We start from the raw sequence: 57,671 nt of genomic DNA on the forward strand, positions 1-57,671 counted from the left end.
AGAAATCGATTGGGATCATTTCTATGGAATTTGGAATAAAGTATTCGGGATGACACCTCCTTCAATGACCATTGCTTATGTTAAAGGATTAGGTTTACCTGAATTGAAAATTGAATTAGATGTTTGGGCTGCAGGATAAACTATATTAAGCAGGACTAATTTAAAATACTGTACGCAAAACGAGCCTTAGAAGCAATTCTAAAGGCTCGTTTTTGTAATCTGACAGCAAAAAGAGCTCAGTCTCCTGAGCCCTTCAAATACATTTCTATCTTTTTATATCTGAAGAATTGCCCCAACCTTCAACGTTCTCGAGCCCCGGAATGCTGTCTTTATAGAAAACAGGATCCTTCCCTTCACGTTTCTGCTTTTTATAATCCTTCAAGGCGGCAAAGGCCACTTTAGATAATAGCAGGATGGCAATCAAATTCACGATAACCATGAAGCCCATAAATAAGTCGGCCAAATCCCATACCAATTGAACCTTTGCTACGGAACCAAAAATAATCATTGCCAAAACACTGTATCTATAGAATAGTAATACCTTTTTGTTGGAATTCAAAAATTCTATATTAGTTTCACCGTAATAATAATTTCCAATTAACGTGCTGAAAGCAAACAAAAAAATCATAATCGCTAGTGATCCGGATGCCCACGAACCAATATGCTCGCTTAATGCAGCTTGTGTCAGCTTGATTCCGTCCAGCCCTGGCTGCTTATAGGCATCAGATAACAAGATAATGAACGCCGTACTCGAACAAATAAGTAACGTATCTGTGAGTACGCCTAGCGCTTGCATTAGCCCTTGCTTCACCGGATGACTCGTGGTTGCCGTTGCCGCAGCATTAGGTGCACTACCCATACCCGCTTCGTTAGAGAACAAACCACGCTTCACGCCCTGCAAAATTACTGCACCAAGAGAGCCACCAGCGACTTGTTCAAATCCGAAGGCACTTTTCACAATGAGTGCGAAAACTCCTGGGAGTTCTGTAATATTAATCATCATAATAATAAGAGCAGCCCCAATGTAGATTCCTGCCATTACCACTACAATATATTCGGACATTCTTGCGATACGCTTAACACCGCCAAAGATAACCAGCGCAAAGGCAGCAGCCATTACAAGCCCAAGAATGGCCCGATTGGTGCCAAATGAATTCTCAAAGGCCACTGTGACCGTATTCGATTGGACCGCGTTAAATACAAGCCCGAAGGATAATGTAATCAGAACCGCGAATATCGCACCCATCCAGCGCTTGTTCAGGCCTTTCTCCATATAATAGGCAGGCCCACCGCGAAATCCGGTCTTATCCTTCACTTTATATACCTGTGCCAAAGTGCTTTCTATAAAACCGGACGCTGATCCAATAATGGCAATCACCCACATCCAGAAAATAGCCCCTGGACCACCTATGGCAATAGCAATTGCGATTCCCGTTATATTACCTGTCCCTACCCTCGCCGCCATACTAATGCAGAAGGCCTGGAAGGATGAAATACTATCTTTTGACCTTTCATTGGATCCTTTAAGAACCCGAAACATTTCTTTGAACATACCAAACTGTACAAATTTCGATCTTACGGTGAAATAAAGTCCACAAGCAATAAGAAGGATCACCAATATTTTCGACCACAAAAAATCATTTGTTACGCTAATCATACTATCTAAAAATTGTTGCATGTAATTCCGCCTCTCCATTCTGTCGATACCAAGTTGCTAAGCTTATAACACATAGTATTTTCAAATATAACAGTCATTATTTCAAATGCCAATAAAAATTGTAACTTTCATAACATCTCTTGTCAGTGGATTTCGCATACTTTTCAGAATTATGGTAGAAAATACTATTCATATCTGAAGAGAGGTGGAGCTTTGTCATATGGATAAGGAAAAAGAAGATATGATTTTAACGGATCGACAGGGACATCCCATTACAGATAATCAAAATATACGAACGGTAGGAAATCGCGGGCCCTCGACGCTCGAAAACTACCACTTTATCGAGAAAATATCTCATTTTGATCGAGAGCGTATTCCGGAACGTGTTGTGCATGCTAGGGGTGCAGGAGCCCACGGGTATTTTGAAGCTTATGGAAAAGTAGGCGATGAACCCGTCTCGAAGTATACGCGTGCTAAGCTTTTTCAAGAAGCAGGCAAAAAAACACCTGTATTCGTAAGGTTTTCAACAGTGGTTCATGGCGTGTACTCTCCGGAGACCTTTCGTGATCCACGTGGCTTCGCCACAAAGTTCTATACAGAGGATGGCAACTGGGACTTGGTCGGCAACAATCTGAAGATTTTCTTTATCCGTGATCCGCTGAAATTTCCCGACATGGTGCATGCTTTCAAGCCAGATCCCGTGACCAATCTGCAAAACCCAGAGCGGATGTTTGATTTCGTATCGAACTCTCCTGAAGCTACTCATATGATTACATTCCTGTTCTCTCCTTGGGGGATTCCAGCCAACTATCGGCAGATGCAGGGGTCTGGAGTTAATACCTATAAATGGGTGAATGAAAACGGCGAAGCTGTCTTAATCAAATACCATTGGGAGCCGCTGAAACATGGCATTAAGAATCTAACTCAGCAAGCCGCTGAGGATATACAAGCCAAAAACGTCAGCCATGCTACGCAGGATCTATATGAGGCTATTGCGCGCAAGGATTACCCTGAATGGGAGCTTTGTTTGCAAATCCTGAGTGACGATGAGCATCCTGAGCTCGATTTTGATCCACTCGATCCTACTAAGCTTTGGGATCATGAACGTTTTCCATTTTTACCTGTAGGGAAGATGGTTCTGGATCGAAACCCAGACAATTATTTTGCCGAGGTCGAACAGGTCGCTTTCGGGACTGGAGTTCTGGTAGACGGTCTTGATTTCTCGGATGACAAGTTGCTGCAAGGCCGGACGTTCTCCTATTCGGATACCCAGCGGCACCGGGTGGGCGCCAACTACATTCAATTACCGATCAACGCTCCAAAGACAAGGGTAGCAACGAATCAGCGGGATGGGCAAATGACTTATCATGTGGATAAGGCGCCTGAGCAAAACCCACATGTGAATTACGAACCTTCCTCGCTTGGCGGGTTAAAGGAGGCAGCCCCTTCTGGCAAAGACCATCAACCGATGTATAATGACAGACTAGTTCGCGAGAAAATCAATCGTACAAATGACTTCGGGCAAGCTGGAGATACCTATCGCAAGTTCGAGGATTGGGAACGGGATGAATTGATTCATAACCTGGTCGATGCACTGAAAATATGTGCGCCTGTAATTCAAAATAATATGATCGAACACTTCACAAAAGCTGATCCAGACTACGGTCGTCGAGTGGCTGAAGGTCTTGCTCAAGCCAAAGCCGACCACAAACATCTAGGTACTTCAGATAATCGAGAAGGCGCGGAAATTGCGGAGCAATCCGGTAAACAAACCGATGGCTATTAGAAGTTAAATGAAGGGTTAAGGGACCTGTTATAAGGGTTCTTTAACCTTTTTTTGATTTTAAGAGCTTTCACTTTGCCATATTCACGTAACATATGAACACTATGATTATTGTGTAGCTAAGATCATAGGAGGAACAAACCGTGCAAAATACAACCATATTAATTACCGGTGGAACCGGATCTTGGGGACGACAACTCGTGAAACGGTTATTGGAAAGAGACCCAAAAGAAATCAGAATATTTTCCCGCAATGAGTCACTTCAAGTAGAACTACAACAGGAATATCATCATAATCCCAAACTAACGTTCATCATCGGTGATATACGTGATAAGCAAGAACTGATGCAAGCTTGCCATCAGGTAGATTATATCTATCATTTAGCGGCCTTGAAGCATGTCCCGATCTGCGAACAACAACCAGACAGTGCGATGAAGACTAACGTACTCGGAACTCAGCATGTGATTCAAGCCGCTATTAAACATGGCGTAAAAAAAGTAGTCTATGTTTCAACCGATAAAGCAGCGCAACCATCGAGCACCTACGGAATGACAAAATCACTCGGTGAAAAGCTAATGGTCCATGCCAATCTCAGACAAACCAAAACTCAGTTTGTATGTGTGAGAAGTGGCAATGTACTTGGCTCAACGGGTAGCGTGGTGCCTATTTTCAAACAAAGTATTGTGGATGGAGTAGACATTTCCCTTACAGATGCTAGAATGACTCGTTTTTTCTTAACCATAGATGATGCAATTACCCTACTCCTTAAAGCAACAGAAGAAAGCAGAGGTGGAGAAGTCTTTGTGACCAAAATGCCTGCTTGCAGCATTAAGGATCTTGCCCAAGTCTTAATTGACGACTTATCAACTAGCACGATCCAAATCAAGGAAACGGGGATACGTCCCGGTGAAAGCTTAAGTGAGGCCCTAATTTCGGAATTCGAGAGCGCCTCATCTATACATCTGGATGATCACTATTATGTGATTCTTCCTCCTTTTCCTATAGAAGGTTTACAGGAAGCTTATGCCTCTTGCCCGCCTGTGGACTTCCAGAGCTATGATTCCAATCATGTGTTGATGAGCAAACCTGCGATAAAAGAAATGTTACAACAAGGTGGGTTTCTAGCATGAGTACCTCGATCGTATTTACAGGTGGAGGCTCCGCAGGCCATGTATCAGGGAACCTGGTGTTGATTCCTAACTGTCTAGCTGAGGATTGGGACGTTCATTATATAGGCTCCGAACACGGGATTGAGCGTAAGCTTTTGTCTGACTACAAGGAGGAGGTAACCTACCATCCCATTTCCACAGGGAAATTGAGACGCTACTTCGATTGGAAGAATGTAACTGATGTATTCAAAATCATGAAGGGCATCTTTCAATCTTACCGACTCCTACGAACCATCAAACCTGGTGTGATTTTTTCTAAAGGTGGATTTGTTTCTGTACCCGTCGTGATTGGAGCCAAACTCAACAAAGTGCCCATCATTATTTATGAACCAGACTTAAATCTTGGACTAGCTAATAAAATCTCACTTCCGTTTGCCACTCATCTGTGTACAAATTTTCTGGATACTGTAACCAAATCTGCTTCTCTCAAGGCCGTTCATGTGGGACCGCTCTTGAAGGAGCAATTCAAATTAGCTGATAAACAACGCGGTTTTGCCTTTTGCGGATTTACCTCTGTTAAGCCTGTTCTTCTCATTATGGGAGGAAGCCAAGGGGCACATAGCATTAACCAAATGGTGAACAATGTACTCGCTGAGTTGATAGACAAATTTCAAGTGGTTCATATTTGCGGGGAGGGAAAGGTTAATTATCACCTCTCAATGTCAGGCTACAAATCGTATGAATTCATTACAAGCTGTGAGCTGCCGCATTTATTAGCTATGGCGGATGTTGTCGTATCTCGTGCAGGCTCAAACTCTATGATGGAGCTTCTTACTATGCAAAAGCCAATGTTATTAATTCCTCACACGAATGGTGGGAGCCGCTCTGGTCAACTTGCCCAAGCGGAGTATTTTCAACAAACTGGACTCGCTGAAATGTTACTTGAAGAAGAGATGACCACTCAAAGCTTTGTTCATTCGATAATGAAGGTATACAAGAACCGCTCTACTTACAAAGATAAAATGAAACCTTATGAGAATGGCAGAGGAGCCTTTAAGGTAATGAACTTAATCAAACAAGTAAGCGGCGAGGATTTAACAATGATCAAGGCAGGTACGGTTTAGATGGGAATGAAGCTAGTGAATTGGTTACTCCTCTGCTTTATCGCTGTCGTCTGTATTTTGGTTTACTTTGGACAAAGGATCCTATAATAAACATCTCTAAATTGTACCGAACATTTTTGGAATGGGTATAATTAAAGCATCTATAATCTTAGGGGGAGAAACTCATGGAGAAACATCCGACGTTAGAAATGTATGACTACAATGTATGGGCTAATCAAACGATCATCCATCGCTTAAAGGAGTTGCCTAAAGACATTTATCATAAGGATATCCAGAGCGGTTTTTCTTCGGTAGCGAAGGTTGTGACGCATATTTATGTCGTGGAGAACATTTGGTTTGACTTGATTGTAGGGCGAACTAGGAATGAAGCTAAAGCATCAGCTGCCCAATTAGAGCCCTTGTTAGCAATAAAAGATATTGAAGAAATGGATGCCCTCTATCGTGAGCTAACCAGCAAAAACAAAATGGTGTTGGCTAGTCAAATAGATAAGGACCCCACCGTTGTGTTAGATCATCCAACGATGGGATCACTTGAGACATCCATTTCCGGTGCTATCTTCCACGTAGTAAACCATGGCAGCTATCACCGTGGGAATATCGGGACTATGCTGCGACAAATGGACCATACCTCAGTGCTGCAGGATTATGTTGCCTATCTTTATAACGAGTCCAAATAATCATCGATCCGTTATCTTTGAGAATTAATTAGCCACAGCTTTGAAATATTGATAGACCTGATTTAGCTTTTTGTCATGTTTACCTTTTGGACTCTCCATATTCCCAAACTCGAAAAACTTCACTTTTTTCATACCGCAATATTGAAATAATGCTTTTCTCATCAGTACCTTATGGGAATTGTTTAACCAATATAAAGGATAAAGGGTTGGCCCCTTCATGCTGGAAATACAAACCACGGACTTCCCTTTCAGCAGCCCTTCGGGGATAAGGCCGCCCTTTTCTCTATAAGCAAAATTAGAGGCAAACATTTGATCAATATACCCGAGCAGCATGGCTGGAGGCCGGCCCCACCAGATCGGATACACAAACACAATTTTGTCTGCCTGACGAATCTGCTCACGATACTTCTCAAACTTGGGATCGATATGCATGTCTCTTCTACGTTTATTTTCGTTAAAGACCAGCACCGGATCAAATTGCTCTTCATATAGATCAAGCACCTCGATGTTCGTGATCTTTCGATTTTCATTACTTCCTTGAATGACTTTATTGAGAAAAGCATAACTTAAACTTTTATGATTCGGATGAGTATAGATGACTAAAACATTCATTGGTCCACCTCTTTAATTATCATTTGATAACAAAATCGTATCACAATCTTTATTTAGTTGTCAAATGATAATTGTATTATGATAATTATTTTGTTAAAGTTTACACTAAGAGGTGATCGTTATGGACAAAGAAGCGTTTTTTCATAAATTAGTGACCTTTACGACGGCAGTCCATGAAGTAACATTCGATTTAACCAAAGATGTTAGACCGGAAGGTATTACGCCCGTTCAATATAGTATTCTGGAGTATATTGCGGTCAGCCAGCCTGTTACCCTCAGTCAAATTAGTGATTGTAAGAATATCTCTATGCCGAACACGAGCCGTGAGCTCAAGAAATTAACAGAAAAGAATCTTTGTGAAAAGCTGGATGTCGCAGAAGATCGGCGTAAGCAAATGATTCGGTTGTCTGACGCTGGACAAGCGATGATGAACAAAGCTTTTGAACAGATCGGCGAACGTTTCCTGGACCGGATCAAGGATTCTTCTACTGAAGAACTGGAAGAAATCAACCGAGCACTCGATGTGCTTCAGTCCAAGGTGTTTAATAGCGACAATTGAGCAGATTAAAAAACAGAGCAGCTGCCTCCATTATAGGAGAACCGCTGCTCTGTTTTTTTCGATCGTTTATTTGGCTGATTTATCAGCCCCACATTCAGCTAAATCGCCGAATCCACTATTTCACCAGTCCACCGATAAAGGACTCAAAATTGTCAGCCAAGCGTGTGATCTTGTATTTGTTATCTCGATCTACATGGATAACCTCGGGTTCGCCATCATTTCCAAACTCGCGGTAATCCAGCATGATTACTTCATTCTCAGAAGGACAATCACAAATCACCACACCAACCTCAGGATAACGTCCATTTTCAATCACAGTCCGGCTGCCTGAAGCTCCACACAGCGACTTATTCTTATCTCGTCCAATTCCAAGGATCCCTGAAATCGTAATAAATTCTTCTGTTCCCGGAATTGGGTACCGAGTGTTATGAGGAATTCCCCCATTATGTAGCTTCATCATTTCAACGTAGTATTTTGGCAGCTTAAAAACCAGCTCTTCTTCTACTGAAGCAATCAATGCATCTGTAGGCGATTCAGAGATATATTCTGAGAACGCATACTCGCTGTCATCCCAAAAGTTGGTGGTGTCGATCGCTACTACAGGCTTCTTAGCAGGTTTATTCACAGGCTTTTTCGTAGCTTTCTTAGCCAATTTTCGTTTGATCCATCCCAAAAACTCCAAGGTGTCCTCATCATCAGGCTCTAGCTCGTCTGCAATTGTAAATGCTTTTAAAGCTTCGTCGTACCGCTTCAGATAATAATAGGAAACTCCGATACGGTAATGCCAAAGCGGGTCACCTTCACCCTCTTCTTCAATGCTCAAATACTGCTCTAAAGCTTCTTCATATTGCCCGAGATTATTAAGCGCTCTGCCCAAATGACTAGTTAGAACATAATCTCTTTCCTCTTCAGGAATTTCCGTTATTGCATCCACGATTTCTTGAAATTCATCCTCTTCATGCCAAGTATCCAATTTTCCCAATAGCTCATCACTCATCATTAATACCTCCTAGTAACGATCACTCAAAATACCTATTAGAAATTATACCATTTATAGCCTATGCCCAGCCAATCACGCATCAAAGGCGAAATTTAGTTAAAAAAACAGACCACATAGCTCTTCTGCGGTCTGTTACGTATACACAAATTCATGAGCACCCCTCACTGCTTGTTTTCAATCCTCTGCATAAACTCTTCAACGGCGCTATAGCCAAGCTGCTTCAGATACCAGTTGTTGGCGGCAGCTTCAATTAGGCCGGCTACGTCACGGCCGGGCTGAAGCTGGATTTCAATATGCGGAATTTGGACACCGAGATAGTCTGTGAACTTCGGCTCCAGTTCGAGCTCATTATTCAAGGAATTTTCTCGCCAAGGAGACAACTCGATGTCGAGTACAATTCGCGTCTCATCCTGAAAAGCTCTACGCCCGTACTGGCGTACAACATTGATCAGACCAATACTGCGCAGCGCTAGGAATTCGCGGGTCGTCTCGTTATGTGTGCCGAGAAGCGTCGCCGGTCCCAGCTTCTTCAGCACCACGATATCATCCGCCACAAATCGATGACCTCTTCTAATAAGCGTATGCGCGGTTTCGCTTTTTCCAATCCCTGACTTGCCCCTGAGTAGGACACCTATACCAGACACGTTTACACATACTCCATGAATTGAAAGCTCTGGCGCCAGCGCCTTCACCAGATAGGTATCAATCTTTGCGATGATCTCTGTCGTCGTCTCCTGCGTCCGAAGCAACGGGATGCCCTCTTCTTCGCAGAATAGAGTTAAATAAGGAATCTCCTGCTGACCTGTCGTCACAATAAAGCATGGTGGATGATACTTGACGATATTACCAATATGTAACTTGCGCTCTTCAACGCTTAGGGTTAACAGATAATTGATTTCCTTGCAGCCCAATACTTGTACCCGCTTCGTTGGGAAAAAATCAAAGTAACCCACGAACTCCAGACCAGGTCTATGCGCCTTTGAACGAGTGATTTCACGATCCATGCAGCTAGCACCTGCAAGCACTTCCAGCTTAAACGTCTCTGTAAGGCTTTGAACGGTAGTCGATTTCAATGCTGTTCCCTCCTGTGGCTGCGTATCTCGAATACGCAATACGGTTAACGGGATATATTCAACGACAAATGGGATGATTCCTGCAAAATAAACAAAAGGCGTTCAATCACCGTTAAATGATTGAGCGCCTCTCGATTAGAACGTTCTATTTACTCGTTAATGTAAGTGTTGACTCGATTTTGAATCAGCTTGCTGACGTCTTCAGCGGATTTCTGACCACTCATATATGAATCAAATTCTTCAATTGCAATTGAAACGACCTTATGATCACTAGATAAATTCCTACTTGCTCCATCTAGAAGCTGATGTAATTCTTGGATTTTACTTTCTACAGTCTCAGCATCAAACTTCTGTTCTAGAAGAGGTAGTGTTCCCGCTACTGCCTGCTGCTTAGCATCATTAAGCTGTTTCTCCACAACTCCCTTATGCATCGCAAACCCTTGTACGACTGATGAAGATTGCATTTCCTCGGAAAGCATGAACTTAATAAAGTTCCAAGCTTCCTCTTGAACCTTAGATTTGCTGTTAATACCTAAAGTGAAATATGACTTAAATGAAGTTCCACTATATTTTCCATTTACTGTTGGCTTTTGATATAGTTTAAGCTTTGGATCAAGGACTTGGGACAGGCCTCCTATTGGATCGAAAAGGTTAGCATTGTTGAACAAGGTTTTGGTATAGTCGTACGTAAAATCATTACTAAGTACGCCCTCATCATACATCGATTTGATTTGCTTCATCATATCTCGAAACAGATCGGAATCGAAATTCGCTTGACCTTGATCAATGAGCTTATCATAATTAGCTTCTATATACTCCGCTAACATTTGAATCGGGAATAGATTAACAAATGCGAAATAATCCTCACCAACTTTTCCCTTAAGCTTCTTGGAAATATCTTTAAACTCATCCCATGTCCATGTCTGATCATCGATTTTAATGTTAGCTTGTTCTAACAACTCTGTATTCCCAGTTAGCGCGTCGATGACAAATGAGAATGGCATTGCATACAAACCATTACCATCTTGGGAGCCCTCAAAAATATTCTGATAGTACTGATTTCGATCAAAGTCAGCATCCTTATCCATCAGATCATAGAAATTAGTCAGCATGTTCTTGGCGACATATTTGTCCTGTGGTAGATCGTTCATTACGATCATGTCCGCCCCTTTGCCAGACATCATCTGTGTGCTCACTGTTTGTATATACTTCTCAACATCGCCCTTTGAGAATGCTTCTCCTGATTGACTCATTCCATCTTCATTCGTTTGAGGTCTGGCTAGATACTCTTTGATTTCAATTTGTAAATCTGGGCGAATTTTTTTATATTGCTTAACCGCCTCATCTAAATAAGGAGTTACCGCCATGGTCGCAATCTCAATCTTATTGCCATTCTGGCCTGATTGTTCATTAGTTGATCCTTCTGTACCTGATCCCACGCTGCTGCTAGAGCATCCCGATAATACGACTATCATTGCTAATAAGGACAAAACCCATCTTCTTTTCAAATTCATTCATTCCCTTCAATATACTCGGATTCGATTACCTTCCTGAAGTGGTTCACTTGATTCAATAATGATCTCATCATCAGGACTTAAGCCGCTCACAGCTACAATCTCATCCTCGGTTGAATCACCCGTTACAATATAAGCCTTGCGTGCATTAAACGTATTGCCGAGTGAGCTTTTCTTCTCCTCAATTACAAAGACATAGCTCCCTGTTGTATCTTTATGAACCCATTTCTTTGGTAACACATAACCTTTTTCATTTGACTCCTTCTTTATATCCAGACTGACTTGTTCGCCGCCTTTAATACCATCATCGGAGACAGAAACGACAACCTGATAACTGGATTTATCGGATGAATCTTCTTCACTGCTCTCTTGGGATGCAGCTTTAATCTCTTCAATTACACCGTTAACCAGTGTATTGTCTTTCTGCAATCGAACAGAAACCTTAGATCCAATCTCGAATAATGCCGTATTATCCGACTCGACAGCAAATGAAAATTCGAAGCCCTTACCACTATCCATTAAGGTCAGGATTGTCCCCCCTTGTGAAGCATTCATACTATCCTCTGCTGTAATCTTTGTGACTTTTCCATCAAAGGGGGCAGTCAGTGTCTGTTTATCCGCTTTATCTTTGCGCAGCTTATTCATCTTTCTTTGCGCCAGTTCAAGATCCATACTATCCAGTTCAAGAGCTCGCTCTGCCTTGGCAATCACTTGCTCATCACCACCTATCAATGCATTGAGCATATCCTCCTCGAGAATCTCCCGATTTAGCTTTTGTTTCTTAAGCGCCGTTTCCTCTTGATAGATCTGTTCATCCAGATCAGAGCTATCAAATGTCACGAGCTTTTGCCCCTTCTTAACCTCAGCATTCTCTTTTACATGAACCTTCACAATTTTAGAGCCAGTCTCATTCAACAAATCCACCTGCTTCCGAGGTGTTAAGACTCCACTCCCTTTAACCTGATGAACTAATGATTTCGAGGTAAGTTTCTCCGTAACTACTTTGGGCAGCGTCATCGTTTCGAGTGTGCTGCTAAAGAAAGTCAAACCAGCCAATATCGCAAAAAATAATACAAACAAAGCAGCCGTTAATCGTTGTCGCTTAGATGTGCTTGTCATCTCATTTCCCCTATCCTTTAATTCCAGAAAGCTCTATGCCCTCAATAAAATACCGTTCCGCCAAAAGAAACAAGAGAATCATAGGCATCATATACAAGACCGCAGCCGCAAAGGATACCCCAAGCGCATCTTCCTGCAGGCGAGATAGAAAAATGGACAAGGGCTGTAAATTGGCATCCTGCAGAAAGATCAGGGGCTGCTCCACCATATTCCAGTAATCTGCAAACAGCAGAACAATTAGCGCTGCCATGCCGGGTTTCACCATAGGCAAGACAATCCTGATAAAGGATCGGAAGTAACCTGCCCCATCCATTTGGGCTGCTTCCATATATGCCGTTGGAATTTGGAGCATAAATTGTCTGAGCAGGAACACACCAAACGCCGCAAATATCCCTGGTAAAATAATGGAGCTTGGACTATTAATCAGCCCTAGCCGATCGGACATGATATAGTTCGGCACAAGCGTGACCTGGAACGGCATGAGCATCGTGATCAGATACACAATAAATAAGGGCTCTCTGCCAGGAAATCGCAGCTTAGCAAATGCAAATGCCGCTAATGTTGCCACCACGACCTGGCCTATAATGATTGGAAACACCATAAATACAGAGTTCCAGAACATACGAAGAAATTGCGAGGTTGAAATAAGCACCTTATAAAATTGCTCCAGCGAAACCCAATCTGGAATCAGCTTCAAATTCACAAAATCGTTCATCTGTGTATTACCTAACATGCCGTAATTCAGCATAATTTCCTTCTCCGTCATTAAGGAGCTTACCATTGTGAGCACAACCGGAAATAGCATTACCAGCGCGATTACGGCTAAGATAATAGTAAGTAGCAGTGTTCTTATCTGTTTCTTGTTCATCTACACCCCTCCCTTTACTCCATAAATGAACGGAACTTATGTTCAACTCGGAAGAGCATCAACACAATGACTAAAATACAGAGCACCATTAAGAAAGCTGCAGCCGACAGCTTCTGAATATCGAGCGATAAGAACATATTGTTCATATAGTGCTGGAGCATATAGATACTGTCATGAGGATAGTCACCCGCAACTAAATAAATTTCCCGAAATACCTTGAATGAGTTCAGAATCGACATCAGCATCACTAAAAATCCTGTCGGTATTAAATAAATCAAGGTGATCTGGTGCTTACGAGCCCAGCTTGCACCTTCCAGGTTTGCTATCTCATAATATTGATCTGGGATATTTTGCAGTCCAGCCAAGAATAGAACCACATTATAGCCAATGTTTTTCCATACATAGATAAAAATAATGACCCCTTGCGCCCACTCTGATTTCATCCAATCGATCCGCTCAATTCCAATCCACTCTAATGCATGATTGAAAAAACCATTCCAGTCGAATAGGATCTGCCATACGAGCACAATTGACGCTACTGGAACAACCAGTGGCAGTACATATGAGGTACGCAGCCAATTCCGAAGATAGACTCGTTTGTTAAGCAGCATGGCAAGAGCAAGTGACAACAGAATAAGGATCGGAACACCAATTATTGTGAACCAGAGTGTATTCCCTGCCGCCTTTTGAAAGGACGAGCTAGCTAATAGGCTCTGATAATTGGCAAACGATAACCCTGCCTCACCACTTGGATTCTCAAATGAAAATACAACACTTTGACCAAACGGAATCAAATAAAATAGCGCAAACCCGATCAAACTCGGAGCAAGAAAGCAGAACGCCACAAGAATCTCCTTGCGAGCCAAATATGAAATTCTCACAGCCTCAACCTCCTTTCGAGCTTGTTCCATACAAGCAACATGTTTACCGTACAAATAACTATTCTATAGATCAGCTTCGGTATTAATTTGGAGCAATTGTGGAAAAAGTATGGAAAAGCCCGCTTGAAAGGACAACTTTGTTAGAATAATAGATGTATTGGTCAGGAGGTCTGTTGATGAAGAACTATCAAATCGCAATCGTTGAAGATGATTGTCATATAAGAGATATCGTTGAGAATTATTTACAGAAGGAAGGCTATAGCACCCTATCGTTAGGTTCAGCAGAAGAAGCGCTCATGTTATGGAACACAGAGCGCCCGGATATGTGGATTCTAGACATCATGCTTCCAGGTATGAATGGCTATGAATTCTGCAAACAAATTCGCAAGGAAGCCGAAGTTCCTATTATTATGATCTCTGCTCGTGATGAGGAAGTAGATAAGATACTTGGACTTGAGCTTGGAAGCGATGATTATTTAACTAAGCCTTTCAGCCCACGTGAGCTGGTCGCACGAGTAAATCGTTTATTCCATCGGCTTAACTCCCTTACAGAAAGATCAGAACAGAGTATAGTCTCTTCTAAATCAAACGACCTCATCATCGAGGAGCTTCGTCTAGTATTAGATAGTCGTCTGGTTTACTGGAGGTCTAAAGAAATTGAAATGACGGTGAAGGAATTTTCATTGCTTCATACCTTAGCAGCGCAACCGAATCGTGCTTTTTCGCGCAATGAGTTGTTAACATTAGTGTGGGGGGATGACTATTTCGGCAGCGATCGAGCGATTGATGATTTGGTCAAAAGACTTCGTCGTAAAATGGAAGACCTGCCTCTTGAAACCGTTTGGGGCTATGGTTATCGAATGCGCGTGGATGGAGTGAAGACATAACATGAAACTAATCTATAAGCTTCATTTATCATTTGGAATATTACTGGTGTGTGTACTCGTGCTTACAGCTACATTCGTATATCCTTTTCTATTAGACACGCTAATCAATAATCAAAGAGAAGAGCTAAGATCACAAGGCAGTGCAATGATGGAGTTGGTCAATTCGCTACCTGTTCAAGACCTAACACCTACTCAATCATCAGCAGCAGCTATCGTACAGCCGGCACAAGAAATTAATAGATCCGTCGATGCGTTACTCATAGAGCCGAATCGTAATATATTATTTAGTACAATGACTGAAGCGCAGACACAGACATGGCTACCGCTCATTGAACAGCACTCAAGTCACAATCAACAGGGCTTATGGGAAGATGGACAGGAGAAATATATTGTTGAGACCTTAACTTCTAATCCACAGAATCTTGATCCAACTAGTGCTGTAACCGCAGCCACCCTTGTCTTGTCTACACCGCTAAGCAAAGTAAAATCATATCAATCAGAGCTTTTTACAAGAATGATGTTCATTATGGTGATTGGGGGCACTATTGCCTTTGGCCTAAGTTTATTTATTACCAAACGTCTCGTTACTCCTCTAGAGAAATTAAAGCTTGAGCTCAAAAAAGTTGAAAAACGCCAATTCGATGAGGTGCAGCTCATTCAAACTGGCGGGGAAATTGGTGAGGTAGCCCTAAGTGTCCATCATCTCGCAGGAGAACTTAAACAATACCATCATGCTCAAAGACAATTTTTCCAGAATGCTTCTCATGAACTTAAGACCCCACTAATGACGATTCAAGGTTATGCAGAGGGAATACGAGATGGTATTTTCACCGGGGATCGTGCTGACAATGGTCTTGATGTCATCTCAAGTGAATGTGAACGACTTAAGGGAATTGTTACAGAGATGATCTTGTTAGCCAAGCTTGAAAGTGAAGATGGTATTTTTGATCAAGAAGAAGTGTCAGTAGAACAATTAATCGATAAAACCGCCGATCGAATACGTCCATTAGCTATAAATGAGAGAGTTGACATCAAAGTAAAGTACGAAGTGGATAACCCGAGAAAGCTTCATATTCATGGAGATTCGGAAAAACTATTACAAGCGGTACTAAATATTATGAGCAATGCGATCAGACATGCATCACAAGCCGTGGATATAGAAATTTCGGAGCAGGATGGACAAGTGCAGATCGATGTCATTGATGATGGTCAAGGTATTCCTGATCAATTACTGCCTCAGCTATTTCAGCGTTTTATTAAAGGTAAGAATGGAGAAACGGGACTTGGACTCGCCATTTCACGTGCAATTGTTGAACGGTGCGACGGTACTATATCCGCTCATAACGGAGAGCAGGGTGGAGCTATCTTTCGAATGAGTTTTCCTTCAAAATAAATGTCATTCTGATCCTCAAAGACTGTCATCGAATCGAACACGAACTCTTTCTATGATGCCGCCAGACAGCTCTATACTTTGTATGACTTTTTTGGCGAAGAGCCATACTAACCCTCACAGACTATGACTATCCCGAAGGAGAGTACTGATGAGCGAACAACAATGGCTGATTCCAGCAACTAAGGGATTGGGCTTCAAGTTGGACAAAGGGCAGATCGTCCGGGTAACCGATGTAGAAGGAGAGCAGGTAGCAGACTTCGCTGCTTATAACGCCGTTCGCCCTAATGAACGGATTGACCCTGGTGTGACGATAGATGCTCTAGGCAAGATGAATGTGCTTCCGGGGGACATCCTCTATTCCAACCAATACAGACCACTGCTTACGATTATTAAGGATACTGTGGGCCGCCATGATTTCATTAACTCTGCCTGCCGTCCCGAGATGTATGAGGTGCTGTATAACAAAAAGAATCACGACAGCTGCTACAATAACCTGAATGAGGCGCTGGAGGAGTTTGGCCTGCCCGCTCCCGATCAGCATTATCCGTTTAATCTTTTTATGAATACTGTCATTGATCCTTCTGGAAAAGTCAGCGTGGAGCGACCGCTTTCTAAAGCCGGGGATTATATTGAGTTGCGGGCTGAGATGGATCTGATCATTGCCATATCGGCTTGTCCCTGCTCCGAAAGTGTCTGCAACGGGTATAAATGTACACCGATTGCCGTGGAGATCCTTTAGGGTATGTCGCAAAGAGGTTCGTGCCAAAAGGCTCGTCTTCTAACTTACCAACTTCTTGAATAGAATGACTTGTACAAGTTAACATCTCATTCAAGGAGCGATGACCATGAATAGCTTTTTCACCTATATAGTACTCGGCATTTCATTATCTGCACCTATTGGTCCCATCAATGCAGCCCAGCTCGACCGGGGAGCACGGATGGGATTTTTCCAATCCTGGATGATTGGACTGGGAGCCATGTGTGCGGATTTAGTGTATATGCTACTCATTTACTTTGGACTAGCCCACTTTCTGAATACCCCGTTTATGAAAACCTTCCTGTGGACATTCGGCAGCTTCGTTCTCCTTTATACCGGAATTGACACCTTAAAAAATATCAATGCCGTGCCTGGATCCGCCTCACGAGGTGCACAGACCGGCACTAGCGCCTTCCGTTCAGGCTTTTTGATGGCACTAATGAACCCACTCAGCATTCTGTTCTGGTTAGGTATCTACGGCTCCATTCTGGCCAAAAGCATAGAAAATCAACATTTCGATCAGGTGCTGTGGAACAGCATGGGTATTTTTGTCGGCATCCTACTCTGGGATGTGGTGATGGCGATGCTGTCTAGCTTCTTTCATCGGTTCACCGGCCCTTCTATGCTCCGGTTCATTTCCCTTGCCGCGGGGATTTGCCTTCTTGGTTTTGGCATCTACTTCGGTTCTCAGGCATTTATACAGTTGTTTGGCTAATATGTTTAACAAGCAAGAGCTTTTCTAGGCCTTCACCCATCTCCCTCCCTTCGCATAGGATGTTTTGAACCTAACGAGGAGGGTGTTTTTGGATGGCCCATTTGAACACAAAGGTCTGGCTCGATGAGCATCTAGCTGAGCTGACGTACTGGCAGCAGGATGCTTTTCGTCAATTTACATCTATGATTGCAGATCCCGAAGGCAAATATCCCTGTATTCCGGGACGTCAGGGGTTTCTGTCCAATCATTTGCGTTTTGGCTTCGTAGCTGATCCACGAAGTGAAGAGTCTGCAATAGAGGTCGCTCAATTACTTCGTCAATATGGGGAATGCTCGCGGGATACCGGAAAATATGCTTCCCTTGTTCTATTTTTTGAAACTCCGGAAGATTTGGCGGAAGGTTTCTCCATTGAGGAATATGAGAATTTGTTCTGGTCCATTCTGGGCCGCGTCAGTGCGGTGGACACGGTGCCCTGGCCGGATGAAATTTCTACAGATCCCTCCCATCCTTCGTGGGAGTTCTGCTTTGATGGGCACCCGTATTTCGCGTTCTGCGCAACCCCGGCACATGAGCTGCGGAGAAGCCGCCATACCCCTTATTTTGTCATTGCCTTTCAGCCGCGTTGGGTATTTGAGAATATCAACGATTCTACCGCATTTGGCCGCAATATGAAGAAGCAGATCCGTAAGAAGCTTGCTGACTACGATAGTGTTCCCGCACATCCTTCCCTTCAATGGTATGGGCAGGAGGATAGTCTGGAATGGAAGCAATATTTTCTGCGAGATGACGAAAGTGCGCCGTCTAAATGTCCATATACTTATATGAAGAACAAGTTCAAAGCAATAGGAATTAAATTTCACTCTTAAGCGCTTATGAGGTTTGTCCGCGTTTTTTCAAGAGGTGCTCCCTAAACCAGGTAATCAACGCAATGACACAGATGATCAGAAGGCTGGACCAGAAGCCGGGACGGCCCCCTTTTTCAAAAAGTGTACCTGCCACGGCAGTAATGATCAGCGCCATAGCGACCATGGATCTAATCCAACCGCCCATCTTTGGTCTCAATAACTTAAGGAAAGAGGCAAGGATAAATAGCCATGTGTACAAAATAACTAGACCGGCCGCCGTGGTGATATGCTCAAAAATTTGCTTTGGCAGAAACAAGCTCAGTACAATTGTCACGCACAGGCCCAGCATATTGATACCAAGCGCGTAGAGCGGCATCTTTCTTTTTCCTTTGGTCACCGCCAGCCAAGAAGGAGCATCTTTATCCTCGGCCAAGGTTACCAGCATAGTCGAGACCGCATACAATGAAGCCACTAAAATAGAGAACCCGGCCACGATCATTACCCCGTTCAGTACATATACAAGAATAGGTAGTCCCATCGCTTCAAGTGCAGCAATAATTGAGCTTTGATCAGGTCTCACTTTCTCAGGGCTCACGAATAATAATGCAAGTCCTATCGACAGTACATAGAGCAGGGTCACGCCCAGCAGCATAAACCTGCCTGCTTTCGGAGCTTCTTTTGAGTCGCGTAGGTCCATCGCCATAAAGCCCATTACCTCAATACCCCCAAAAGCATAGAACGCATAAAGTAACCCTTTCCAAGCACCCATCCATCCTTTATTCAACCATGCTGCCGAACTGTGAACCGTATCCCAATTCCCCCTTCCCCTCAAAAGGGCAACCACGGCGACCACGATGAACATCAGTACCGCGGCGATTTTGATCATGGCGAATAGATTTTCCGCTTTGTTAATCCCCTGGCTACCTAGAATAATGACCAGCAGACCCAGTACAGCATAAATTGCGGTAAAAACCCAAAGCGGCCAACTCGGAAACCAGACCCGCGAAAACAGGCCCAAAGCAGTCAAGGTACTGCCGAGTATTAGAATTTCTGAGCACCAATAGATCCAGCCCATGCCAAACCCGGCCCAGCGGCCAAAAGCCTCTTTGGCATAACTACGAAAAGAGCCCTTTTGAGGATTTTGTATAGTCATTTGGGCCAGCGCCTCATAGACGAACAGAGTTGCCACAGCCGCCAACACAAAAATAACCAACACCAATAATCCGCTCTTACGGATAGCGATGCTGGAACCAAGAAAGAATCCCGTGCCAATCGTGCAGCCTACACCAAATAAAGTAAGCTGCCACCAAGGTAGCTTGCCAGTTGGAGTACCCATATGTATATCCCTCCGTCTGGTGTTACTATGCGTTATCGGGTGTTATTTTATTCTGATATAGGCTTAGGCAGGCAAAAGAAGACCCGACTTCCTGTTCAACAACAAGCGAGTCGGGTCTTCTACAGTTAGAATAGTCAGCGCCCTAGTTATTTACGGGCATCTGAGGAGATCCGGCAGCGGGAACATAGGCATCCAGCATCTGCTGTATTACTGAAACCTGAAGCTGCGGAACCTGATAATAGGCATGTTTGTTCTGATATAGGAACAACTCATATCCCATTTCAATAAAATGCTGCACCTGTGAAGCCAGCACCCGACGCAACGCTGGGTTCGTCACTTCCGGTGAAGACATGGCCAGCAGTGAGGCATGGGATTTGATTAGACCCAGCATATACCCGCTGACGCCCGCATCTTTCACATCCGCCAGTGACGAGTTAGGCTTCTTGGGCGGGGCCGGTTGGAGGCCGTAAACCGGCTGTGTCATATTCGGGATAAGATAGGTAGCCGTTTCCTGGCTTGGCTTTTGCCCTGTCTTAAAGCATTGGCAGGTCAAGTTGTACTGATCCAGCATGAAATTGTACTGCCGATCCAAGATAGACAATAGCTCTTGATCCTGTACAAAGGTTCTGAACATCATGAACTGGTCCAGTAAATTGATCTGGCAGGACAATACCTCGTGCACATCGAACATTTCGTGAGCGCCATGACCTAGCTGCTGTCCGCCCATCGTTATACTTCCTAACTGTGGTTGCTGCTGCAAATTATATTCTCCTTTGTTCTTAGATGAGTACCCTCTATAATATGAAGGACAAGATAGCCAATTATGCACGCAGTTATATTTACATCCCTCCATATCTAAGTCAAAGTGCCTCACTTACTGCAACCTTCTTATTTTGAATCCGAAGATTCCTTCTATGTGTCGTGAATAATCCGAAGTACCCTAGCGTTACGAGGATACAGATTATAACATCAACTACAATTAAGTTCTGATAATTCCCAAAATAATCGAAGGATAGGCCTCCGATTAATACACCTACTATACCGCCGCCCTGGTGCATGAGAAGTAGAACACCGGTATGTTTTCCTTTACCCTTTGCAAACTCATTAATGACAAGCATTCCACCTGGTAATGCACTTAAGTAGGTAATTCCGAACGCTATAGCAAAAAGAATAGGTGAACTTCCCAAGTGCATAAAGAGGAAAGCAAAACCTATAATACGTATGCCATACAATAGAGACATCATCATTAATTTATTGTATCGGTCCAGAAAATAGCCGCAAATGAGTGCCCCCGTGATTTCCATAATACCAAGGATGCTCATAGATAAGGCGATCATGCTTGGTGATACATCTGCCAACTGATGTATGGCTACCAAATTCATCTCGACGGATCCCATATTGATACCGCAGGTGAACAGCGCAATCGCGACTACGACAAAGATAGGAAGAGAAAAAAATTTTTTGGACGGTGGAGTTACTCTAGGTGATGTATCTTGACCTTCGACTTCTATTGAACGATCCGAAGGAGCTCTCTCCGTATTTTTCTGTTGTGAACTCTTAATTCCTAACCAAATTACGGGAAGTGTTACACAAACACCTAGGATAAAAGAAGCCATAAAGGCGTTTTTCCAAGTCAGCCAGTCCATGGATACGAAAATGGGTGTAATAATCGCTAATCCTACAGAAGAGGCACTCGCCAGCAAGGCCATTGCTTTAGCCCGATGATGCCGAAACCATTCAAACATCAATATATAATTCGTCGTCGCCCCAATACCTGCCAAACCAGAGATAACACCGTATCCAATAAAAAAGACAATAGGATGGTGGCCTAACACGACAATACCAGTACCCAAAGTACTCATGATTGCACTTAACATTAGAATCTTCTTTGTGCCATAACGATCCACGAGCCAGCCCCCCAAAGGCGCGCATACGGCTACGATGAATAAATTGGTGGACCATGCCATTGAGATGAATCCCCTGCTAATCTGTAAATCCGTCGATATTTGCACCTGAAAAAAAGACAAGCTGAAGCGAGTCAATGCACCAATAAATCCAATAACCCAGAGAGATCCTAATCCAATCCATGCATACCTGGATTCCTTAAACCATGTCGTTTCCATTATGGTTTCCACCCCTGTCTATTATAAAAGATACCGATTGGTATCTTTTATAATAGCATAGATGCTTTTCTTTGCAACAGAATAATTTCATTTGATATACTACGTGTACATATACAATTAAGGGCGGAGGATGACAATGGAAAAGGGTGAGAAGACTCGCAATTACATCATAGCTAAAGCCGCTGAACTGTTTAACCAGAAAGGATATTCGGGCTCATCCTTATCTGATATAACAGAATTGACAGGCATTAAGAAAGGTGGCATTTATCGTCATTTTTCCAGTAAGAATGAGATTGCATATGAAGCCTTTAGCTATGCGGGTAGTATTGTGGGGGCCCAACTAGCTCATGCCATTAGTCAGCAAGAAACGGCCTCTGGCAAGCTATTAGCTTATTTACATGTGTACGAGAAAGTAGTTGAAGCGCCACCCTTTATTGGGGGGTGCCCGCTCCTCAACACGGCTATTGAAAGCGACGACAGTCATCCAGGCTTACGTGAAAAAGCCCAGCAGGCCCTAATAGGCACACTGGAATCCAAAAAGAAAATCATTTCTGAAGGTGTACAAAGTGGTGAATTCAAAGCAGATCTCGACATTGAGGCACTAGCTACCTTCTCCCTTTCCATCATGGAAGGCGGCATCATGATGAGTAAGCTCGAGGGCAATAATCGGCATATACGGATGAATATCAAGAGCTTTGCTGCTTATTTAAAAAAAGAGTGTCTACGCGAACCTAGTTAGTTCATTCAAAACTTTTTTAACATACAAAGATTTTAAAATAAAAAGGAGCTTCGTCACTACTCACGAGGCTCCTTTAGCTTAATCTTAGTTCCTTAACTTTATTTATGTTCCAACCACTGACATTCTGTGATTTCTATTTCTGTAAATGTTGCTTTAAATGACGAATCCTCTGGGCTACAAGCATATAAACCAAAGTTGATATGCTCACTCCCTTCAAACAAATGAAAAATACGCATCTGCTTAAAGGTAATCCCATCTAAAGAGTTTTCAACGCAGAAGTCACTCCCACGTCGACTTAATCTGTAATACATTGTTTTTATTGTTGCGTCGAGATCTGTGGTTGCCCAGTCTGAATATCCATGATTCGTAACCACACTACCCAATCTTTGATATTCTTCATTCTCATATTCAATCGATGCCTTGAACCAATTGTCACTGTCCTGATAGACAATTACTCCACACTGGTCAAATCTATGAGCGCTGTCAAAATCAGTTTTCACTATAAAAGAAAAGTATTTCTCATCCGTCTTCATTAGCAGCGCAGGTGCATTATCGTTCCTGAACCCATAATAGGTGCGTTGCCAAAAATCCGTATTAGGCTCAGTTATAATTTCAATCTTCTCATCTGTAATAGAAAAAGTGTTTACTGGATACTGCCAAAAAAGATTTTCTTTTAAAAAGTTCATCTCACTACTCCTTATCTAGGTCCCTCTTTACCCTTGAATGTCCCTTCTGGCATCTTGCTCGGCGAGAATCTCTTTGTCCTCCGCGTTATCTCTTGTCACTTTCTGAACGCCAACGGCGCTATATGAAATCAACAGAATAACAGCTATATAATACCCCTTTACATTCAATTGAAATGGAGCATTGTACAGACCAATAAAGAACATTACATACCCAATAACCAAGCCTGCAAAAGCCATACTTGTGAAAGCCCCTGTATTTCTCATCCTGTGTTTCGGATTTTCTAGCTTAATTTCTTTATCCTCTGAATTGTCTCTAACGACCTTTTGCACAACGATACAGCTAATCGTAATTAACACCATGCAAAGCAAATAATACCCTTTCACGTTCAATTCCCAATCGTCGTTGTACACCCCCAAACAGAATAGAAAAAGACCTGCAGCCAATGCAAAATACGATACCCCTGTGAAAGCAGCTGTGTTGCGTTTACGATACCTCTGATTCATCAGACGATTCCTCTCCCAATACAGAATTGAATGGTGTTATAGCCTTCTTCACTATACCGTGGAACATCGGTAAAATTCTACCATTAATTAGGTTGTTTTGTGAAACACAAAGAAAACGGTCTCAGTCCCAGGCAATTCAGGACTAAAGCCGCCTCCTATATTTTCTGCAACTTTATGATTTAGAAAAAATGCTACTCCCTTTCCTGATCCACCAATTGCTGCTGTGCGAGACGAACCATCTCGCGGACCATCGATCCACCAATTTTTCCACCAATCTGACCCACTGATTCTGTGCTCAAATGTCCATTCTCACCGTGTTCCAATGGGATACCAAGTTCTTTTGCGACTTCATATTTCACATCATCAGGCCGCTCCGGATCTACATCATAACCCTCGCGACGCATCACCTCGGCCTTAAACGTTTGCATCCCGCGATTGACTCCCGGCACTACATATTTCCTGTTTCTTTTGGACATCCCTTATCCCCTCCTAACATGTTTTAAGTAACATGCCCGGAAAACGAAATCTCCACCCTTGTTGATTTGCTCCGATTATTTCCAAGAGGGCTCTGAAAGGCCATCTGCTGTCAGGGTGCTTGCCCTCTGTTTCTTATACATAAATTTTGCTTGAAGGTGACGTTACGTCACCTGCTATACTAACTGAGAACAACACGCTGGAGCAATCGATTGGATGTGAGGAAAGGATGTACAAAGAGAACTATTTAACGACAGGGCAGCTTGCAAAGCGTACAGGAATAACGGTCAGGACATTGCGATATTACGATCAGATTGGGCTTCTAATTCCAGAAAATCATCACGCGGGATCGATAAGATCTTATAACATGAAAGACCTAGAAAAATTGCAGCAAATTCAAACGTTGAAATACTTAGGGCTATCACTTCAAGAAATAAAAGACATCTTAGATGCAGAGTCGCTATCCATAGGGGAGATCAGACATTCGTTACAAGCACAGCTCGATGTTCTACAGAGAAAAATCACTCATACGGAGCATGTAGTTCATGCAATACGAGATGCTATGCAAATGTCGGTCAATCGGTCTGATTGGAACCACTTAGCAAATTTTATTCAAACCTTGCAGAGTAAGCAAGATTGGGGGGAACAGTATCGGACGGCGAGCCGCTTGCAATCGCGGATACATCTTTATGACAAGTTCAGTACAAATCCACAAGGCTGGCATAATTGGGTCTTTGAACAATTGGAGGTGCACCCTGGAGCCCACATTCTAGAGTTAGGCGGCGGCGATGGGACCTTTTGGATAAGAAACGCCGAACGAATTCCAAGTAGCTGGCGCATCACACTTACTGATATTTCGAGCGGGATGGTAGAAGAAGCACGTTGCCGCTTAGGAAGTAAAAGTTCACAGTTTAAGCTCTTATCTGTTGACGCGCAACAAATCCCCTTCCACGATGAGCATTTCGATGTGGTTATCGCTAACAACATGCTGTATCACGTGCCGGACATCCCTAAAGCGATCCACGAGATACACCGCGTACTAAAGCGAGGGGGTATAATATGCACCTCTACAATGAGCACTCAACACCTACAAGAGATTGAACAATTGGCGGTCTCGTTCGACCCCGACCTTCATGTATTGGATCAAGCTATTAAACGATTTAATCTGGGTAAAGGAGGAGACCTGCTGTCTTCTTGCTTCTCCGATCTTCGGTTACTACGTTACAACGACCGTCTGTTAGTCGACGAAGCTGAACCCCTGATTGAATATATGATATCGACCCCGATGAACGCAAAAGAGCGACTTGTCGGTGCGGCTATAGACGAATTTCGAAAACACGTCAATCGGCTTCTACAGGAGAATGGAGCCCTCGAAATGACTAAAGAAAATGGGATTTTCCTAGGGAGGAAATGAGATGAAGGCACAGCATTACAACCCAAGAGTACGGATCGTAAAAGAGGAACTTCTATCGGATAACTGGTACACCTTAAAGAAGATCACATTCAAGTATGAAAAAGAAAATGGACAATGGGAGACACAATCCCGTGAAGTGTATGACCGAGGCAACGGAGCGACCATTCTACTCTATAATCGACACAAACAAACCATCGTACTTACGAGACAATTCCGAATGCCTACTTATCTAAACGGCAATGTGACTGGAATGCTTATCGAAACCTGCGCGGGGCTACTCGATAAAGAAACACCAGAAGAAAGTATTCTGAGGGAAACGGAGGAAGAGACGGGATACCATATCGACCGAGTGCAGAAAGTTGGCGAGGTCTATATGTCACCAGGATCCGTTACCGAAACCCTTCACTTCTTTGTAGCTGAGTATAGTGATGTCATGACAAAAGGTCCGGGCGGGGGACTTGAGGAGGAACAGGAAAATATTGAAGTAGTGGAACTTCCGTTTGCTCAAGCGCTTGACATGGTCCAAAGCGGCGAGATTCGTGATGCTAAGACGGTAATGCTGCTCCAATACGCTCAGATCCAAGGTCTCTTGAAGGTAAAATCGAAACCGCTGCATATCCTTATCGCTGGCCCTTATCGTTCTGGAACCAATGATGATCCAGTATTAATAGAGGAAAATGTCAAATACATGAATAAAATTGCTCTTCAAGTTTACGAGGCTGGGCATATGCCAGTGCTGGGGGAGTGGTATGCTTTGCCTCTTATTGCTACAGCCGGTTCCACTAATCTAGGAGACGATGTTTTCAACCGGATTTTCCATCCTTCTTCCATTCGCCTGCTTAATTACTGTGATGCCGTGCTTCGAGTTGGAGGATCATCTCAGGGTGCCGATGAAATGATACAGGTTGCGCAAGAGAAAGGATTGTTGATTTACGAACGGCTGGATGAACTTCCGTTATTGTGATAATAAGCATTTTTTTCTGTCTGATGATGCACTCTTGATTTAAGTCAATGCCCGCCATACTACTCCTAATTACAATGAAAATAAAAAGTCCCTTAGGAGGCTATCTATGGCTATCTCAGAAAAAGACCTATCGAATCAGCGAAAATCCGCTCTAACTGCTGGAATCTCTCTTATCATCATGACCCTTGCCTCATTTTTTTCGTATGGCTTTGTCCATGAGAATCTTGTTATCCAAGGCGATGCCAGCGTCACATTCAATAACCTTGTGTCATCCACTAACCTTTTCAAAGGTGAAATTTTGGGTTGGATCATCATTATGATTACTGACATCCTGGTCGCCTGGGCGTTTTATGTGTTTCTAGAACCGATTAACCAAAAGCTATCATTACTCGGCGCCTGGCTTCGTCTAACCTATTCCGCTATATTGGGAGTCTCTATACTTAACTTGATAGTTGTGCTGCTGCTCACGGGAAATACAATCGACTTTTCCTCATTAAAAATCGAACAGACTCAAGCATTTATAATGTTATTTCTGGATGCATTTCAATGGATTTGGTCTATGGGATTGGTCGTTTTTGGCGGGCATCTGTTAATTGTGGGATATGTGGCTTTAAAATCTGGCATCATCCCTAAAGTAATCGGCATCTTATTGCTGCTTGCTTCAATAGGTTATATGATCATTCATCTAAGCAAAATATTTCTCCAACAATACGAAGGGGTCATTACAATATTAAATTATATTTTTACTATTCCTATGATTGTAGGAGAACTAGGCTTTGGGATATGGCTGCTGCTTAGAGGAGGAAAACTCCACAAAACTGTATGACTTTCTTTTTAGTTATCACTGGAATGAACCCGCTTCTTGATTCTACTTAATGACTCTGGTGTCATCCCCAGATAGCTGGCCAATTGATGCTGAGGTACGCGAGTGAGTAAGTGAGGTCTTTTTCGCAACAAAGCTTTGTAACGTTCTTCAGGATTGGAAGCGATAAATGAAGTTAATTCGTCCTGTACCTCACCTAAGTTTTCCTCTACCATTTTGCGGATCATCGTTTCCAATTGCGAGTGTTTGTGAAGCATGTCTTGTTCCGCATTAAGTTCACCAACCACCAATGTGCTATCTTCTAGACAGGTTAAGGTGTACGCAGAGGGCTTACTTTCTTGATGCCGATTAAAAATCGAAGCCGCTTGCTCTTCTGTGTAGAAATTAGATGTGACTTCTTTTCCCGATTCATCTATCGAGTACTGCCTAACACAACCTTTTAGCACGAAAAAACATTTTGTGGGAACATCTCCTTGTCTAAGGAGCACTGTCCCCTTTTTAAATTCCTCTATAAGGATACCCTCAACAATATCCTGCTGATCCTCTTCGTTAAGAGATGTAAATTTACTCATATACTTATACAATATATTTTTCATCTCTCTCTCCAATCTTCCGAAGTTAATGACCCACTTATGATGCCCTTGAAGCTATTTAGGCTCCCGAGAGGGAGCTTCTTGCCTTATTATACTAGCTCATACTAAAACAAATGCAACCTCAAAACTCTTCATACGCCGCTCGGCTGCGTCCGATAGCGCCTTCATATACAATCGATCTCAAAAAACAGGGAGGCCCAACAGCCATTTCATGACTGTTGGGCCTCCCTTATCCTGTATCTTACTTGTTCGCTAAGAAAGCATCGATTTGCGCTTGCAGCTCAGCTTGGATTTTATCAATGCCAGCTGATTTCAGCTGTTTGTTCAAATCTGCAAGGCCTTTGTCAATATCTTTAATTACGCCGTACTCAAGCGGAATGGCATAGCGGAGCATTACATTGCCCACATTGGCAATTTCCGTCTTCACTTTGCTATTATCGAATACAAAGGTTTCAAGGGCATAGTGGTAGACGTTAGCTTCCCAGCCCTTAGCCAGATCGTTAGCTTCTTGAGGGAATGCTTCATTGTCAAGGTTAAGTGGCGAGTTGAAGTTCCAATTAGAGAAGCCGGTAAAGTTCGGATTTTTGTCGAGTGCTTTATATTTGGTGTCGCCAACCGGTTCATAGTGCACGCCACTAATTCCGTACATCATCAGGTCGTGCAGTTCTTTATCGTTTTGCATCAGATCGATCAGCATCAAGGAACGTTCTACATTTTTGGAAGTCGCATGAATCGACGTACCGTTTTGTGTAGAAATCGCCACTGATTTTTTCTTCCCTTGGTTAATATCAGCCAACGCTACTTCATAAGGAGAATTTTCTTGGCGCATTAAAGCCATGAGTGCTCCAAGTGTTCCGTTATTATGCGTAATCGAGGCGGTTTTACCTGCTTTAAAATCCGCCTGATGATCATTTTTACTGTTCAGAACGTTTTTCGACCAAGCATTGTTATCAGCGAGATCTTTGTAATACACGAGTAGATCTTTGAACTCTTGCGTTTCATAGACGTTAAAGACTTTACCTGTTTCATCGGTCAATTTGAAGGCAAATGGAAGATCTAGATCAAACATATTCCATTCGTTTTGCTGCTTCAATAATACACGGTCCAAGTTATGATACTTCCAGTCTCCCGTTTCCGGAGTGAACGGTGTAATTCCTTTTTCCTTTTCTGCTATCGTCTTCAAATAAGTAGCATATGCTTCCGGGCTGTTGATTTCGGGAAGATTGTATTTCTTACGCAAATCTTCACGATAGAGAATCAGCTTTTCAACAGATTCCCCTCTGTTTTGTGGAACCATGTACAGTTTGCCGTTTACTTTTGCCTGATCCCAGCTCACATCTGACATAGCTTCCTTAGTTTTTGGCATATATTTGGTAATTAGCTCATCGGTTAATTCTAGAAATCCGCCTTTCAGTGCCTGGTCATTATAACCGGCCCAGTTTGCCGAATAGATGAGGTCAAAATCTTCATTAGCTGCCAGCTTCAGTGGATATTTTTGAGCCCAGTCAGACCAGTCCAAGAACTCGCCCTCAAGGGTCGCATTAATTTTTTCTTTCAGTTTCTTATTAATTTCAGCAAAAACACTATCATAGTCTATCGGTTTAGGCCCAACGAAGATCATTTTCAACTTTACTTCTTTAGAGGTGTCTATGGTATCTGAAGTTTCGGCTGCATTCGTTGCACTCGCTGTTTCTGTAGGCTCACTTGTTACCTCAGCGGCATTATTGGTAGCCTTAGCGGGTGTATTGGCGTTGTTGTTGCCACCACCACATGCGCTCAAAATCATTACGAAGGTTAAAACGAGTGCGAGCATAATGAATCTATTTTTTCTCAGCATTTCAAGCCTTCCCCCTTGTATTAATTATATTGATAAACCGGATTTCCCCGGGTTCATCCTTTCACAGCGCCAATCGTCAAGCCTTGAACGAAATATCTCTGAACGAATGGATAAGCGAGCAGAATCGGACCTGTAGCTACAACCGTCATTGCCATCTTCAAGCTCTCGCTTGGGATCGATGTGGTTACGACTGCTCCTGCACCCATCATGGCTTTTCGCATGCCATCCATATTGCCAAGCATTTTGTACAAATAATATTGAAGCGGCATCAGCTTCTCATCGGAAATAAATAGAAGGGCATTGTACCAGTCGTTCCAATAGGCAAGAGCCAGAAACAAACCAATAGTCGCTAGCGCCGGCTTGGAGAGAGGCAAGATTAGACGAGCGTAGATCTTAAAATCGCCTGCACCGTCAATTTTAGCCGATTCTACGATTGCTTCCGGAATGCTGCCCATAAACGACTTCATAACAATGATGTAGAAGACGTTGAGCATCATCGGAATCACTAAAGCCAGCAATGTATCTTTGATATGGAGGTAATTGACCATAAGCAGATACCAAGGAACCAGACCGCCGTTAAATAAAGTTGTAAAGAAAAAGAAGAATGAAAATTTATTACGCCATTTAAAATCTTTTCTGGAAAGCGCATAAGCCGTCATTGAAGTCAGAAACAAACCAAACAGTGTGCCTATTATAGTAACGCCTATGGTCACCATATAGGCTTGAATCATCTGGTCGGGATACTTAAACAAAATGCTGTAGGCTTCTGTTGAGAAGGCCGTAGGTATAAATTGATAGCCATCTGTTAATATTTTTGACTCTTCCGTCAGCGATGAAGATACGACAAGTATAAACGGGAATATACATAAAATTGCGAGACAGATTAGGGATACATACCCAATACCCGAGAATATTTTACGATCGAGCTGCTTCATATCGTTACCTCCATTATGAAAACTGTACCTCTGATGCGGTTAGAATAAGGCGCGGTCTTTATCGTATTTACGAACAGCATAGTTCACAGTCATGATCGTTGCGAAGCCAAGAACGGACTGGAAAACGCCAGCCGCAGCCGACATGCCGATATCATTCGAAGTAATCAGCGATCTGAACACGAAAGTATCGATAACGTCCGTCGAAGAGAACAACAAACCGTTATTGCCGATCATGTTATAAAACATCCCGAAATCACCGCGGAAAATATTCCCGACCGCCAGCAGCACCAAAATAATAATCGTCGGGTAAAGATTTGGAATCGTCACTTTCCGGATCCGCTGAAAAATATTCGCGCCATCGATTTCAGCTGCCTCATACTGTTCAGTATCTATGCCCGTAATCGCGGCCAAGTACATTACTGTTCCGTATCCAAGGCCTTTCCAGGCGGAAACGAGAACTAGGATATACGGCCAGTAGGCAGGCGTATTGTAAATATCAATAGGTTCTAGCCCGAGTCCTCTAAGGAGTGCGTTCACAGTACCAATATCATAATTGAGCAGGTTATAGGCAATCGCGCCGACAACTACCCATGAAATAAAGTAGGGAAGAAACAACGCCGATTGCGTAATTTTGCGGAACCATTTGCCACCGACCTCAAACAACATAATGGCTGCAAAAATTTGCAAAGAGTTATTTACAACGATGAATGCAATATTGTACAATGCTGTATTCCGTGTTACCCGCCAGGCATCTCCTGATTCAAAGAAAAAGCGGAAGTTATCAAGCCCGTTCCAGGCACTTCCAAAAATACCGCCCGCGTAATCATAATGCTTGAAGGCAATAATAATGCCCGCCATTGGGACATAGGCAAACAAAAGAAAAAAAGCAACCGCCGGAGCCAGCATCAGCAACAGAACCCTATAGTTTTTTAAATCGCTCCAAAATGTATGCCCTTTCATCTTTGCACCCCTTTCTTCTCTATATCTCTCATTATAAAAGGAAGGCAGCGGTGAGATAATTCAGCGAAACAACTAAACATAATACTAATTCAACGATTCATAAACAATTTCGATAAAAAAGAAGCCCCTGTTCCATATAGAACATGAGCCTCCCCAATAAGTAATCGATTCAGATTTTATTTTTCTTCCGGTACTCGCCGGGCGACATGCCCATATATTGCTTGAACTGCCTATTGAAATAAATAATATTTTTATATCCGGCTTGTTCCGCAATCTCATATACTTTTTTCGTTGGATCCTCGAGCAGCTCGCATACCCGCTTCATACGCAATTCACTTAGAAAATCGCTGAAGAGACTATTGGTTTCGACCTTGAACAGATGCCCTAGATAGTTAGGGGTAAAGTCGAAATGTGCGGCGACCTCGTTTAGCGTTATTTTTTGATCTAATCTTTCTTTCACATACTCCGTGATTTCATCAATTAACTTGCGCTTTTGCCTTTGGCGTTTCAAATAAAGCAGCTCCGACAGTTCAAAGAATCTTCTTCTCAGCCACGAAAGGATATCATGCACCGTTTCGAACTGAAACAGCACAAAAGGATGATGAGAATCCCAATTCAAAATCTCGTACAAATGCTCATTCATTTGCTGCAGATCAGCATGAAGCTTAGAGGTAATCCGGATAATGATATCGTAGATGTCGTTTTTCTGGGAGATCGGGCTGTCTCCGGCAAATAGCTGAAGCAAGCAATCATCAATAGTGGTAAGGTCGTAGTCGAGCATAGCTTTAAGCATACGATCCACAATAACCTCTAAGTCCGAAGCCATCTTTTCCTTTGGAGACCATTCCGAGGCATCTTGGATCAACCTATTCTTCCCTACGATCCATTTAATGCTTAGAGCGGCCTGCGCCTGCCGATAGGAATCATGTAGCTTGACCGGGTCGGTTGTGTACATTCCTCTTCCGATCGTAATCGAACAGGAGAACTCCTGATAGAACGCTCGAATCAACTCTTCCAGCAAAGCTGTAAAATATTGTTCCTGAACCGCAGCAAGGATCACAAAGTGATAGTCATAAGTCGTAATCACCATGCCCAAATTTTGATCCTGAGCAAACTTTCGGATAAACTGATTGGCAGTGCTGCTCCACAAACTCCGCTCTTCTTCCGTCCAGGTTTGGATTTTTCGCGCCATGTCGTCGATCTCAATGATGGCAACCGCTGATGCACCTTGTAAGTATGGCGTGAGAACGTTGTGAATGTGCGTTTCAACCTGTCCCGGTGCAGCCTCGTTAAACCAACGCAGCAGTAGCTCCTGATTAACAAGCGTCAGCGTTTCCGACAAGGAAGTACGCTGCGTCCTCTCTTTCTCAATCTTTGTGCAGAGTTCGGTCAGCGTCTCGTTCAGCTCGTCATCATCCACAGGCTTAAGCAAATAACTGTATGCGTTCAATTGAATCGCTTCCTTGGCATAATTGAAATCCTGATGTCCGCTAATAAATAGAATATGGACATCTGGGTTAATCTCCTTCGCTTTCCGTGCAAATTCCACGCCTGACATAATCGGCATACCGATATCAGAGAGAATGATATCTACAGGGTGCTGCTCCATCATTTTCAGAGCGGCAAACCCGCTTGTTGCCGTTCTCACGCTATGCAAAGGCAAATGATCACTGCCGGCTACACGCCGTCTAAGCCATTCCAAATCGATTACTTCATCATCCACCAGCAGAACATTGATTTCCATCGCCATACTCCTCACTCCCCCATCACTTCCCTGATCTCTGCATTTTCCACCGGTAAAATAATTTGAACTGTCGTTCCCGCTCCAAAATAGCTACCGATTTGAATGCCGAAATCGCTCCCGTATCGCAGTTTAATTCGTTCTTCCACGTTTCTCAGACCGTAGCTGCCTGGTTGATATGCGCTTGATCGCATGTTTTGAAGTGTCTCCGGCCGCATGCCGATCCCGTTGTCAATGACCTTGAGTTCGATGCGGTCACCCAGCCGCTTTCCAGTAATACGAATCGCAATGGTCTCCCCAAACCAGGCGTGCTTGAATATATTCTCCACAAACGGTTGTAAAATCAGCTTAATAATAGGCACCTGTAAAATTTCCGGATCGACATCATAATAAACCTCAAAGGCGTCCGCATACTTCACTCTCTGAATTTCCAGATACATCCTCACCTGCTCCAGCTCATTTTCAAGGGAGATATATACATGCCCATCGTTTAATGTGAGTCGATAAAATTTGGAGAGACCTTGTACCATCTGCGTAACCTTCTCCACTTCCCCCAAATTGGCCAAACTGCCGATGGTCGACAGCGTATTGTACAAGAAATGCGGACTGATCTGGGCTTGAAGCACATCCAGCTCCGCTTGCTTTTTCTGAATGCCCTGCACATAGACGTTCCGGATGAGTTCCTGAATGCTGGTCGCCATTTGATTGAAGCTATTAGCGATATAGACAAATTCATCGTTCCCTGGAAATCCGATTCTTTTATAAAAATTACCCTCCTGAAAAGATCGAACCAAATACACAATCCGCTTGATCTTCTTGCCAGATATACGTGCAACTAGAAAACCGATAATAGCCATCACCAAAAAACTGATGGAACAAACGGTACTAATCACCTTCCGCATTCTACTAGCATCTTTGTTCAAATAAGAGTGAGGTACGCGCGCCTCAATGACATAGCTTGATACCGGAATATCTTCACTAATAATTAAATAAGCATCTTGTTTCGTATCTTCAGCAGCAACACCTTGTTCATACAAAGTCATTCCTGTAGCCCTATCCAACAGACGAAGTTCAATCCCCTGTTCAATCGGAAAAGTATCAAAATTACCAAATAGCTCATCAATCCTCGCCGTAACGCGAATATATCCGATAATCGCAGGTGCTGCCTTGGAAGAAACAAGCTTGCGAAAATATGAAATATTACCTAGCTCACGGTCGGTATCCGCTTGAAGCCACAAACTATCTTGATTATTCGCAACAATCGACTTAAACCACTCCGTATTCTCGATCACCTGATCAGAAAGAACATAATAATCACTTCGACCGATAGGTGTCGACATATCATCACCAGTAATTTCAAGCATCGTCTCATTGACCGTAAAAAGCGCAAGTCTCAGCTTGTTCCCATACAGTTGCAGAGGGGCCTTCATATAAGGAACGATATCATCTCTCATTTTGAGCATATTTTCCAAAGGATCTCCCCTGAACTGAAGGGCATTCTGAAAATTCGTATTTAGAAACAGCGAGTTGGTCATTCGTTTGATTTCATCTGTCTGGTATTCGATGTTGTTCCTCGTCTGCTTTAATGCAGTCCGGACATTCGTTTCGGCCATTTCAGTCCTGGACTCTACGAGCATTGTATAGGCTATATAGCCAACCAGCACATCTGTCAGCAATACAAGAATGAGATACGGAATCATCATCTTGTATGTGAATGGAATATACTTTTTACTAGACAGTTTCCTCTCCATGCGCATGCTCCCTTATATACGTATCAATACGAATGCTATTTTGACCCATTTTACAATGAAAAGAAAGCGGTTACTATATCTTGTATTTGGAAACTTCGCTTTAGAGTAGCACTCTGTTCTCCAAAATATTTTTCAAGCTGATATGCGATTTGGAAGGTCCGAACTTTATAAGATGATCTTGAAATTCAGCAAGCGCCTCAATCGTTGAGGTCTGTACCTTAATGAGATAATTATATTCTCCACTAATGCGGAACAAATCGGTAACTTCCATAGCATCGTTGCAAAAATCGATGAGCTCTTGGCAATGTTCTGTTTTGATTAGAATAAAAGTAGTCGTACCCCGGTTCAGATCCCGCAAATTAAAAGCTGTATGATACCCCGATATGATGTTCCTTTCCTCCAACTTAATGATTCTTTCTTTAACGGATGGTTGTGACATCGAAACCTCTTTGCTGATTTGTGAAATGGGCATTCGAGCATTGTACTGCAATAATTGCATAATCTTTTTATCAATATCATCCATAAGATGTTCCATATCAAGCGCCTCCTAGCTCTTTTTAATAAATAAACCCATTCAACTAAAATACCTTATATTCAATAACCATGTCAGGATAAAACACTTATCTTATATATGTATCTCCTATTTTAATCCAACTATAATAAATAGTACATTAGATATAGGAGTGATTAATAATGAGCGTAAAAGGTCTTGCACATATAGCGATTCAAGCCAAAGATTATAAAGCAACAATTTCATTTTACATTGACGCCTTAGGATTTAAGTTAGGTCATCATTGGAGTCTGCCCTCCTTTCAAATCAAAGAAGCTTCAATGCTTATTTCACCTGATCAAAGAACTTGCATAGAGATTTTTGATAAGGATGCAGTCATTGCAGCCCAAGGCAAAAAAGCCTTGTCTGAAGAGGATATAGCTCACGGAGCACTCTTACATTTCGCCTTCTATGTGGATAATGTAGATGAAATGTACCAAAAAGCCCTTGCTCATGGAGCAAAGGCTTTTATAGAACCAGATTCGCTTTCTCTTGGTGAACCGCCTCTTCTGATCAAGAACGCGATCGTTCACAGCCCCAATGGGGAAGTTATCGAATTTCTTGAAGAGGTTGATTTTGATATGTCTAATTACACTTCCTCATACAAAGAGGTATCCAAGGCTTGAATAAAGCCCGACCAATCGCCTGTCGTGTATAGCAGAAGCCGATGCATCGCGCGCGTACAAGCTGTATAAAAGAGTTTACGTTCGCTCTCCCGATGATAAGTCTGTGTAGAAGCATCGTAGATTAGCACGGCGTCGAACTCTACGCCCTTAGCAAGATACGCAGGAATAATTAGCGTTCCCTTCTCAAAGGTGAGTGTCTCCTTCGTAATAAGCCGCAGATTCTCCCCACCCTGAGCAAGCAGTGCTTCATAGGCTTCGCGGCTTTCCGCAGCAGTCTTAGTAATAACGGCGATGGAGTCGAGACCTTCGGCCATAAGCGCCGCAAGCTCCTCTTTTATCCGTACCGCCCGCTCCACCTCATTGCTAGCCTTCAATAGGTGCGGCTTCTTGCCGCCCCTATCAAAAGGCACGATCTCTTCATTAGGTAGCAGCGCCTTCGTAAACTCCACAATCTCGCGAGTCGAACGATAGCTTCGGATTAAACGAAATAGATTCGTTTCCTCTTCACCATAAAGCCGGATCAAAGGAGAATTCACCTCTTGCAGATTCGTCGCTTGCGGGAAAATCGCTTGACTGAAATCGCCGAGAACTGTCATGCTGGCGCGGGGAAACAATTGCTTGAGGAACGCGAATTGGAACGGCGAATAATCCTGTCCTTCATCAATAAATAAATGCCGCACCATTGTATTCGTACGCGAACCCTCGATAAGCTCTTTTAAATATAGGAATGGGGTCTCATCCTCATAAAACAGCTCGGTACGGCTCAACTTTTCCTTCGTCTGCTTACAAATTTCTGACCATTGGTCAGGCACTTCGGTCTCACCCGTCATTTTCTGATAAGTGGCTTCATCCCTAAATAACTGCTCGTATAATCCAATCGTATCTATGAATTTCAACCGTTTGGCATCCCGTCTTAGCGGTTTGAAGTGCTCCTTCACGATCATACGACGCAGTAACTCATCTTCCTGTGAGCTAAAGTCAAAGACATTCTCTTCCCCGTCCTTCTGAGTACGAAAATCGCCATAGATTTCAAGATACTGCTCTGTAAAATCGAAGACAGCTTCCTCTCGCCGGTACTTCTTAAGCACCTCACTGTAAGCTTCGGCATATTGATCGTTGTCGAGGTAATCGACTTCATCTTGAACCCAGGGCGCTTCCATTTCCTGACGCTCTAGCTTAGTCAGCTCACGCAGCAGCCATTCACGTAGTAAAGCAACGCGATTAGCCAATCGTATAGAGCTGTCGTAGCTGTAAAATTGCGACTTCATTTGCTCCGCAGTAATCAACTCGCGGTCCCGGAAACGGATACTGTGGAACAGCATACCTTCTTTGCCTAACCATAACGCGTAGCTTTGAAGAGCATGCAGGAAAGCCTCAGAAGCCTTATATTGCATCCCCGTTAACCGTGCTTCATACCCCTGCGAGGATTGTGACGTCAGTACATATTCAATCTGCTCGAAGGGGTCCTCCAAATTCATCGTGGATCCGAGCCAATAGGCAAGGTACTCCTGAAAGGTCGTTTGCTGCATATTCTCTTCGCCGAGCTCAGGGAGCACCGTCGATACATAACTGTTAAACATCGGATTTGGCGAAAAAAGAACGATCTGATCTGCCTTGAGCCTATCGCGGTGTTTGTATAATAAATACGCTACCCGTTGCAGCGCTGCAGACGTTTTTCCGCTGCCAGCCGCTCCTTGCACAATAAGCATACGGCTTTTGTCATTGCGGATGATGGCGTTCTGTTCCTTCTGGATGGTCGCCACAATGCTCTTCATTTGTGAATCTGCGCCTTTGCCAAGCACCTGCTGAAGCAATTCGTCCCCGATCGTTAAGCTCGTATCGAACACGTTCTGGAGCTGACCGTAACGGATCTGATATTGCCGCTTCAGCATCATCTCACCTGTAATCTGTCCTCCCGGCGTTTCGTAAGTAGATGGCCCTGGGGAATGATCATAATACATGCTTGCAATAGGCGTTCGCCAGTCATACACCAGAAAGTCCACACCGTCTGCATCAACGAAAGAAGCCACTCCGATATAAATTTTCTCACTCAAGCCCAAACCATCTTCTTGAAAATCCATTCGCCCAAAATAGGGAGATGGCAGTAGCCGTTTCATATTCTTAAAACGCTGCACCCGCTGCCGGTGGCTGCGCTCCCGCTCCGACAACAACGCTTCTTGCTGCTTTATACTGTAGAAGGTCTCTTCGAAATCTTCGTCTGTGCTCGTATTGACCGTGACTTCTTCCCAAAACCGCTTGCGAATGTCCACCACTTGATCACGTAGCCCAGTCACTTCTGGCTCTAGTTCTGCGATTCTTGATTGCAGCTTTTCCGTAACCAAATCAAGCCGATCTTGTTCTTGCTGCCAATCCATTACATTTACCATCTTCACGAACACGCTCCTTTTCATTCTTGTTATAAAGAAGCAAAAATTAAAATTTGACAAACTGTTAATCCACATGGTATTATAATAGTGTAGATAAGATGTTACACTTATGTGTAAATTAGTGAAATCAACAGTGATTATTTTATAATATCACGATCTTTCTTTGCATGCAAATTATTTATATAAGTAAGAAGAACCAGCAGACTCTGCTGGTTCTTCTTTTTTTTGAATGCCAAGCTTGGGCACATATAGAGAATAGACAAAAAGACCGTCCTAAGGACGGTCTTTTTTCTTACTACAGTAAGTTTACTATTTAGTTTGCAGCAGATTCATAATGATGGTTACTGCCTCTGCTCTTGTTGCCGTCTCATTTGGTGCAAATACATTGCCGTTACGCCCGCTCACAATGCCTGATTTCTTCACGGCTGCAACCGCATCCTTTGCCCATGCAGGAATTTGGCTATCATCAGCAAAGCCTGTTGATGCCGCCGTTGTTAAATCTCCCCCTGCTGCTCTAGAGATCATAACTGCTAGCTCCGAACGTGTTATGCTCGCTGCCGGACGGAAGGTAACATCCTCATAGCCGCGTATAATCTTCGCCTCTAAAGCTTGTGCAATGGACTTCTCAGCCCAAGCAGGGATTGTATCTGTGAAGCCCAATTCCACACCGTTTCCTGTTGGCTTCAGCGCATTCATCAGCATCACCGCAAATTCAGCGCGTGTCACCGCACCATTCGGTTTGAACGTTCCGTCGGTATAACCCTTGACGATCCCTTCGCTCACCGCTTTCTTAATATTAGCCTGTGCCCAATGTCCCGAGATATCGCTAAATTGAGCCTCTGTTGTCGGTTCAGTAGATGCATTGGTTACCGGTAATCCAGTCGCTTGATCCACTACGAGTACAGCAAACTTCGTAAAGTGATCCACATCTGCAGCAATGCGATTTCCATCTATTTTGCCGCCATTAACTTTCACCCAGCTCTTCTTCACTTCATCATAATAAAAGATCGCTACAGTTTGGCCGCTCTTCACTTGTCCTGAATCGAACACAAAGGTTAGCGTGACTGGTTTATTAAAGTTCTCCGCGAAGTTTTTTAGAACTTCATAGATCGGGCTTACGAGAATCTCATGATTGCTGAGAAGATTCTGCGAATCGAGCACTTTCTCAATCGTTAATACCAACTGCTTGCCTGAAGCATTAGCTGGAATTGAAATCACAAGCCCATTATCCAATCTGACTTCACCCGCTTGACCTGCAGGAAGCGTCAGTTTCCCATTGGAGGAGATAACCGGAAGTACGACATTAGAGGTACTACCACCATCATTACCACCGTTTCCATTACCATCAGAACCGTTATCTTGCGCAGCTCTCGTTATTGTTGCTGTGTATCTCGTACCTGTGCCATCTTGGGCAATTACGAATAACTCCAATCGGTTACTACCTACTTCAAGGGGAAGCTCTATGCTTGTTGCCCCACTTGCCAAACTTATCGGACCGGCCACAAGTGTATTGGCACTATTGTACATACTCACTGTCAAGGTACCATAGACAGCATCGCTGGCCGTTGCCGTCACTGTGAAGTTAGATAAAGAATACGGTACACTCGCTGTATAGTCGTATACACTTCCGCTCACTGTTTGATCCAATGTTATGCCGCTCAAATCCAAGCTATTCAAGCTTGCACTAGAACTTAATGTTGTAAACGTAATCTCTTGTCCGTAGCTTACTCCGGTTGCATTCACTGCGTAGGCACGTACATGATAGGTAGCTCCAGATTGAAGTCCTGCAAGACTTACTGAAAAGGCTCCTGTTCCACCTGATTCAGCTATAACTTTACTATCCTCAATTGTCGGATTGGCACTAGTAGAATATACGATTCCTCGCTCTGTAACCTTAGCGCCACCGTCCGAAGTGATATTTCCTCCAACCGCAGCTGTCATAGAAGTGATATTTTGTACTTCTGCATCCGTATCAACAATAGCAGGTTCCTCAATACCTTTGACAAAGCTTAGATAGAAATCATCAATCGATCCCCATGCGCCGCCGTCTGCTTTGATATTAGCTCCGATTGTAAGGGATCCATCGGTAACGAGAATATCCTGGATCTCAGGATTATTCCACTGTGCCCATCCTTTCACACCGGTGTTTACTTTTACTTCCTTACCATCCGTTACAGCAAACAGATTCATATTGGGGTTGGCAGCATCTCCCCCTTGAATAAACATCGAAAGATTATAATATCCCGGCTTCAGACCAGAAATAGTCTGCTCTACTCTAAAATCCACTGCTTTCGCAGAGTAGAAATGTAGTGAATAGTTGCCTGTTTTGGCATCTGTAACTTTATTTTGGTAGTCTGTATGTGGAGCATTAACGTCAGCATAGGTGATTTTCCACATGCTTCTATCGCTATTTTCAAAGCCTGCGTTGATGATAAAGTTCTCTTTTTTAATAACTAGAAGAGCCTTTACCACCTGACCGCCTTCCGTCGTTCCACCAATCACATAGCTGCCCGCACCCTTGCTAATGGCTTGCTCAAGCGCAACTTGATCCCAAACCACTGACATCTTGCCGGAGCTTCCATCATTGTAAGTAACACTTACGTCTGTTGGCAGATGGATTGGCTCCCCAGCAATCGCCGTTATCGAAACATCCTTAATTTCATCTACAGCAATAGGGGCCACTGCGCCTGTATTCACATATTTGAACACATTCAGCGAGGCAAGCGGATGTCCGTTAAAATCAAACAAAGCCTGGTTATCAACGGCACTTCCGCCATACCATTCCCCTGCATCATCAGGGTCATATTCCTTCGCGTAGCTGGATGCCCAACCGGAACCATACTGTTCCCAAATCAACTTATTCTGCTTCAGATTTTCTTTCGGACCTACCGGAAGCCAAGCAGGCTCCCAATAAAACACGCCAATTCCCGCTTTACCCACATTCGCAACCGCTTCGATCACGTCTCTAACTGAGTTAGCCTGACCTTGAACGCTGATAGGGTAGTTTAAAGTTTGACCTGAACTTTGCGGCGCTGTATTTCCGTGTCCATCCCCGTCTTCTGCGGTATACGCGTAAGAGGTTTCGGCTACCATTACTTTTTTACCATAAGTATCAGCTACTTGCTTCAACACGGATGTCAAATTGCTTAATGTACCGTGCCAGAATGGATAATAAGAACTTGCAAACACATCATAGTCTACATTGTTATCTTGCAAATTCTTCGCTATAGTGGCATATCTGCCTGCCGACTCCGGATTTGTAAAATGCAGAGCAACCAGAATATTAGGATCGATCTCCCGAATGGCTTTGCTTCCCTCATTGAACAATTGGCTCATCTTCGTCCAATTAGATTCACCAACAAATTGTCCATTCGTTTCATTGCCTACCTGAACCATGCCAATATCAATACCTGCATCAAGCAGGGCTTGCAGGCTCACTTTGGTATATTCGTAAAGCGCTGTCTTCTTATCTTCAAAACTCAAATTTGCCCATGCCTTAGGCGTATGCTGCTTGGCCGGATCGGCCCAAAAGTCGGAATAATGGAAGTCCACTAGCAGCTTCATACCGTTTGCGGTCGCTCTTTTCCCAATTTCAATCGCGGTGGCCAGATCATTATTGCCACCACCATAACCTTTTCCAGCTGTATCAAAAGGATCATTCCATATCCGTACCCGAACGTAATTAACCCCGGCTTCATGTACGGTTGTAAAAATATCCTGCACTTCTCCGTTTTCATTGTAAAACTCGACTCCGCTATTCTCTAAAGAAATAATACTGGAGATATCCACGCCTTTAATAAAATCAGGCTGGAGTCCTTCCACCTTCTTTACAAAAATATCCGCCGGCACCGGCTGGGTCGTATCCGTACTCAACTGTTTCAACTCAAAGCTGTCCAGAAATCCATATGCGCTTGGAGCGCCGCTTATGTTCGCACCAACCTCAAGACTCGGGGTATCCTGCTTCAAGATAAATTTCAGGGTGAGCGTTCCCCAAGCATTATAGCCAGTGGTAGCAACAGCGGATGCCTTCTCGTCACCCGCAAACAATTCAACATTCCCCGTCTCATTGTCAGTACCGCCCATCGACTTGACTGAGAGCTCATAACTTCCCACAGGGAGGTTCGTTATAGTCTGCTTAAGCGAGATGGTCTGGTTTCCAGTAGCGACTTTGTTAATCCAATATTTGAAAGCATGAGCTCCTTCATCTGGATTTAGCCAAGTATCATCGGCATATGCAAAATGCTTAATTTCTACTTGATTCCAATCTGACGTATCGACACTCCATGATCCATCTTCCCAGAAATTGTCCTCGAAACCGCCATTTACTATTAAAGAACTGTTCGAATCTGCAGCCAAAGCACTCCTCATGTTGAATGAGAATGAACTTAGCAGCAATAACACTGCTAAAAATGCAGAGATACCCTTTTGATTAACTCTCACGTTCTGATCACCTTCCATTCTAAATTTTCAGATGCATATGTGTGCGTCCTAAGCTATGTAAGCACTTACAAATCAATATACCAATAGTTAAAATATTTAGTAACGGATGAAAAGATAACATTTTGTATGCTTAAGCAAGCTTTATAGGCTTTAATCTTCGTTTTCCATTATTCTGGAATAGATGATATTAAATAGATTTCAGATTTTTTTATCCAAATATAACTTTTTGTATACCTTCTCCATCTAATCATACAGAGGGCCCTCAAGGAGGAAAAATCATTTGCTGGAAAACGAACTGGATATCAAAAAAGCGCAGAAAGGCGACCACGAGGCGTTTACCCGTCTTTTTAGGCAACTGGAATCCCAGTTGTACAGATTAGCCAAAACCATTCTGCTAAAAGATGAAGATTGCGCGGATGCTCTTCAGGAGACGACACTGAAGGTGTATAAAGGGTTGGCCAACCTTAAGCAGCCTAAGTTTTTTAAAACCTGGGTTATACGCATCCTGATTAATGAATGCAATCAGTTACTTCGTATGCGAGAGCGAACTATAGCTGTGGCGGAAATTCCCGAAGAACCGGTCGATTCCTATGTGCATTTTGAAGATTCAGGCAACGTAGACCTGCAAAGCTTCATTAATCAGTTGGACGAATCCCTGCGGCTTGCTATCGTGCTTTTTTATTATGACGATTTATCCATTAAGCAGATTGCAGATGTGCTCGACATCTCCGAAGGAGCGGTCAGGGCACGACTTCATCGCGCACGGAGATTGTTGTCCAAACAGATACATCCTGTGCGGGAGGAGGGTCTTGCTAATGAATAATAACAATTTAGAAAAGCAGATCAGGGAGCTAGGAAAGGCTAATATACAGGAGCTTCCACCTTTACTGCGGTCGCGGCAGGATTCGATTTATGCATCACTCGCCACAATTGTTCAGGATCCTGTGGAAAAGAAAAAGAAAAAACGGATATATCCAAAAATCGCAGCTGCTGTATCTGCAGCGATAGTGCTAAGTGTTATGCTAACGGCCGTCTATCCGCCAACGTTGGCCAATGCGCTCAAGCAGCTTCCATGGATAGGCGGAATTTTTGAACGGGCAGATGATATAGGATTGCAAGCTGCTCAGCGTCTGGGTCTGATTACCCGACCGAATAGCAGTGATACGCATGATGGAATCACCTTGTCTGCCGAAGAGGCTGTATTTGATGGCAACCGATTGGCATTCTCAGTGAAGCGCGAGGGAGAAGGGCTGGACGGGAAGCTCACCGGCGTGACGATTGGAGCGGATGGGAAGCCTTTTCTAGGCAAAGGTTCAATAATGTCCGCAGAAGTTTTGATCGATGGGGTTTCAATGGAGGAATTCTCAGAGGGTCATTGGGAAGCTGTTCCTTTTCTAACCTGGATGGAAGGCAAGGAGCAGAGTACAGCTATTTTTCAACTGGTGGATTCTTCGAATTTGGGGATCACCAAGCCTTTCCCTGATCAATTTGAACTGACTGTAACCCTTCTCTTAAACGGTATAGATACACCATACATTCTGGAGATTCCTGCACGTAAGGTTACAGAAAATAGTATTGTCGTACCTGATATGCGCGCACAAGCAGAGGGATGGAGTCTGACGCTGCAAAAGCTGGAATATAGCCCATTAACCACGCGTCTGTTACTCAACATTGAACAAGAGACTGACGGGGATTACGCAGATTTTAATACATTGGGCTTTGAAGTGACGGATGAACAGGGACTGGTTTTGGAAAATATATCGCAAAAAGCACTCCTTTCATCCAATAGATCACAGGATCTGAATCTGCTTGTAGAGCCGTTCGAGAAACATCCCAATATGCTCACAATCCGTGGCTATCTTTATGAGTTCGAGGATCCAAAAAGTAAGAGTGGCGCATTCAAAACAGACAGTTCCGGAAATCCTGTGAAGCATTATATCGATGGCCTGGAAATAAACGTGCTAGTTAAATAAACACTAAGGAGAATGATATCATGAAGAAAATGACAACGAAATTGTCTGTAATTTTAAGTGCTGCTGTATGCCTTGGAGCGTTGGGAATGCCGGCTTTAACCCAAGCAGCCAGTGTTCAAACCGCCGCTGAAGCTTCCCTGAATACAACAAAAGCCGCCGATTCACACGATCAGCTTACTTTAAAGGGCAGTGCACAGTTTGACGGTAATTATATTAAGATCGATCTGAGCCGTGAGGGATCCCTGTTCTCAGGAATGCTCGCAGGGGTAACCTTGAACGATAAAGGTGAGCCTTACCTTGCAGATGGAACCATTATGGCAGTAGACGCCAAGCTCACTAATTCAGGTGGAATTGATTTTAAATCACCACGCTGGATCAGTGATGGTGACGCCAACAAGGCGGTTGTTGTATTGCAGACCGGATGGCTAACTGAGCAGCAAAAGGCAAGCCTGGCTTCCTCTGAATTGAGCATCCATGTGAAGCTTAACGGAATCGAAGATCCGTATGTACTAAAGTTTTCTCTTAAGCAAGCAGGAGTAGCGCGTAACATTCAGCTACCAGCTTTAAAGAAAGACAACCAATTTGAAATCAAAACTAATCGTGTTGCTGTGGGAGAGACTTCTGTGCGCATTGCTTTAGCAGTTAAAGGGGTTGCTACCCAAGCACAGGCTTTAGGATATGATATTTATGATAATCTGGGAAATGAATTAGAATATATTGCACGGGAATCTGTTGCAACAACCCAGAATACTGTTTCTGAAGATTTATTGTTCGAGGCGCTTCGCCCGGCCGCAGAATATCTCATTATCAGACCTTATCAAGCAGTGTTTGAAAAAGGCACTGCAGGGGCTTATAAAGTAGATGCCAAAGGTAATGTAGTTAAAAATTACAACAAGCAACTAGAGATCAAAATTCCTCTGAAATAATAAACGCTGCAACAGATCCATATGTATGAGGAAAAGGGGATTACCTGTTGGCCGTAAGGCCTGAGGTAATCCCCTTTTTCATGGATAAAGCGTAATTTTACAACTAATCATCCATAGACAAATCCAGTGTATTCCCTTTACTAATGAAGACCTTGTAATTAGCAATTTTGTCGTTCAGCATCCTCTCTGTCTCTGTTAAATGTCTGATTTGATCCTGAACTGAGCTTCTATGATCTTCCAGAAGATTCAAGCGGGCTTGGCTTGTATGTTCTCCTTCTAAATATAACTGGGCATATTGCCGGATTTGTGAGATGGGCATTTGGGTTTGTTTCAACCTCAGTACAAATCGCAGCCAAGCAAGATGAGTATCATCATATACCCTTTCTCCATTCGCATTGCGTATCGGAGCAACGATCCCTTCTTTTTCATAATATCTCAGTGTATATGTGGTTATCTCCAATAACTTGGATACCTCGCTAATCGTGTACATGCAAATCCTCTAATCTATTTTATTTTGAAAGTCACCCTGATTATAAAAAACATTTGCCTTAGAGTAAACTCTAACCTATATAATCAAATCGCTGTAAGATCGAATTACATTCTCGTAGAAAAATAGGAGGAAATCACATGAAATATACTGTAATTACCGGGGCTAGTTCAGGGATAGGTTATGAAACTGCCCTAGCTTTTGCTTCTCGTGGAAAAAACTTAATCCTTGTGGCCCGCAGAAAGGAACAGCTAGAGGAATTACAGTCTAAAATCGCTCGTATTCATCCTAATGTAGAGGTTGTCATTCAAAAGATTGACTTATCCGTTATCGAGAATGCTTATACGTTGTATGAAAGCCTGCGAGGATATGCCATCGAAACCTGGATCAACAATGCCGGATTTGGAAACTTTGCTTCAGTGGCCGAGCAAGATTTAAATAAAATAACTACAATGCTACATCTGAACATAGAAGCGTTGACTATACTCTCCTCTTTATTCGTTCGAGACTACTCCACTATTGATGGCACGCAATTAATTAACGTTTCATCTGGTGGCGGTTATACGATTGTAGGCAATGCTATAACGTACTGTGCAACGAAGTTTTATGTAAGTGCATTTACTGAAGGACTATCCCATGAGTTGAAGAGTCAAGGTGCACCTATGCAGGCTAAAGTGTTGGCACCTGCCGCAACAGAAACAGAATTCGCGAAACGTGCTTTCGATGTCACGAATTTCGAATATCACGGCGCTGTGCGGAAATTCCATACCGCAAAGGAAATGGCTGGCTTCATGCTTGATCTGTATGACAGCAATCATGTGGTGGGACTTGTGAATGGTTTAACGTACGAGTTTGAGTTGAGAGATGCTATTTTTAATTATGTGGAGAGTACGCGATAGGCTTGTCTCGAAAGTTAAACAAATATGGCCATCCTTCAACGGATGGCCATGCACACTAACCAAGATATTGACACTTCCATTCGAAAATCTCATCAACAGCTTGATGAGGTCCACCGGATGTCCGAAAGGAATCTTTAGTCGTTGCAACAGCTTTTTGGAATGACGGAAGGGTGAGCACAAGCTCTACAGCTTCACGCAGTTCGGTTGCAGTTAATCCTTGCATTTGTAATTTAATGCCCGCTCCAATATTGACGACTTGCTCCGCAATGATCGGCTGATCCGCACTTTGTGGGATTACAATTAGCGGAACCCCATAGTAGAGACCCTCATGCGCACTATTCATTCCACCATGTGTAATGAATATTTTTGTGTACTGTAATATATCCGTCTGTGGAACATAGTTTTTAACTATAAAGTTGGGAGGAATTTCTCCCAAATCATAGATTTGCACTTTGTTCCCAATGGACATAACAATCGTATGCTCCGTATTCCCGAATGCCTCAAAACAAAGCTTATAGAAATCACTTGCTTGGTTGAAGACCGTACCCATTGAAATGTAAATTAGGTCCTTCCCCTTGATTGCAGAAAAATCAAAATGATCTGGCGTTAATCGTGAAGAGATGGAAGGACCCACGAATTTATACGATAGGTCGAAGGTTTCTCCATAAGGTTGAAACTCCCTTGTCGTATACACGATTGTAAGTGGTGCAGGATTACAGAACACTTCGTAAGGAGAGTGAATTTGCACACCATATTGTTCCTTTATTTTTACGCTCAGACTTTGAAATCTATCGTCTACAGCTTTTACTATTTCTGCAGGGGCTTCTGTGTAGAATCGTTCCATGACTTGATCAAATGATTCTTTAGTCTGTGCAAAAGAAGTACAAGAGTTGATAGCAGGAAGCTTAAGAATTTGAGCAATTAAACGTCCACAACCAAACATCGAATCATGGATGATGTAATCGAATTGCTCTCCTTTGATCTGTTCAAGAACGCATGGTATAACGATATCCGCCGTAAGTAAAAGCCCATTGACTCTTTCGAGCAGATAATCCCTCCCACCTGAAATAAAGGCCTTTATAAATTGTTGATTATCCAATGTCCTTACTACAGCGCCTGTTTCCTCCATACGCTCCCGAAAAGCTTCTATAGTGAAGTATACTACCTCTTCTCCACTAGAAATAAGCTCCTGTACAACGCCAATCGTTGGATTGATATGTCCCTCTGATCCAGCATTAATAAATAAGACACGCGCCATTTCCTATCCCTCCTCAGTTTTACTATTCTCTAAATTGTACAGGAGTAAGGGGCGGTGCACCATACCAGCTCTTCTTCAAAACAAAATCATTAATCATAAAAGAGGCTCTCCGCTGCAACAGCGAGAAAGCCTCTTTTGTTATTTACTTTAAGCTCAGCGTATTGGATCAATACACCTGACCAAGCAACTGGTATGCTTCTTCCTTGGATTTAACCGCCAAGAGATCTCCCCTGAAATCATCATCCATCAGCTTACGAGATAAGATTTGCAGTACTTTAAGATGGGCGTTTCCCTTACTGCTGCGTGGCACCGCTATCATAAAGATCAATTTAGCTTCGCTTCCGTCTAGGCTGTTCCAATCTACTCCGTTCTGCTTGATACCAAATACAATGCTTGGCTTCAGTACGGCGTCCGATTTACCATGGGGAATGGCTATATTCAGACCGATGCCTGTCGAGCTTTCTTCTTCCCGGGCCAATATAGCCTCTTTGAATTCACCGGCAGAGCTTACCGCTCCGGCCCTCTCCAGCGCTCCAATCATTTCGTTAATAATAGCGTCCTTAGTATCTCCATTCAGATCCAGATTAATCAAATCCGGTGTAAGAATATCGGTTAATTTCTCAATGTGAATGGCTGGCGCTTCCGTCGCGGTCCGGTCATTTGCCTGTTCCAATGCCGACACGTCTGTGGTAGTTTTCTCAGCTACTATGACAGAATATTCAAGATCCGCTTCTCCCAAGACAGCCTGGGTTTCAGCTGTAACATCCTTTTTCAGCAGCCTGATCATGACAACTGTTACCGCCGAACCGACAATGACGGCGACAAAAAACATCAACACATTGTCTACTGCACCAAGCACGGCTACAATCGGTCCACCATGGGCTACTCTGTCCCCAACATGGCCAAGCATCGCTATCACCGAACCGACCATCGACCCTACCATGATACTCGGAATGACACGCAGAGGATCTTGTGCGGCAAACGGAATTGCACCTTCGGTGATACCAAACAGTCCCATTGTAAATGACGCTTTGCCGGCCTCTCGTTCTGCCGGTTCAAATTTACGTTTGCTAATCATCGTTGCAAGTCCCATACCAATTGGAGGGATACAAATAGCAGCGGCGATTGGGCCCATAATTTCATAGTTACCTTCTCCGATCATGGCCGATCCGAATAGGAATGCAACCTTGTTCACTGGACCGCCCATATCGAAAGAAATCATCGCACCCAGAATCAGGGCTAGCAAAATCGAGCTTGTACCCTGCATACCTGCGAGCCACCCCGTCAGGGATTCAAACAGCTGTGCGATTGGAGAACCAATCAGGAATACAAAAATCAAACCGACAATCAGGGAGGTTAATATTGGAATAATGATGATTGGCATGATAGGTTTTAGTGCCTTAGGAACTTTCATTTTCTTGATTCCAAGCGCTACATAACCCGCTAGGAAACCGGCGATAATTCCGCCGATGAATCCAGCTCCCGCCTCACTTCCGTAAAAACTTCCGTTTGCGGCGATGAATCCTCCTACCATACCCGGAACAAGACCTGGTCTATCCGCAATACTCATCGCAATAAAACCGGCTAATATGGGCACCATGAAGGTAAATGCAGCCGATCCGATGTCCAATATCGTCTTCCAGAATGAATCATCCGGTATGACTAGTCCTCCCGGAGTTTTCACGCCACCAAGGGTCAGCGCAATTGCGACCAGTAAGCCGCCGACAACGATAAACGGCACCATATAGGACACACCATTCATCAAATGGCGGTAAATCGGATTTTGCTTCGACTTTTTCTCCTGCTTGATATCTTCAGCAGACCGTAATTGTGCTCGGTAGACCTTCACATCATCGCTCATCACCCGTCTGATCAGCTCTTCCGGATGGCGGATGCCTTCCTGTACGCCAACTACAAGCAGCTTCTTGCCGACAAACCGATCCTTTACGACCGTTTTGTCTGCCGCGATAATTATGCCATCCGCTTCACGGATATCCTGCTCGGTTAACTGATTCTCCACTCCAATAGAACCCTGAGTTTCAACCTTCATCTTGATGCCTAGTTTAGCTGCCGCCTTTTGAAGATTTTCGGCGGCCATATACGTATGTGCTATTCCGTTAGGACATGAGGTAATTGCCAATATTTTCATAACCATTCTCCTTCACTATAAATGTTTCCGCTTACATTCATAGTATAAACGCCAACCATCTCCTTCTCAGATTGGAATTTTACCGCAACTTCCGGAAAAACTAAATTTATTCTTGTCAAAAAAATAAAGCGATATTAAAAGGTCATGCTTTTTCGTGTGTATAGCCTAATTTTAATTTACCCTTTCAGTCTGCTCAGAAATTTCATCACATCAGTTTCCTTGGACAAAGCACTGACAAAAGCCGGACGCTCACTGATCAGCGACAATTCCTTAAATAGCTGCCTCGCTTCTTCCCGTTCTTCACTTTTTAACGCTAGCATAAACACGAGCTCCACTTTTTCAGTTCCCCAGAGGAGTGGCTGCTTTAAGGTGGCGATTGCAATCACCGATTGTTTGATCAATTGAGGGCTACCATGCGGAATGGCAATCCCTCCCCCTATAGTCGTAGACGACATTTTTTCTCTCCCCAGAGTGCTTTCCGAATAACCTGCCTCCGCATATCCCTTGTCCACCAATACTTGCCCCAGCTTAGCTATAATCTGGTCTGGCTGCTGCACATCCTGCTGGAGAAAGACTAGAAATGGTGTTGTGTACTTCAAAAAAATGGATTCTTGTCTGTTGTTTGGCTCATCAAGCTGTTTAATTTCATGTTCCAGCTTTCGCTCGTCTCTAGCCTCCAGCAAGGGGGAGACATGGATATGAGGGATCTTCAGCCCCGAAAGAGCGACGGTAGAAATGACAAGATCAACTTTATGGGTAGCTAAATAGTCATGCACTTCCGCTTTGGCCATCGATGCTTCCACATGCACAGATGGAAATTTACGTTCAATTTTCGTTCGGAGCAGTTGGGACATACCAATACCCATGTGACATATGATAATCACCTTTTTTGGATTACTCTGGCCTTTATGAAGCCTTTCAACAGATGCCTGGAAATGCAGCGTCAGATAGGCTGCTTCTTCCTCGGGAATAGATAAATGAAGCGATTCACCCATCTCTTCCAGCGCAACAATGACCCGGTCGAACATATAGGGATACATTTTTTTGATCTCGGCCAGCATCGGATTGGACACGGCCAGCCCGTAATCAAGACGGTTCAGGGTAGTATATAAATGAACTTTCAGACCATTCATCAATACTTGATCTTGGGAAAACTGAATCATGTTAAGCACCGACATCCGGCGCGTCAGCTGCTCCACAATCCCCTGTAAGAGAGGCTGTCTGTCCGCCAAATCGTCCCCACTAGAACCCTCACTCTCCTGACGATAGCGGAATTTCCCACCAAGTAGGCGCAATGTTAAATAAGCTGCTTCTTTACTGGGGAAAGACACGGCAAACAGCCGTTTCAAACGCAGCAAAAACTCCTCGGCCCATATAAATTCCGCTTTTTTCTGCAAAAAAGCAATTTCTTGATCGGAGAGAGAGATTGGTTGTTTAAGTTTGGTTCGTTTGACCATCAGCAAAATATGTAGCATTAGACTTTCAAAGGCTTCATCTGTGTAATAAAGCGAATGCCGTTTTTGCAGCGCCCTTAATTCATTGTATACGCCAGCAATCTCGTGTTGCTCAAATTGCTTCATCATCATCTGTCCCGTCAACTCCGAGCTGTCTATCAACTGGTCCAAGCGCACCAAAGCCGTCCTTTTATTTTTTTCGGAGCCTTCAATTGCAAGGCCAACTCTCTGCTTGGAGATTAAGGCTAAATTAAAGGGTTGTAACCACACCTCAATTTTCTCTACATCTTTACGAATAACAGCTTTGTTCACAAAATACTGCGACGCTAAGTCCTGAATGGCTACGGGCTTGGCATCCATCAGCAGCCGATAAGCGAGATGCAGAACTCTTTCCTCGTCGGATTCATGTCTAGCCGAACTTTCTCCTGCATAAAGACGGTGGAATAAATCAGCCTGATCGGCTTCGTCAATCTCCAGATAAATGCCCCGCCCCGGCCTTTTCACCAAGCTTGTATTTGAGTACCTTTCTATATATTCTTCTATAATTTTCAGATCGCTCCGAATGGTTTTCTCTGAGCAGTTGATCTCATCAGCTAGATTCTGCACTAACAATAATCGGTTCGATTCTGTTAACAAAATGCGAAAAATCTCTTTTTGCCTATTATTCATCAGATCTCCCTGCTTCCATCATATTTTAGTGAGATACAAGAGCAGGGTCTCTCCCTATTATTTAATGATTAGTTTATTAACCTGAACTGAAGCATTCCATAATCAGACTCAGCCTTTTCAAGTTTTTTCTTTACTGGAATAAACAGCATAATTATAGAGCTTACTACAAAAAAAATAAAAAAAGAAGCGGGTCCCTCGTAGTTGACGGGATTAAGCAGTAGTTTTCCGGTGTTCAATCGTATTTCTCCTGTACGTCATATGAAGGTAACTATGCCTTTATGAGATTAACGGGCTAGCAGCGAAAAAACAGATCATTGAACCTTAGAATCAACGTGGATCCACTCTACTTGTTCTGCGTACTTTATCGTACAAATAGAAGGAGGCGACGAGAGCGCCCGATGTTCCGCAAATCATATCCAGCATCGTGTCGTTCAAACTGCCATTTTGCGAATGAAGTCCGAATAGATGATCTACTGTAAACTCATAAATCTCCCATATTCCAGCCATTGCAACAGCAAATAGAAACGCGAACCAAATGATGATGTTGGAAGGCAGACCGCTCAGCCCTTTACGCTTAGCCATCTTGATCAAGATGAATCGTCCTACGAAGAATAAAATAACTCCAGACAGCAGATGCTCAATCTTGTCTAAATAAGGGATAACACCATACATATTGAACAAATTGGCGAGCATCATCGTAATCGCGATAAAGACCAGCACCGAGAATCGTAGTGCAGGAGGCAGTTCACTTTTGGTCCATGTGATTAAGCCCCTAAAGAGTATCAGGACGACAATGATAAGACCCGCTTGAAATGTTTTATCATAATTCCCAATCAGGGCAAAATAAACAATTGATACTCCGCAAATGAGGTAGAGAATCATTTCAAAAAAATAATTGAACCTAAGGTTTCTAGAAGTCTCTTGCATAGCAGTTCCTTTCTGACTAGACATTTTTAATTAATTATCACCCGTTCAAAGCCACCCCATACGACAATCATATCATTAGTTATAAAAAGACTCCCGCGTATTCCCTTAAGCAGGAATATACGGGAGTCTTGAGCGACTGAGAACCTTACATCGCCTTTTCAGCCAAATCGTTAACTAAATTCCTCATCCACTTCCGGGAGTACATCCGGGCGTAACCGAAGCAAAAACGGACAACCTCCTCAAGTGATATGACGAGATATACAAGGTAGACTGGCTGCTTCCAGACGTATGACAGCAACAGTCCAGATGGGACACCTATCAGCCATGTCGCGGTCGATTCCATGCTGAACACGAACTTGCTGTCTCCCCCACTGTTTAGAATGCCGCCTGCTATAATCATATTGGAAACTTTGGCCCAAAGAAATCCAGCGAATACGATAACGATATATATGCTCATCTGTTTAGCATCCTCGGAGATATTGAATGCGGAGACATACAGCTTCGAGCCTGCCGCAATGATAACCCCGACAATTAGAGAGATGATAATGCCAAGACGAATGAACTTTTTCGCATGATCGAGTGCGATATCCGTTTCGTTCGCGCCCAAACGGTTGCCAACCAAAACCCCAGCTGCACTAGCCAGACCGGACAATAAGCCGATGCAAAGCCCTTGCAATGGGAAGGTAATGGTCATCGCCGTCATCTCCATCGTCCCCATGCGGCTATAGATGATCGCATATGCCGTTTCACCCAATACCCAGATCAATTCAGTCAGCAGCAGCGGATACGTCGTTCCAAAAAACTTGCGGATGAGCGGTCTAGGAATGATGAACAAGTTCTTTAACCCAACAGCGCCTGGTAAACGATATCGGTACACGGCACCAATGATCAACAAACATTCTATTACCCTGGAAATAAGGGTAGCAATAGCCGCACCCTTCAGACCAAGCGCTGGAGCGCCGAAGTTCCCGTAAATAAGTACGTAATTCAGTATAATATTCAACACAACAGCAATTAAGCTTACATACATCGGCCATTTGGCATGGCCCGTACTACGCAAAATCGCGGAATACATCATCGTGAGCATGACAGGTACAAAGCCGATCGACATGATCTGCAGAAAAATATACCCATTATCTATTACATTCGCATCTGTCGTGAACATGCTCAGGAAAAGCGGCGAATCGATGAAGACAGCCGCAGAAAATAAGAACGAGAACGCGAAGCCGACGATTAGTCCAAGGCCCAGCACCTGGGAGACGCTTTTAGAATCTTTGTTCCCCCAAAACTGGGCTGCATAAATAGACACACCCGTCGATAGACCAGCCAAGACAACCGCGATGATCCCATATATTTTGGTGGACATTCCCACCGAGGCAATCGCCACATCTCCAAGCTGCCCGACCATCAACTGATCCGTCAAATTGAGCAATGCCATCAGTAAGCTTTGAAGCGTAACAGGTACAGCGATTTTATACACACTTTTGTAGAAGTTCTCTTTCTCTGACATGGCTCATTCACAACCCCCATTTTCTCGATTTTACCGCGTCCATAGCCATTCGCAGTCTATGACTTCGTGTGAGGTTATATCACTTTTTTGTAGCGCATGAGCGTATAATTATCTTTGGGCTGAATTTCTACAACCTTGAACTTTTTCGCAAAGCACAATTGCTGATACCCGTCTCCATCCACTAAAGTAATGTTCGTGGAACCGCCTATGATGATCGGAAGCTGCATCAGAATAATTTCATCGACGATGTCCTGATCGAAAATATGCCAGTTCAAAAAGCCGCCGCCCTCAACCATCAAGCTGGTAATCCCGAAGTTGTCTTCCAACTGACGTTCAAGCTCCACGAAATCGACTTTATCCTCACCGCAGATGAGGCACTCCTTCCCTCTTTCCCGGATCTGCTTGATTTTATATTCATCCCGTCCTTTCTCGGTTGTGACAATAATCGTCCTCCCCTCATCCGAGAGTACATTGCTATCCAGCGGAATATCCAAGGTGGTCGTCGGAATGATCCGGATTGGATTTTTGTTCTCCTCATACCGATTAGTAAGAAAGGGATTGTCCGTCAGAATTGTATTTTTTCCGACCATAATACCCTGCACATTCCCCCGGAATAGATGAATGAATTCCATATCCTCACTGGAAAACAAAGAAAAAAGCTCCTTACTCGAATTACCAGCTCCCATAGTGAGCTTACCGTCAATCGAAATTTGGCTGAATATCGTTGTTTTCATGTTTCTTCTCCCCGTCTCTTTTTAGCTTTTATATGCACCCCAGAATGCTTGGATAGTCTGTTCAATTTTTTTCAATGCTTGTTCAGGATTGCTTAAGGGCAGCTCGGTTAGACCCGCATTTAGCGCCTCCCATACATGAATCATGAAGGGGTACGTCGGCATCGGCCGTGCGTGCTCCAACAGCGATATAATCATCTGTTTGTTAGGCGTAGCAGAGGCAGCTAGACGGTTCAGCACCTCTTCCTGAGCTGGAATCCGCTGCACACCCAGCGTCCACATGGTCTGGCATTCATCACTCAGCATAAAATGCGTGAAAGACAAGATATCTTCCCGTTCCTCCGACGTTAACGAATGATTCGGGTAAATCAGGCCGATAGAAGAAGACATGGATAGCGATTGCTGGCCTTCTATGACCGGAAGCTGGCAGACCGCAAGCCTGTTGTTCATCTGCTTGTCCAGATGGTTATAAATCCACTCTCCACAAATAATGGCGCCAATCTTACCGTCAATAAACTGCTCTAGCAGTCCTGTGGAACCGTCGAGACTGACGAGCACGCCTTGATCCATCTTGTCATGGATGAACTCAAGTGCTCGCTTCATTTCAGGGGTTACGATATTTGGCTTTCCATCCTGAACAGGCCAACCACCGAAAGCTGTAAGAAACGGAATAAACCAATAACCCTGCTGTAAATCTGCTCCAAACGGTATGATGCCTTGAGCGGACAACCTCTCTGCTGCCTCTTCGAACACTTCCCATGTCGTCGGCGCACTGGCGTAAATCTCCGGATTGTAATACACAACCAGATGATTGCCCCGTAATACCGGAATACCATACTGAACACCATCCAGTTGCATCGTTGAAAGTGCCCCTTCAGTCAATGCATCATCAAATAGCCAGCCCGGTACCTCAGAGTAAAGACCATTCTCAACATAGGAGGACATATCCGCAGGAACCATCGCCAGATGCGGACCTTGATGGGTGTCCTTAATTTGGTTCAGGCGCGCAGTCAACTCCGTAATGTTCATCACTTGTGGCGTAATTTGTACGCCGAAGCGCTCTGTATACAGCTTGCAAATTCCCTCCAACACCTCAATCGAGGTATCTCCCGGACCGTCAAACTCATGCCATAACACGATTTCTTTGTTCTTCTTTTCCATCGCTGCCTCTCTCCCTTAACTAACTTGTCTATGATTGTTTACGAGCACTAAAGCCTGATTAGGTGCAAGTA

General features: G+C 43.5%; 51 protein-coding genes and 2 pseudogenes (2 of these 53 running past the window's edge). 20 read left to right on the forward strand and 33 right to left on the reverse strand.

All coding sequences use genetic code 11. The features are described 5' to 3' along the window. Nucleotides 1-139, forward strand: partial view of a RidA family protein gene (locus H70737_RS28955; RefSeq protein WP_042192918.1) — the final stretch only. It extends 263 nt beyond the left edge of the window; 139 of the gene's 402 nt are visible here — the last part of the coding sequence; its start codon lies beyond the left edge, outside the window; the stop codon is at nt 137-139. A gap of 126 nt (nt 140-265) precedes the next feature. Here H70737_RS28955 and H70737_RS28960 read toward each other — a convergent pair whose 3' ends face one another. Then, nucleotides 266-1,678 carry an alanine/glycine:cation symporter family protein gene (locus H70737_RS28960; protein WP_042192920.1) on the reverse strand — a complete coding sequence of 471 codons (1,413 nt, stop codon included), beginning with the start codon at nt 1,676-1,678 and terminating at the stop codon, nt 266-268. A gap of 226 nt (nt 1,679-1,904) precedes the next feature. Between H70737_RS28960 and H70737_RS28965 the strand changes: the two are divergent. From H70737_RS28965 to H70737_RS28980, 4 genes and pseudogenes are all read left to right on the forward strand, one after another. Next, a pseudogene (locus H70737_RS28965) lies at nt 1,905-3,443 on the forward strand (catalase); the annotation flags it as partial. Nucleotides 3,444-3,583: 140 nt separating this feature from the next. After that, entirely contained in the window at nt 3,584-4,570 is a 987-nt protein-coding gene (locus tag H70737_RS28970) for an SDR family NAD(P)-dependent oxidoreductase (protein WP_042192925.1), read from the forward strand. Further along, nucleotides 4,567-5,673 carry an undecaprenyldiphospho-muramoylpentapeptide beta-N-acetylglucosaminyltransferase gene (locus H70737_RS28975; protein ID WP_042192927.1) on the forward strand — a complete coding sequence of 369 codons (1,107 nt, stop codon included), beginning with the start codon at nt 4,567-4,569 and terminating at the stop codon, nt 5,671-5,673. The genes H70737_RS28970 and H70737_RS28975 overlap by 4 nt, the downstream gene beginning before the upstream one ends. A gap of 164 nt (nt 5,674-5,837) precedes the next feature. Next, nucleotides 5,838-6,350, forward strand: a complete 513-nt coding sequence (locus H70737_RS28980) for a DinB family protein (RefSeq protein ID WP_042192929.1) — start codon at nt 5,838-5,840, stop codon at nt 6,348-6,350. Nucleotides 6,351-6,374: 24 nt separating this feature from the next. Here H70737_RS28980 and H70737_RS28985 read toward each other — a convergent pair whose 3' ends face one another. Next, the gene (locus tag H70737_RS28985) at nt 6,375-6,962 is read right to left on the reverse strand and encodes an NAD(P)H-dependent oxidoreductase (protein ID WP_042192931.1); all 588 of its coding nucleotides are present in this window, start codon (nt 6,960-6,962) and stop codon (nt 6,375-6,377) included. A 121-nt stretch (nt 6,963-7,083) separates the two neighbouring features. Between H70737_RS28985 and H70737_RS28990 the strand changes: the two genes are divergently transcribed. Next, the gene (locus H70737_RS28990; protein WP_042192933.1) at nt 7,084-7,521 is read left to right on the forward strand and encodes a MarR family winged helix-turn-helix transcriptional regulator; all 438 of its coding nucleotides are present in this window, start codon (nt 7,084-7,086) and stop codon (nt 7,519-7,521) included. Between the two features lie 115 nt (nt 7,522-7,636). Here H70737_RS28990 and H70737_RS28995 read toward each other — a convergent pair whose 3' ends face one another. The 6 genes from H70737_RS28995 to H70737_RS29020 all read right to left on the reverse strand — a co-directional run bounded on the left by H70737_RS28995 (nt 7,637) and on the right by H70737_RS29020 (nt 14,006). After that, nucleotides 7,637-8,518 carry an SMI1/KNR4 family protein gene (locus H70737_RS28995; RefSeq protein WP_042192935.1) on the reverse strand — a complete coding sequence of 294 codons (882 nt, stop codon included), beginning with the start codon at nt 8,516-8,518 and terminating at the stop codon, nt 7,637-7,639. Nucleotides 8,519-8,682: 164 nt separating this feature from the next. Beyond that, nucleotides 8,683-9,594 carry an HPr(Ser) kinase/phosphatase gene (gene hprK / locus H70737_RS29000; RefSeq protein ID WP_042192937.1) on the reverse strand — a complete coding sequence of 304 codons (912 nt, stop codon included), beginning with the start codon at nt 9,592-9,594 and terminating at the stop codon, nt 8,683-8,685. A gap of 149 nt (nt 9,595-9,743) precedes the next feature. Then, on the reverse strand, nt 9,744-11,102 hold the full coding sequence (locus tag H70737_RS29005) for an ABC transporter substrate-binding protein (RefSeq protein ID WP_231573365.1): 1,359 nt from the start codon (nt 11,100-11,102) through the stop codon (nt 9,744-9,746). A gap of 15 nt (nt 11,103-11,117) precedes the next feature. Next, nucleotides 11,118-12,227: an efflux RND transporter periplasmic adaptor subunit gene (locus H70737_RS29010; protein WP_042192941.1), complete on the reverse strand. Its 1,110-nt coding sequence runs from the start codon at nt 12,225-12,227 to the stop codon at nt 11,118-11,120. Between the two features lie 10 nt (nt 12,228-12,237). After that, nucleotides 12,238-13,095: a carbohydrate ABC transporter permease gene (locus H70737_RS29015; protein ID WP_042192943.1), complete on the reverse strand. Its 858-nt coding sequence runs from the start codon at nt 13,093-13,095 to the stop codon at nt 12,238-12,240. 14 nt (nt 13,096-13,109) lie between these two features. Beyond that, nucleotides 13,110-14,006: a carbohydrate ABC transporter permease gene (locus H70737_RS29020; protein ID WP_042192945.1), complete on the reverse strand. Its 897-nt coding sequence runs from the start codon at nt 14,004-14,006 to the stop codon at nt 13,110-13,112. 146 nt (nt 14,007-14,152) lie between these two features. Here H70737_RS29020 and H70737_RS29025 point away from each other — a divergent pair, with 146 nt between their 5' ends. From H70737_RS29025 to H70737_RS29045, 5 genes are all read left to right on the forward strand, one after another. Next, complete coding sequence (locus H70737_RS29025; RefSeq protein WP_042192946.1) at nt 14,153-14,863, forward strand: response regulator transcription factor; 711 nt, start codon at nt 14,153-14,155, stop codon at nt 14,861-14,863. Between the two features lies 1 nt (nt 14,864). Beyond that, nucleotides 14,865-16,256 (forward strand): sensor histidine kinase, encoded by a 1,392-nt coding sequence (locus tag H70737_RS29030; RefSeq protein ID WP_042192949.1) that lies wholly within the window; start codon nt 14,865-14,867, stop codon nt 16,254-16,256. A gap of 148 nt (nt 16,257-16,404) precedes the next feature. Further along, nucleotides 16,405-16,995, forward strand: a complete 591-nt coding sequence (locus H70737_RS29035) for a DUF1989 domain-containing protein (protein ID WP_042192952.1) — start codon at nt 16,405-16,407, stop codon at nt 16,993-16,995. A gap of 106 nt (nt 16,996-17,101) precedes the next feature. Continuing rightward, nucleotides 17,102-17,728 carry a LysE family transporter gene (locus H70737_RS29040; protein ID WP_042192954.1) on the forward strand — a complete coding sequence of 209 codons (627 nt, stop codon included), beginning with the start codon at nt 17,102-17,104 and terminating at the stop codon, nt 17,726-17,728. Between the two features lie 92 nt (nt 17,729-17,820). After that, nucleotides 17,821-18,594 (forward strand): YqcI/YcgG family protein, encoded by a 774-nt coding sequence (locus H70737_RS29045; RefSeq protein WP_042192956.1) that lies wholly within the window; start codon nt 17,821-17,823, stop codon nt 18,592-18,594. Between the two features lie 4 nt (nt 18,595-18,598). Here the strand turns inward: H70737_RS29045 and H70737_RS29050 are convergent, their stop codons facing one another. The 3 genes from H70737_RS29050 to H70737_RS29060 form a co-directional block, all read right to left on the reverse strand. Further along, on the reverse strand, nt 18,599-19,909 hold the full coding sequence (locus H70737_RS29050; protein ID WP_042192958.1) for an amino acid permease: 1,311 nt from the start codon (nt 19,907-19,909) through the stop codon (nt 18,599-18,601). 142 nt (nt 19,910-20,051) lie between these two features. Next, entirely contained in the window at nt 20,052-20,636 is a 585-nt protein-coding gene (locus H70737_RS29055) for a spore coat protein (protein WP_042194715.1), read from the reverse strand. 133 nt (nt 20,637-20,769) lie between these two features. Next, nucleotides 20,770-22,032 carry an MFS transporter gene (locus tag H70737_RS29060; protein ID WP_042192961.1) on the reverse strand — a complete coding sequence of 421 codons (1,263 nt, stop codon included), beginning with the start codon at nt 22,030-22,032 and terminating at the stop codon, nt 20,770-20,772. A gap of 136 nt (nt 22,033-22,168) precedes the next feature. Here H70737_RS29060 and H70737_RS29065 point away from each other — a divergent pair, with 136 nt between their 5' ends. Next, nucleotides 22,169-22,771: a TetR/AcrR family transcriptional regulator gene (locus H70737_RS29065; RefSeq protein WP_042192964.1), complete on the forward strand. Its 603-nt coding sequence runs from the start codon at nt 22,169-22,171 to the stop codon at nt 22,769-22,771. A gap of 98 nt (nt 22,772-22,869) precedes the next feature. On the opposite strand, the gene H70737_RS29070 is transcribed toward H70737_RS29065, so the two are convergent. From H70737_RS29070 to H70737_RS29080, 4 genes and pseudogenes are all read right to left on the reverse strand, one after another. After that, the gene (locus H70737_RS29070) at nt 22,870-23,457 is read right to left on the reverse strand and encodes a DUF1349 domain-containing protein (RefSeq protein WP_042192966.1); all 588 of its coding nucleotides are present in this window, start codon (nt 23,455-23,457) and stop codon (nt 22,870-22,872) included. Nucleotides 23,458-23,484: 27 nt separating this feature from the next. Continuing rightward, nucleotides 23,485-23,721, reverse strand: coding sequence for a YiaA/YiaB family inner membrane protein (locus H70737_RS31615; protein ID WP_331281447.1), 237 nt, complete (start codon nt 23,719-23,721; stop codon nt 23,485-23,487). 57 nt (nt 23,722-23,778) lie between these two features. After that, nucleotides 23,779-23,961 (reverse strand): annotated as a pseudogene (locus H70737_RS31620) (YiaA/YiaB family inner membrane protein); the annotation flags it as partial. Nucleotides 23,962-24,152: 191 nt separating this feature from the next. After that, entirely contained in the window at nt 24,153-24,437 is a 285-nt protein-coding gene (locus H70737_RS29080; RefSeq protein WP_042192969.1) for an alpha/beta-type small acid-soluble spore protein, read from the reverse strand. A gap of 146 nt (nt 24,438-24,583) precedes the next feature. On the opposite strand from H70737_RS29080, the gene H70737_RS29085 reads away from it, so the two are divergent. The 3 genes from H70737_RS29085 (at nt 24,584) to H70737_RS29095 (ending at nt 27,639) form a co-directional block, all read left to right on the forward strand. Then, complete coding sequence (locus H70737_RS29085) at nt 24,584-25,849, forward strand: MerR family transcriptional regulator (protein ID WP_231573367.1); 1,266 nt, start codon at nt 24,584-24,586, stop codon at nt 25,847-25,849. A gap of 1 nt (nt 25,850) precedes the next feature. Beyond that, entirely contained in the window at nt 25,851-26,813 is a 963-nt protein-coding gene (nudK, locus tag H70737_RS29090; RefSeq protein ID WP_042192972.1) for a GDP-mannose pyrophosphatase NudK, read from the forward strand. A 106-nt stretch (nt 26,814-26,919) separates the two neighbouring features. Further along, the gene (locus tag H70737_RS29095) at nt 26,920-27,639 is read left to right on the forward strand and encodes a DUF4386 domain-containing protein (RefSeq protein WP_042192974.1); all 720 of its coding nucleotides are present in this window, start codon (nt 26,920-26,922) and stop codon (nt 27,637-27,639) included. A gap of 8 nt (nt 27,640-27,647) precedes the next feature. On the opposite strand, the gene H70737_RS29100 is transcribed toward H70737_RS29095, so the two are convergent. The 7 genes from H70737_RS29100 to H70737_RS29130 all read right to left on the reverse strand — a co-directional run bounded on the left by H70737_RS29100 (nt 27,648) and on the right by H70737_RS29130 (nt 35,988). Next, nucleotides 27,648-28,232, reverse strand: coding sequence for a Crp/Fnr family transcriptional regulator (locus H70737_RS29100; RefSeq protein ID WP_042192976.1), 585 nt, complete (start codon nt 28,230-28,232; stop codon nt 27,648-27,650). Nucleotides 28,233-28,470: 238 nt separating this feature from the next. Further along, nucleotides 28,471-30,066, reverse strand: a complete 1,596-nt coding sequence (locus tag H70737_RS29105; RefSeq protein ID WP_042192978.1) for an ABC transporter substrate-binding protein — start codon at nt 30,064-30,066, stop codon at nt 28,471-28,473. Between the two features lie 53 nt (nt 30,067-30,119). Beyond that, nucleotides 30,120-31,001 (reverse strand): carbohydrate ABC transporter permease, encoded by an 882-nt coding sequence (locus tag H70737_RS29110; protein ID WP_042192980.1) that lies wholly within the window; start codon nt 30,999-31,001, stop codon nt 30,120-30,122. Nucleotides 31,002-31,040: 39 nt separating this feature from the next. Beyond that, the gene (locus H70737_RS29115; protein WP_042192982.1) at nt 31,041-31,961 is read right to left on the reverse strand and encodes an ABC transporter permease; all 921 of its coding nucleotides are present in this window, start codon (nt 31,959-31,961) and stop codon (nt 31,041-31,043) included. Nucleotides 31,962-32,130: 169 nt separating this feature from the next. Beyond that, the gene (locus H70737_RS29120) at nt 32,131-33,711 is read right to left on the reverse strand and encodes a response regulator (RefSeq protein WP_331281407.1); all 1,581 of its coding nucleotides are present in this window, start codon (nt 33,709-33,711) and stop codon (nt 32,131-32,133) included. A gap of 5 nt (nt 33,712-33,716) precedes the next feature. Beyond that, nucleotides 33,717-35,453, reverse strand: coding sequence for a sensor histidine kinase (locus H70737_RS29125; RefSeq protein WP_042192986.1), 1,737 nt, complete (start codon nt 35,451-35,453; stop codon nt 33,717-33,719). Nucleotides 35,454-35,553: 100 nt separating this feature from the next. Beyond that, complete coding sequence (locus tag H70737_RS29130) at nt 35,554-35,988, reverse strand: Lrp/AsnC family transcriptional regulator (RefSeq protein ID WP_042192988.1); 435 nt, start codon at nt 35,986-35,988, stop codon at nt 35,554-35,556. A 158-nt stretch (nt 35,989-36,146) separates the two neighbouring features. Here H70737_RS29130 and H70737_RS29135 point away from each other — a divergent pair, with 158 nt between their 5' ends. Then, on the forward strand, nt 36,147-36,629 hold the full coding sequence (locus H70737_RS29135; RefSeq protein WP_042192990.1) for a VOC family protein: 483 nt from the start codon (nt 36,147-36,149) through the stop codon (nt 36,627-36,629). Here the strand turns inward: H70737_RS29135 and helD are convergent. After that, nucleotides 36,593-39,016, reverse strand: coding sequence for an RNA polymerase recycling motor HelD (helD, locus tag H70737_RS29140; RefSeq protein WP_042192992.1), 2,424 nt, complete (start codon nt 39,014-39,016; stop codon nt 36,593-36,595). The genes H70737_RS29135 and helD overlap by 37 nt on opposite strands. Nucleotides 39,017-39,325: 309 nt before the next feature. Continuing rightward, nucleotides 39,326-43,384, reverse strand: a complete 4,059-nt coding sequence (locus tag H70737_RS30540) for a glycosyl hydrolase 53 family protein (RefSeq protein ID WP_231573522.1) — start codon at nt 43,382-43,384, stop codon at nt 39,326-39,328. 352 nt (nt 43,385-43,736) lie between these two features. Between H70737_RS30540 and H70737_RS29150 the strand changes: the two genes are divergently transcribed. Genes H70737_RS29150 through H70737_RS29160 form a run of 3 tightly spaced genes read left to right on the forward strand, consistent with a single transcriptional unit; the run spans nt 43,737 to nt 46,355 of the window. Then, nucleotides 43,737-44,279 (forward strand): sigma-70 family RNA polymerase sigma factor, encoded by a 543-nt coding sequence (locus H70737_RS29150; protein WP_231573368.1) that lies wholly within the window; start codon nt 43,737-43,739, stop codon nt 44,277-44,279. Next, nucleotides 44,272-45,429, forward strand: a complete 1,158-nt coding sequence (locus H70737_RS29155; protein WP_042192995.1) for a DUF4179 domain-containing protein — start codon at nt 44,272-44,274, stop codon at nt 45,427-45,429. The genes H70737_RS29150 and H70737_RS29155 overlap by 8 nt, the downstream gene beginning before the upstream one ends. A 20-nt stretch (nt 45,430-45,449) precedes the next feature. Then, a complete protein-coding gene (locus H70737_RS29160; protein WP_042192998.1) occupies nt 45,450-46,355 on the forward strand; it encodes a DUF5643 domain-containing protein in 906 nt (301 codons plus the stop codon). A 103-nt stretch (nt 46,356-46,458) separates the two neighbouring features. Here H70737_RS29160 and H70737_RS29165 read toward each other — a convergent pair whose 3' ends face one another. After that, nucleotides 46,459-46,845, reverse strand: coding sequence for a MerR family transcriptional regulator (locus H70737_RS29165; RefSeq protein ID WP_042192999.1), 387 nt, complete (start codon nt 46,843-46,845; stop codon nt 46,459-46,461). A gap of 137 nt (nt 46,846-46,982) precedes the next feature. Between H70737_RS29165 and H70737_RS29170 the strand changes: the two genes are divergently transcribed. Beyond that, the gene (locus H70737_RS29170; protein WP_042193000.1) at nt 46,983-47,741 is read left to right on the forward strand and encodes an SDR family NAD(P)-dependent oxidoreductase; all 759 of its coding nucleotides are present in this window, start codon (nt 46,983-46,985) and stop codon (nt 47,739-47,741) included. Nucleotides 47,742-47,796: 55 nt separating this feature from the next. Here the strand turns inward: H70737_RS29170 and H70737_RS29175 are convergent, their stop codons facing one another. The 8 genes from H70737_RS29175 to H70737_RS29210 form a co-directional block, all read right to left on the reverse strand. After that, nucleotides 47,797-48,999, reverse strand: a complete 1,203-nt coding sequence (locus tag H70737_RS29175) for a macrolide family glycosyltransferase (protein ID WP_042193001.1) — start codon at nt 48,997-48,999, stop codon at nt 47,797-47,799. A 166-nt stretch (nt 49,000-49,165) separates the two neighbouring features. Next, nucleotides 49,166-51,148 carry a PTS fructose transporter subunit IIABC gene (locus H70737_RS29180; protein ID WP_042193002.1) on the reverse strand — a complete coding sequence of 661 codons (1,983 nt, stop codon included), beginning with the start codon at nt 51,146-51,148 and terminating at the stop codon, nt 49,166-49,168. A 176-nt stretch (nt 51,149-51,324) separates the two neighbouring features. Next, the gene (locus tag H70737_RS29185) at nt 51,325-53,271 is read right to left on the reverse strand and encodes a BglG family transcription antiterminator (protein ID WP_042193003.1); all 1,947 of its coding nucleotides are present in this window, start codon (nt 53,269-53,271) and stop codon (nt 51,325-51,327) included. Between the two features lie 327 nt (nt 53,272-53,598). After that, nucleotides 53,599-54,222, reverse strand: a complete 624-nt coding sequence (locus tag H70737_RS29190) for a DUF2238 domain-containing protein (protein WP_052404463.1) — start codon at nt 54,220-54,222, stop codon at nt 53,599-53,601. Nucleotides 54,223-54,343: 121 nt separating this feature from the next. Continuing rightward, nucleotides 54,344-55,708: an MATE family efflux transporter gene (locus H70737_RS29195; RefSeq protein WP_042193004.1), complete on the reverse strand. Its 1,365-nt coding sequence runs from the start codon at nt 55,706-55,708 to the stop codon at nt 54,344-54,346. A gap of 74 nt (nt 55,709-55,782) precedes the next feature. Beyond that, nucleotides 55,783-56,442 (reverse strand): dihydrofolate reductase family protein, encoded by a 660-nt coding sequence (locus tag H70737_RS29200; protein WP_042193005.1) that lies wholly within the window; start codon nt 56,440-56,442, stop codon nt 55,783-55,785. 21 nt (nt 56,443-56,463) lie between these two features. After that, nucleotides 56,464-57,600 carry a sugar ABC transporter substrate-binding protein gene (locus H70737_RS29205; RefSeq protein ID WP_042193006.1) on the reverse strand — a complete coding sequence of 379 codons (1,137 nt, stop codon included), beginning with the start codon at nt 57,598-57,600 and terminating at the stop codon, nt 56,464-56,466. A gap of 15 nt (nt 57,601-57,615) precedes the next feature. Then, nucleotides 57,616-57,671 carry the final stretch of an alpha-amylase family protein gene (locus H70737_RS29210; protein WP_042193007.1) on the reverse strand. It continues 1,885 nt past the right edge of the window, so 56 of the gene's 1,941 nt are visible here — the last part of the coding sequence; the start codon falls outside the window, past its right edge; its stop codon occupies nt 57,616-57,618.

The sequence above is a fragment of the Paenibacillus sp. FSL H7-0737 genome (assembly GCF_000758545.1).
Taxonomy (GTDB): domain Bacteria; phylum Bacillota; class Bacilli; order Paenibacillales; family Paenibacillaceae; genus Paenibacillus_AQ.

Coding starts and splice junctions, on each gene's coding strand:
- H70737_RS28960 (WP_042192920.1), bottom strand. CDS start 1,678: ATGCAACAATTTTTAGATAGTATGATTAGCGTAACAAATGATTTTTTG.
- H70737_RS28975 (WP_042192927.1), top strand. CDS start 4,567: ATGAGTACCTCGATCGTATTTACAGGTGGAGGCTCCGCAGGCCATGTA.
- H70737_RS28980 (WP_042192929.1), top strand. CDS start 5,838: ATGGAGAAACATCCGACGTTAGAAATGTATGACTACAATGTATGGGCT.
- H70737_RS28985 (WP_042192931.1), bottom strand. CDS start 6,962: ATGAATGTTTTAGTCATCTATACTCATCCGAATCATAAAAGTTTAAGT.
- H70737_RS28990 (WP_042192933.1), top strand. CDS start 7,084: ATGGACAAAGAAGCGTTTTTTCATAAATTAGTGACCTTTACGACGGCA.
- H70737_RS28995 (WP_042192935.1), bottom strand. CDS start 8,518: ATGAGTGATGAGCTATTGGGAAAATTGGATACTTGGCATGAAGAGGAT.
- H70737_RS29010 (WP_042192941.1), bottom strand. CDS start 12,227: ATGACAAGCACATCTAAGCGACAACGATTAACGGCTGCTTTGTTTGTA.
- H70737_RS29015 (WP_042192943.1), bottom strand. CDS start 13,095: ATGAACAAGAAACAGATAAGAACACTGCTACTTACTATTATCTTAGCC.
- H70737_RS29020 (WP_042192945.1), bottom strand. CDS start 14,006: ATGGAACAAGCTCGAAAGGAGGTTGAGGCTGTGAGAATTTCATATTTG.
- H70737_RS29025 (WP_042192946.1), top strand. CDS start 14,153: ATGAAGAACTATCAAATCGCAATCGTTGAAGATGATTGTCATATAAGA.
- H70737_RS29030 (WP_042192949.1), top strand. CDS start 14,865: ATGAAACTAATCTATAAGCTTCATTTATCATTTGGAATATTACTGGTG.
- H70737_RS29035 (WP_042192952.1), top strand. CDS start 16,405: ATGAGCGAACAACAATGGCTGATTCCAGCAACTAAGGGATTGGGCTTC.
- H70737_RS29040 (WP_042192954.1), top strand. CDS start 17,102: ATGAATAGCTTTTTCACCTATATAGTACTCGGCATTTCATTATCTGCA.
- H70737_RS29045 (WP_042192956.1), top strand. CDS start 17,821: ATGGCCCATTTGAACACAAAGGTCTGGCTCGATGAGCATCTAGCTGAG.
- H70737_RS29050 (WP_042192958.1), bottom strand. CDS start 19,909: ATGGGTACTCCAACTGGCAAGCTACCTTGGTGGCAGCTTACTTTATTT.
- H70737_RS29055 (WP_042194715.1), bottom strand. CDS start 20,636: ATGGGCGGACAGCAGCTAGGTCATGGCGCTCACGAAATGTTCGATGTG.
- H70737_RS29060 (WP_042192961.1), bottom strand. CDS start 22,032: ATGGAAACGACATGGTTTAAGGAATCCAGGTATGCATGGATTGGATTA.
- H70737_RS29065 (WP_042192964.1), top strand. CDS start 22,169: ATGGAAAAGGGTGAGAAGACTCGCAATTACATCATAGCTAAAGCCGCT.
- H70737_RS29070 (WP_042192966.1), bottom strand. CDS start 23,457: ATGAACTTTTTAAAAGAAAATCTTTTTTGGCAGTATCCAGTAAACACT.
- H70737_RS31615 (WP_331281447.1), bottom strand. CDS start 23,721: ATGAGAAATACAGGGGCTTTCACAAGTATGGCTTTTGCAGGCTTGGTT.
- H70737_RS29080 (WP_042192969.1), bottom strand. CDS start 24,437: ATGTCCAAAAGAAACAGGAAATATGTAGTGCCGGGAGTCAATCGCGGG.
- nudK (WP_042192972.1), top strand. CDS start 25,851: ATGAAGGCACAGCATTACAACCCAAGAGTACGGATCGTAAAAGAGGAA.
- H70737_RS29095 (WP_042192974.1), top strand. CDS start 26,920: ATGGCTATCTCAGAAAAAGACCTATCGAATCAGCGAAAATCCGCTCTA.
- H70737_RS29100 (WP_042192976.1), bottom strand. CDS start 28,232: ATGAAAAATATATTGTATAAGTATATGAGTAAATTTACATCTCTTAAC.
- H70737_RS29105 (WP_042192978.1), bottom strand. CDS start 30,066: ATGCTGAGAAAAAATAGATTCATTATGCTCGCACTCGTTTTAACCTTC.
- H70737_RS29110 (WP_042192980.1), bottom strand. CDS start 31,001: ATGAAGCAGCTCGATCGTAAAATATTCTCGGGTATTGGGTATGTATCC.
- H70737_RS29115 (WP_042192982.1), bottom strand. CDS start 31,961: ATGAAAGGGCATACATTTTGGAGCGATTTAAAAAACTATAGGGTTCTG.
- H70737_RS29120 (WP_331281407.1), bottom strand. CDS start 33,711: ATGGCGATGGAAATCAATGTTCTGCTGGTGGATGATGAAGTAATCGAT.
- H70737_RS29125 (WP_042192986.1), bottom strand. CDS start 35,453: ATGGAGAGGAAACTGTCTAGTAAAAAGTATATTCCATTCACATACAAG.
- H70737_RS29130 (WP_042192988.1), bottom strand. CDS start 35,988: ATGGAACATCTTATGGATGATATTGATAAAAAGATTATGCAATTATTG.
- H70737_RS29135 (WP_042192990.1), top strand. CDS start 36,147: ATGAGCGTAAAAGGTCTTGCACATATAGCGATTCAAGCCAAAGATTAT.
- helD (WP_042192992.1), bottom strand. CDS start 39,016: ATGGTAAATGTAATGGATTGGCAGCAAGAACAAGATCGGCTTGATTTG.
- H70737_RS30540 (WP_231573522.1), bottom strand. CDS start 43,384: ATGAGGAGTGCTTTGGCTGCAGATTCGAACAGTTCTTTAATAGTAAAT.
- H70737_RS29155 (WP_042192995.1), top strand. CDS start 44,272: ATGAATAATAACAATTTAGAAAAGCAGATCAGGGAGCTAGGAAAGGCT.
- H70737_RS29160 (WP_042192998.1), top strand. CDS start 45,450: ATGAAGAAAATGACAACGAAATTGTCTGTAATTTTAAGTGCTGCTGTA.
- H70737_RS29165 (WP_042192999.1), bottom strand. CDS start 46,845: ATGTACACGATTAGCGAGGTATCCAAGTTATTGGAGATAACCACATAT.
- H70737_RS29170 (WP_042193000.1), top strand. CDS start 46,983: ATGAAATATACTGTAATTACCGGGGCTAGTTCAGGGATAGGTTATGAA.
- H70737_RS29175 (WP_042193001.1), bottom strand. CDS start 48,999: ATGGCGCGTGTCTTATTTATTAATGCTGGATCAGAGGGACATATCAAT.
- H70737_RS29180 (WP_042193002.1), bottom strand. CDS start 51,148: ATGAAAATATTGGCAATTACCTCATGTCCTAACGGAATAGCACATACG.
- H70737_RS29185 (WP_042193003.1), bottom strand. CDS start 53,271: ATGAATAATAGGCAAAAAGAGATTTTTCGCATTTTGTTAACAGAATCG.
- H70737_RS29190 (WP_052404463.1), bottom strand. CDS start 54,222: ATGTCTAGTCAGAAAGGAACTGCTATGCAAGAGACTTCTAGAAACCTT.
- H70737_RS29195 (WP_042193004.1), bottom strand. CDS start 55,708: ATGTCAGAGAAAGAGAACTTCTACAAAAGTGTGTATAAAATCGCTGTA.
- H70737_RS29200 (WP_042193005.1), bottom strand. CDS start 56,442: ATGAAAACAACGATATTCAGCCAAATTTCGATTGACGGTAAGCTCACT.
- H70737_RS29205 (WP_042193006.1), bottom strand. CDS start 57,600: ATGGAAAAGAAGAACAAAGAAATCGTGTTATGGCATGAGTTTGACGGT.